This window comes from Streptomyces sp. NPDC090021 (genome assembly GCF_044748225.1).
GTDB lineage: Bacteria > Actinomycetota > Actinomycetes > Streptomycetales > Streptomycetaceae > Streptomyces.
The window spans coordinates 152,954-208,230 of record NZ_JBIVFO010000008.1 but is presented as its reverse complement, the minus strand read 5'-3'; the positions used below and the strand labels follow the sequence as shown (position 1 = coordinate 208,230).

55 protein-coding genes and 1 tRNA gene (1 of these 56 cut by a window edge) are annotated in these 55,277 nt (G+C 72.9%); 35 read left to right on the top strand and 21 right to left on the bottom strand.

From position 1 onward, the window contains the following. Nucleotides 1-146 precede the first annotated feature (146 nt). From ACIPXC_RS08790 to ACIPXC_RS08780, 3 genes are all read right to left on the bottom strand, one after another. Nucleotides 147-380, bottom strand: a complete 234-nt coding sequence (locus ACIPXC_RS08790; protein WP_401614957.1) for a chaplin — start codon at nt 378-380, stop codon at nt 147-149. A gap of 245 nt (nt 381-625) precedes the next feature. After that, nucleotides 626-1,036 (bottom strand): rodlin, encoded by a 411-nt coding sequence (locus ACIPXC_RS08785; protein WP_030767099.1) that lies wholly within the window; start codon nt 1,034-1,036, stop codon nt 626-628. Nucleotides 1,037-1,154: 118 nt separating this feature from the next. After that, entirely contained in the window at nt 1,155-1,406 is a 252-nt protein-coding gene (locus ACIPXC_RS08780) for a chaplin (RefSeq protein WP_401614954.1), read from the bottom strand. A 174-nt stretch (nt 1,407-1,580) separates the two neighbouring features. Between ACIPXC_RS08780 and ACIPXC_RS08775 the strand changes: the two genes are divergently transcribed. From ACIPXC_RS08775 to ACIPXC_RS08735, 9 genes are all read left to right on the top strand, one after another. Continuing rightward, nucleotides 1,581-2,669: a DUF3344 domain-containing protein gene (locus ACIPXC_RS08775; protein ID WP_401614951.1), complete on the top strand. Its 1,089-nt coding sequence runs from the start codon at nt 1,581-1,583 to the stop codon at nt 2,667-2,669. A 19-nt stretch (nt 2,670-2,688) separates the two neighbouring features. Then, entirely contained in the window at nt 2,689-3,876 is a 1,188-nt protein-coding gene (locus ACIPXC_RS08770) for a glycosyltransferase (protein ID WP_401614948.1), read from the top strand. Nucleotides 3,877-3,878: 2 nt separating this feature from the next. Next, a complete protein-coding gene (locus ACIPXC_RS08765; RefSeq protein WP_401614994.1) occupies nt 3,879-5,399 on the top strand; it encodes an exopolysaccharide biosynthesis polyprenyl glycosylphosphotransferase in 1,521 nt (506 codons plus the stop codon). Next, on the top strand, nt 5,399-6,775 hold the full coding sequence (locus ACIPXC_RS08760; protein ID WP_401614945.1) for an O-antigen ligase family protein: 1,377 nt from the start codon (nt 5,399-5,401) through the stop codon (nt 6,773-6,775). Before ACIPXC_RS08765 ends, ACIPXC_RS08760 begins: the two co-directional genes overlap by 1 nt. Further along, a complete protein-coding gene (locus ACIPXC_RS08755) occupies nt 6,772-8,778 on the top strand; it encodes a lipid II flippase MurJ (protein ID WP_401614942.1) in 2,007 nt (668 codons plus the stop codon). Before ACIPXC_RS08760 ends, ACIPXC_RS08755 begins: the two co-directional genes overlap by 4 nt. Next, nucleotides 8,768-9,541 (top strand): polysaccharide deacetylase family protein, encoded by a 774-nt coding sequence (locus ACIPXC_RS08750; protein ID WP_401614939.1) that lies wholly within the window; start codon nt 8,768-8,770, stop codon nt 9,539-9,541. The genes ACIPXC_RS08755 and ACIPXC_RS08750 overlap by 11 nt, the downstream gene beginning before the upstream one ends. A gap of 5 nt (nt 9,542-9,546) precedes the next feature. Beyond that, the gene (locus ACIPXC_RS08745; protein WP_401614991.1) at nt 9,547-10,848 is read left to right on the top strand and encodes a glycosyltransferase; all 1,302 of its coding nucleotides are present in this window, start codon (nt 9,547-9,549) and stop codon (nt 10,846-10,848) included. 67 nt (nt 10,849-10,915) lie between these two features. Continuing rightward, a complete protein-coding gene (locus ACIPXC_RS08740; protein WP_401614937.1) occupies nt 10,916-11,701 on the top strand; it encodes a lipopolysaccharide biosynthesis protein in 786 nt (261 codons plus the stop codon). Then, complete coding sequence (locus tag ACIPXC_RS08735) at nt 11,698-12,840, top strand: GNAT family N-acetyltransferase (RefSeq protein ID WP_401614934.1); 1,143 nt, start codon at nt 11,698-11,700, stop codon at nt 12,838-12,840. Before ACIPXC_RS08740 ends, ACIPXC_RS08735 begins: the two co-directional genes overlap by 4 nt. Before the next feature lie 5 nt (nt 12,841-12,845). Here ACIPXC_RS08735 and ACIPXC_RS08730 read toward each other — a convergent pair whose 3' ends face one another. Beyond that, entirely contained in the window at nt 12,846-14,522 is a 1,677-nt protein-coding gene (locus tag ACIPXC_RS08730; RefSeq protein ID WP_401614931.1) for a glycosyl hydrolase, read from the bottom strand. 149 nt (nt 14,523-14,671) lie between these two features. Between ACIPXC_RS08730 and ACIPXC_RS08725 the strand changes: the two genes are divergently transcribed. The 5 genes from ACIPXC_RS08725 (at nt 14,672) to ACIPXC_RS08705 (ending at nt 20,162) form a co-directional block, all read left to right on the top strand. After that, nucleotides 14,672-16,069 (top strand): ATP-grasp domain-containing protein, encoded by a 1,398-nt coding sequence (locus ACIPXC_RS08725; protein ID WP_401614928.1) that lies wholly within the window; start codon nt 14,672-14,674, stop codon nt 16,067-16,069. A gap of 67 nt (nt 16,070-16,136) precedes the next feature. After that, the gene (locus ACIPXC_RS08720; RefSeq protein ID WP_401614988.1) at nt 16,137-17,438 is read left to right on the top strand and encodes an NAD(P)-binding domain-containing protein; all 1,302 of its coding nucleotides are present in this window, start codon (nt 16,137-16,139) and stop codon (nt 17,436-17,438) included. 25 nt (nt 17,439-17,463) lie between these two features. Then, nucleotides 17,464-17,820 (top strand): hypothetical protein, encoded by a 357-nt coding sequence (locus ACIPXC_RS08715; protein ID WP_401614925.1) that lies wholly within the window; start codon nt 17,464-17,466, stop codon nt 17,818-17,820. A gap of 93 nt (nt 17,821-17,913) precedes the next feature. Continuing rightward, nucleotides 17,914-19,917, top strand: a complete 2,004-nt coding sequence (locus tag ACIPXC_RS08710; RefSeq protein ID WP_401614985.1) for a SpoIIE family protein phosphatase — start codon at nt 17,914-17,916, stop codon at nt 19,915-19,917. A gap of 71 nt (nt 19,918-19,988) precedes the next feature. Further along, nucleotides 19,989-20,162, top strand: a complete 174-nt coding sequence (locus ACIPXC_RS08705; protein WP_401614922.1) for a hypothetical protein — start codon at nt 19,989-19,991, stop codon at nt 20,160-20,162. Between the two features lie 39 nt (nt 20,163-20,201). Here the strand turns inward: ACIPXC_RS08705 and ACIPXC_RS08700 are convergent, their stop codons facing one another. Beyond that, nucleotides 20,202-20,642 (bottom strand): DUF6299 family protein, encoded by a 441-nt coding sequence (locus tag ACIPXC_RS08700; protein WP_401614919.1) that lies wholly within the window; start codon nt 20,640-20,642, stop codon nt 20,202-20,204. A 155-nt stretch (nt 20,643-20,797) separates the two neighbouring features. Here ACIPXC_RS08700 and ACIPXC_RS08695 point away from each other — a divergent pair, with 155 nt between their 5' ends. Next, a complete protein-coding gene (locus ACIPXC_RS08695; protein WP_401614916.1) occupies nt 20,798-21,400 on the top strand; it encodes a DUF4352 domain-containing protein in 603 nt (200 codons plus the stop codon). Nucleotides 21,401-21,457: 57 nt separating this feature from the next. Further along, nucleotides 21,458-21,952: a DUF5949 family protein gene (locus tag ACIPXC_RS08690; RefSeq protein ID WP_030852554.1), complete on the top strand. Its 495-nt coding sequence runs from the start codon at nt 21,458-21,460 to the stop codon at nt 21,950-21,952. Nucleotides 21,953-22,083: 131 nt separating this feature from the next. Here ACIPXC_RS08690 and ACIPXC_RS08685 read toward each other — a convergent pair whose 3' ends face one another. The 5 genes from ACIPXC_RS08685 to ACIPXC_RS08665 all read right to left on the bottom strand — a co-directional run bounded on the left by ACIPXC_RS08685 (nt 22,084) and on the right by ACIPXC_RS08665 (nt 27,331). Continuing rightward, entirely contained in the window at nt 22,084-23,343 is a 1,260-nt protein-coding gene (locus ACIPXC_RS08685) for a cytochrome P450 (RefSeq protein ID WP_401614913.1), read from the bottom strand. 92 nt (nt 23,344-23,435) lie between these two features. Next, on the bottom strand, nt 23,436-24,593 hold the full coding sequence (locus ACIPXC_RS08680) for a low temperature requirement protein A (RefSeq protein WP_401614910.1): 1,158 nt from the start codon (nt 24,591-24,593) through the stop codon (nt 23,436-23,438). Between the two features lie 273 nt (nt 24,594-24,866). Beyond that, nucleotides 24,867-25,652, bottom strand: a complete 786-nt coding sequence (locus tag ACIPXC_RS08675) for an ABC transporter permease (RefSeq protein WP_401614907.1) — start codon at nt 25,650-25,652, stop codon at nt 24,867-24,869. After that, nucleotides 25,649-26,608 carry an ATP-binding cassette domain-containing protein gene (locus tag ACIPXC_RS08670; RefSeq protein WP_401614904.1) on the bottom strand — a complete coding sequence of 320 codons (960 nt, stop codon included), beginning with the start codon at nt 26,606-26,608 and terminating at the stop codon, nt 25,649-25,651. Before ACIPXC_RS08670 ends, ACIPXC_RS08675 begins: the two co-directional genes overlap by 4 nt. 54 nt (nt 26,609-26,662) lie before the next feature. Beyond that, nucleotides 26,663-27,331 carry a DUF4097 family beta strand repeat-containing protein gene (locus ACIPXC_RS08665; protein WP_401614901.1) on the bottom strand — a complete coding sequence of 223 codons (669 nt, stop codon included), beginning with the start codon at nt 27,329-27,331 and terminating at the stop codon, nt 26,663-26,665. A gap of 242 nt (nt 27,332-27,573) precedes the next feature. Between ACIPXC_RS08665 and ACIPXC_RS08660 the strand changes: the two genes are divergently transcribed. Next, nucleotides 27,574-28,320 (top strand): helix-turn-helix domain-containing protein, encoded by a 747-nt coding sequence (locus tag ACIPXC_RS08660; protein WP_401614898.1) that lies wholly within the window; start codon nt 27,574-27,576, stop codon nt 28,318-28,320. A gap of 175 nt (nt 28,321-28,495) precedes the next feature. After that, nucleotides 28,496-28,708, top strand: a complete 213-nt coding sequence (locus ACIPXC_RS08655; RefSeq protein ID WP_401614895.1) for a hypothetical protein — start codon at nt 28,496-28,498, stop codon at nt 28,706-28,708. 22 nt (nt 28,709-28,730) lie between these two features. Here the strand turns inward: ACIPXC_RS08655 and mscL are convergent, their stop codons facing one another. The 8 genes from mscL to ACIPXC_RS08615 form a co-directional block, all read right to left on the bottom strand. Beyond that, nucleotides 28,731-29,231 carry a large conductance mechanosensitive channel protein MscL gene (gene mscL, locus ACIPXC_RS08650; RefSeq protein WP_401614892.1) on the bottom strand — a complete coding sequence of 167 codons (501 nt, stop codon included), beginning with the start codon at nt 29,229-29,231 and terminating at the stop codon, nt 28,731-28,733. Between the two features lie 123 nt (nt 29,232-29,354). Beyond that, nucleotides 29,355-29,645, bottom strand: coding sequence for a hypothetical protein (locus ACIPXC_RS08645; RefSeq protein WP_401614890.1), 291 nt, complete (start codon nt 29,643-29,645; stop codon nt 29,355-29,357). 889 nt (nt 29,646-30,534) lie between these two features. Then, entirely contained in the window at nt 30,535-30,864 is a 330-nt protein-coding gene (locus tag ACIPXC_RS08640) for a hypothetical protein (protein ID WP_401614887.1), read from the bottom strand. Further along, nucleotides 30,861-31,418, bottom strand: coding sequence for a carboxymuconolactone decarboxylase family protein (locus ACIPXC_RS08635; RefSeq protein WP_401614884.1), 558 nt, complete (start codon nt 31,416-31,418; stop codon nt 30,861-30,863). Before ACIPXC_RS08635 ends, ACIPXC_RS08640 begins: the two co-directional genes overlap by 4 nt. A 149-nt stretch (nt 31,419-31,567) precedes the next feature. Next, nucleotides 31,568-32,401: an S-methyl-5'-thioadenosine phosphorylase gene (locus tag ACIPXC_RS08630; RefSeq protein ID WP_401614881.1), complete on the bottom strand. Its 834-nt coding sequence runs from the start codon at nt 32,399-32,401 to the stop codon at nt 31,568-31,570. Between the two features lie 74 nt (nt 32,402-32,475). Continuing rightward, nucleotides 32,476-32,790 (bottom strand): FmdB family zinc ribbon protein, encoded by a 315-nt coding sequence (locus ACIPXC_RS08625; RefSeq protein ID WP_401614879.1) that lies wholly within the window; start codon nt 32,788-32,790, stop codon nt 32,476-32,478. A gap of 67 nt (nt 32,791-32,857) precedes the next feature. Continuing rightward, nucleotides 32,858-34,306, bottom strand: coding sequence for an MFS transporter (locus tag ACIPXC_RS08620; RefSeq protein ID WP_401614876.1), 1,449 nt, complete (start codon nt 34,304-34,306; stop codon nt 32,858-32,860). A gap of 369 nt (nt 34,307-34,675) precedes the next feature. After that, a complete protein-coding gene (locus tag ACIPXC_RS08615) occupies nt 34,676-36,202 on the bottom strand; it encodes a potassium/proton antiporter (protein WP_401614982.1) in 1,527 nt (508 codons plus the stop codon). A gap of 286 nt (nt 36,203-36,488) precedes the next feature. On the opposite strand from ACIPXC_RS08615, the gene ACIPXC_RS08610 reads away from it, so the two are divergent. After that, nucleotides 36,489-39,395, top strand: a complete 2,907-nt coding sequence (locus tag ACIPXC_RS08610) for a penicillin acylase family protein (protein WP_401614873.1) — start codon at nt 36,489-36,491, stop codon at nt 39,393-39,395. On the opposite strand, the gene ACIPXC_RS08605 is transcribed toward ACIPXC_RS08610, so the two are convergent. Continuing rightward, on the bottom strand, nt 39,390-40,004 hold the full coding sequence (locus ACIPXC_RS08605) for a 5-formyltetrahydrofolate cyclo-ligase (RefSeq protein ID WP_401614870.1): 615 nt from the start codon (nt 40,002-40,004) through the stop codon (nt 39,390-39,392). The genes ACIPXC_RS08610 and ACIPXC_RS08605 overlap by 6 nt on opposite strands. A 91-nt stretch (nt 40,005-40,095) precedes the next feature. Between ACIPXC_RS08605 and galU the strand changes: the two genes are divergently transcribed. From galU to ACIPXC_RS08545, 12 genes are all read left to right on the top strand, one after another. Continuing rightward, entirely contained in the window at nt 40,096-40,998 is a 903-nt protein-coding gene (gene galU / locus ACIPXC_RS08600) for a UTP--glucose-1-phosphate uridylyltransferase GalU (protein WP_401614868.1), read from the top strand. A 4-nt stretch (nt 40,999-41,002) separates the two neighbouring features. Then, nucleotides 41,003-42,373, top strand: a complete 1,371-nt coding sequence (glp, locus tag ACIPXC_RS08595; RefSeq protein WP_401614865.1) for a gephyrin-like molybdotransferase Glp — start codon at nt 41,003-41,005, stop codon at nt 42,371-42,373. 161 nt (nt 42,374-42,534) lie between these two features. Further along, on the top strand, nt 42,535-43,014 hold the full coding sequence (gene moaC / locus ACIPXC_RS08590; RefSeq protein ID WP_030662516.1) for a cyclic pyranopterin monophosphate synthase MoaC: 480 nt from the start codon (nt 42,535-42,537) through the stop codon (nt 43,012-43,014). A 20-nt stretch (nt 43,015-43,034) separates the two neighbouring features. Continuing rightward, on the top strand, nt 43,035-43,595 hold the full coding sequence (locus tag ACIPXC_RS08585; RefSeq protein WP_401614979.1) for a molybdenum cofactor biosynthesis protein B: 561 nt from the start codon (nt 43,035-43,037) through the stop codon (nt 43,593-43,595). 17 nt (nt 43,596-43,612) lie between these two features. Beyond that, the gene (locus ACIPXC_RS08580; RefSeq protein ID WP_401614861.1) at nt 43,613-44,221 is read left to right on the top strand and encodes a GNAT family N-acetyltransferase; all 609 of its coding nucleotides are present in this window, start codon (nt 43,613-43,615) and stop codon (nt 44,219-44,221) included. A 188-nt stretch (nt 44,222-44,409) separates the two neighbouring features. Continuing rightward, nucleotides 44,410-45,447, top strand: a complete 1,038-nt coding sequence (glpR, locus tag ACIPXC_RS08575) for a gephyrin-like molybdotransferase receptor GlpR (protein ID WP_401614858.1) — start codon at nt 44,410-44,412, stop codon at nt 45,445-45,447. A 78-nt stretch (nt 45,448-45,525) separates the two neighbouring features. Then, a tRNA-Ala gene (locus tag ACIPXC_RS08570) sits at nt 45,526-45,599 on the top strand. Nucleotides 45,600-46,052: 453 nt separating this feature from the next. Next, nucleotides 46,053-46,526, top strand: coding sequence for a hypothetical protein (locus ACIPXC_RS08565; protein WP_401614855.1), 474 nt, complete (start codon nt 46,053-46,055; stop codon nt 46,524-46,526). Between the two features lie 14 nt (nt 46,527-46,540). After that, nucleotides 46,541-47,965, top strand: coding sequence for a hypothetical protein (locus ACIPXC_RS08560; RefSeq protein WP_401614852.1), 1,425 nt, complete (start codon nt 46,541-46,543; stop codon nt 47,963-47,965). A gap of 146 nt (nt 47,966-48,111) precedes the next feature. Then, nucleotides 48,112-48,498, top strand: a complete 387-nt coding sequence (locus ACIPXC_RS08555) for a hypothetical protein (RefSeq protein ID WP_401614849.1) — start codon at nt 48,112-48,114, stop codon at nt 48,496-48,498. Between the two features lie 384 nt (nt 48,499-48,882). Next, on the top strand, nt 48,883-49,413 hold the full coding sequence (locus ACIPXC_RS08550; RefSeq protein WP_401614846.1) for a hypothetical protein: 531 nt from the start codon (nt 48,883-48,885) through the stop codon (nt 49,411-49,413). Nucleotides 49,414-49,553: 140 nt separating this feature from the next. Continuing rightward, complete coding sequence (locus ACIPXC_RS08545) at nt 49,554-49,940, top strand: hypothetical protein (RefSeq protein WP_401614844.1); 387 nt, start codon at nt 49,554-49,556, stop codon at nt 49,938-49,940. Nucleotides 49,941-50,195: 255 nt separating this feature from the next. Here the strand turns inward: ACIPXC_RS08545 and ACIPXC_RS08540 are convergent, their stop codons facing one another. Next, the gene (locus tag ACIPXC_RS08540; RefSeq protein ID WP_401614841.1) at nt 50,196-50,726 is read right to left on the bottom strand and encodes a GNAT family N-acetyltransferase; all 531 of its coding nucleotides are present in this window, start codon (nt 50,724-50,726) and stop codon (nt 50,196-50,198) included. 38 nt (nt 50,727-50,764) lie between these two features. Between ACIPXC_RS08540 and ACIPXC_RS08535 the strand changes: the two genes are divergently transcribed. Then, a complete protein-coding gene (locus ACIPXC_RS08535) occupies nt 50,765-51,568 on the top strand; it encodes an exodeoxyribonuclease III (RefSeq protein ID WP_401614838.1) in 804 nt (267 codons plus the stop codon). Here ACIPXC_RS08535 and ACIPXC_RS08530 read toward each other — a convergent pair. After that, the gene (locus ACIPXC_RS08530) at nt 51,550-52,239 is read right to left on the bottom strand and encodes a MerR family transcriptional regulator (protein WP_401614835.1); all 690 of its coding nucleotides are present in this window, start codon (nt 52,237-52,239) and stop codon (nt 51,550-51,552) included. The two genes, ACIPXC_RS08535 and ACIPXC_RS08530, sit on opposite strands and share 19 nt — an antisense overlap. A 253-nt stretch (nt 52,240-52,492) precedes the next feature. Between ACIPXC_RS08530 and ACIPXC_RS08525 the strand changes: the two genes are divergently transcribed. The 3 genes in view from ACIPXC_RS08525 to ACIPXC_RS08515 are tightly spaced (each overlapping or abutting the next) and all read left to right on the top strand, a layout consistent with a single transcriptional unit that may run on beyond the window. After that, nucleotides 52,493-54,118, top strand: a complete 1,626-nt coding sequence (locus ACIPXC_RS08525) for a flavin-containing monooxygenase (RefSeq protein ID WP_401614977.1) — start codon at nt 52,493-52,495, stop codon at nt 54,116-54,118. Next, nucleotides 54,115-55,041 carry an alpha/beta fold hydrolase gene (locus tag ACIPXC_RS08520; protein WP_401614833.1) on the top strand — a complete coding sequence of 309 codons (927 nt, stop codon included), beginning with the start codon at nt 54,115-54,117 and terminating at the stop codon, nt 55,039-55,041. The genes ACIPXC_RS08525 and ACIPXC_RS08520 overlap by 4 nt, the downstream gene beginning before the upstream one ends. Continuing rightward, nucleotides 55,038-55,277, top strand: partial view of an SDR family oxidoreductase gene (locus ACIPXC_RS08515; RefSeq protein ID WP_401614830.1) — the 5' portion only. Its footprint extends 645 nt past the window's final position; 240 of the gene's 885 nt are visible here — the first part of the coding sequence; its start codon is at nt 55,038-55,040; the stop codon falls past the right edge of the window. The genes ACIPXC_RS08520 and ACIPXC_RS08515 overlap by 4 nt, the downstream gene beginning before the upstream one ends.

The window sequence follows — 55,277 nt, the reverse complement described above, 5'->3', positions numbered from 1 at the left end:
CGGGGGGGCACTTCCGCGGGCGGTGGGGGGGGGCGGGGCCCGCGGGGGGGGGGGCGGGGGGGGGGGGGGGGGGGCCGGGGGGGGCCCCCCCGGCCCCCCCCGCGGCCACCCCAAGGAGGTCTGCCCTCGCGGGCGCACGCGCAGCGTCAGGCGTTGACGCAGGTGTTGCCGAACGCGGGGTTCAGCAGCCCGACGAGGTTGGCGCTGTTGCCGCAGACGTTGACCGGGATGTGCACCGGGACCTGGGCGACGTTGCCGGAGAGGACGCCCGGGGAGCCCACGGCCTTGCCGTCGGCCACCGAGTCGGCCATGGCGGGGGAGGCGGCACCGGCCGCCATCAGCGCGCCGGCGGCCAGCACCACTGCCTTCTTGTACGTCATTTCGTTTTCGATCCTTCCCGCAGAGGCGTATCCGCTGCAGAATTAACAACGAGTGGCCCGGGGAAAGGAAACCGCGCTTTTTCGGTGATGGTCCGGAAATTCACTCCGATGCTCCCTCCGGAATTCGGGAGGGCGGTTCGGGCGGTGATTTGCGGCGACAATTCCGGGGTGCTGCGGATGCGCCCGACATGCGGCGAGGCCGCCGCGACCCGAAGGTGCGACGGCCTCGCGGGCGCGGGGTGCGATCAGCTGCCGGCGGAGGCGTTGCCGGAGAGGATCGGGATGTTGCTGAGGATGTGCGAGAGAGCCTCGTCGCCCTTGGCCTGGGTGGAGTTCTCGGTGCACTGCTGGTTCTGCGGGCTGGACAGGACCGGGATGTCCTGGACGCCGACGTTGACCAGGGCCAGCACGGACTGGACGTTGGCCTTCGCGGGGAGCGCGATGCAGGGCTTGTTGAAGGAGCCCTGGATGAGCGCCATCTGCGGGCTCATGTTGCCGTACGTGGCCTGGTTGCCGTAGATCTGGGCGGAGTTGTTGCCGTTCACGGTGTTGATGCCGTTGTCGTTGCCGACGGCCATCGCCTGCGGGGCCATTGCGGCGCCCATGCCCACGACCGAGGCGGCAACCGCGGCCGAGGCCATCATCTTCTTGATCATTGTCGTCCCTTTTTTGCAGGATTGCCCGGTAGCGGAGCACTCGGATCAACGGCGGCGACCCGGTGCGGGTTGCGTGGCTTCACTCGGATGCAGCCGTTTCGCGCGGTGTGATTGACGCTCAGGCGTTCACGCAGGTGTTGCCGAACGCGGGGTTCAGTGCGCCGACCAGGTTCACGGTCAGGGCGCAGACGTTCACGGGGACGTGGACGGGGATCTGGCCCAGGTTGCCGCTCGCCACGCCGGGGGAGCCGGCGGCGAGGCCCTCGGCGGTGGCGCCGCCACCGTGCGCGGAGGCGAGGCCCGCGCCACCCATCAGTACGGCGACGCCTGCGGCGGCGACGGTGGTGCCGCGCACCAGCCTCTTCTTCATCTGCTTATTTCCTTTCGGCTCGAACAATGGTGCACCTCATAACGACCCGCCCGTTGTGAGGGTGCGTGCTATCGCCCAAAAGGCCGTACAAGCGAGTCCGACGTGATTTCCAGCCCGATTTCTGACAAAGTGCACTCCTGTTTTGTCCCGTTGATCGAATATGGAGACAGGGTCATGGGCTCCTCCGGCAGAATCCTCGGCGCGCTCGGCCTGCTGTCCTGCCTCGCACTTTCCGTGAGCGCTCCCGCGGCGGCCGCCCCGCCCGCACCCAAGGAGCTGCCCCGGATCCCGTTCACGCAGCGTTACCAGGCCGTGCAGCACGGCGGGCTGGTCCGCGCCTCCAACTCCGGCATCGGCTGCCGCCGGGAGCGGTCCCCGCAGGCGGAGCGGTGCGCCGAGGTCAAGCGGGGGGCGGCGGGGGTCAACAGCGAGTTCGAGATGTTCTACAGCGAGGTCGACCAGGACCCGGACACCTACAACTCCACCCGGGCCGAGCTCAAGGTCCCCCAGGGCGCGAAGGTCTCGTACGCCCGGCTCTACTGGGGCGGGAACCTGCGGGTGGGCGAGCAGAAGCCGCCGCAGGACAACGGCCGGGTGCTGGTCGCCGAGCCGGGCGGGGCCTACAAGGAGGTCCTCGCCGACACGGTGATCGGCCACCGCACGGACGCGGGCAGCGACGCCTACCAGGCCTCGGCGGACGTGACCCCGCTGGTGCGCAAGGGCGGCGCCGGGATGTGGACGGTCTCGCAGCTGAACATCGCGATGGGCCACTCCGAGGTCGGCGCCTGGGGCGGCTGGACGCTCGTCGTCGCCTACGAGCACCCGCAGGAGCCGCTGCGGCGGGTCTCGCTGTGGGACGGCTTCGAGTCGCTCGCCGCCCGGGCCGGTGACGGAAAGGTCGCGATCGAGGGCCTGGACGCTCCGGCGGGCTCGGCGGGCCGGGTCGGGGTGGTCGCGTACGACGGGGACCGGGGCACCCTCGGTGACTCACTCGTCGTGACCGCCGACAGTGGCCGCCGGGTGAGCATCAGCGACGGGGAGAACCCGTTCAACGACGTCATGAATTCCACGATCACGGAATTCGGCGGACAATCTTTCGTGCGACAGCCGGATCATATGAATAATCTCGGATATGACGCGGACGTGTTCGACCTGAGTCCCGCCCTGTCCGGTGGAGCCCGCAGCCTGGACTTCAGGTTCACGGGCGAAAGTCAGGGTCATTTCCTCGGTGTGCTCTTCGTTCAGACAGACGCGCGCCGCTGAACGCAGGAGACCACTCCACGTGCTCACGCACCCCCGGGCGGCACAGCCCACGACCGTCCTCCACCTCGTACAGCCCGTCGACGGTGGTGTGGCCAGGGTCGTCACCGACCTCGTCCGCGCCCAGAGCGCCCAGGGCATCCGCGCCGTCGTCGGCTGTCCGCCCGGCGGCACGCTCGGCGACGCGGCCCGGTCCGCCGGCGCCGAGGTGTTCACCTGGCGGGCCGGCCGGGCCCCCGGCCCCGGCCTCCCGGCCGAACTGGCCGGCGCCCGAAGACTGTTGCGCCGCATCCGGCCCGACCTCCTGCACGCCCACAGCGCCAAGGCCGGACTGGTCGGACGGCTCGTCGCACGCGGGACGCCACCCACCGTCTTCCAGCCCCACGCCTGGTCCTTCGACGCCGTCGGCGGCACCACCGCCGCGCTCGCCCTGCGCTGGGAGAGGTACGCGGCCCGCTGGGCCGACCGGGTGCTCTGCGTCAGCGAGGCCGAACGCCGCGCGGGGGAGTCCGAGGGCATCGACGCCCGCTGGACGGTCATCCGCAACGGGGTGGACCTCGACCACTACCGGCCCGGCGCACCCGACCCCGGCCAGGACCGGGCCGAGTCCCGCGCCGCGCTGCCGCTGCCGCCCACCTTCCCGGCCGACGCACCGCTCGCCGTCTGCGTCGGCAGGATCTGCGCCCAGAAGGGCCAGGACATCCTGCTGCGGGCCTGGCCCGAGGTGCTCGCGACCCTCCCCGAGGCCCGCCTCGCCCTGGTCGGCGACGGCCCCGACGCCGAGCGGCTGCGCCGGACCGCCCCGGCCGGGGTGCACTTCGCGGGCGCGGCCGCCGACATCCGACCGTGGCTTCGGGCCGCCGATCTCGTTGTACTGCCGTCGCGGTGGGAAGGCATGGCGCTCGCCCCGCTCGAAGCCATGGCCTGTGGCCGACCGGTCCTGGTCTCCGACGTCAGCGGTGCCCGGGAGAGCCTGCCGTCCGGCCAGGGACGCCTGTGCCTGGTACCGCCGGAGGACCCGACGGCACTGGCCAAGGCCCTGGGACGGCTGCTCGCCGAGCCGCGGCTCCTCGCCGAACTCGGGGAGCAGGCCCGGCAGCACGCCCGGACCGACTTCGACGTGCGGCGGACCACGGACGCGGTCAGCGGCCTGTACCACGAACTGCTGGGCAGGCCCCGGCCCTTGAACCAGGAGCGCATCAGCCGATGACGATGGACAGCGCACCCGCCCGGCACACCGGGCAGGGCGGCACGGGGCCCGGCGGCAGCGCCTTCGCGCCCGCACCCCACGGGGCAGCCCGCCGTTCCGCGACCGCCATCCACCCGCCGCGCGGGCCCAGGGCCGACCTGGCACGGTCCGCCGTGCGCCCGCAGCGCCTGCGCCGCAGCAGCCGGGTGCTCCCCCTGCTCACCGCCGACGCGCTGGCCGCCGTAGTCACCGCGGTCACCCTGCCCGGCCAGGTGCTGCCGGCCGCGCCGGCCGTCGCCGTGCTGCCCGCCCTGCTCGTCGCCCTGCACGCGCAGGCGGGCCTGTACCGGCCGCGCCTCGCCCCCTCCGCCCTCCTCGAACTGCCCGCGGTGCTGGGGCGATCCGCCGTCCTGTGGTGCGCGGCGGCCGCCGTGGCAGCAGCCCTCGACCCGGCCCGCGCCATGGGCTGGACCATGCTGCTGACCGCCGTGTGCCTGCAGGCCCTCCTGGTCTGCGCGGGCCGCGGCCTCGCCAACCAGCTACACCGCCGCGCGGCCGTACGACGGCCCGCCTCCACCCTCGTGGTCGGACCGGGCGCCGGGGCGAGCGCGGTCGCCGCGGCCCTGCACGGCCGCCCCGAGTTCGGTCTGCGCCCGGTCGGGCTCGCCGACACCGCCGCCCCCGCCGACGGGGACACCGGCCCCCTCCCGCTCCTCGCCACCCACGAGGACATCCGGCGCGCGGTCATCCAGAACGCCGTCCGGCACGCGGTGTTCACCCGCCCGCCCGAGGCCGACGAGCGCACCGCCTCCCTGGTCCGGCTCTTCCACGACCACGGCTGCCGGCTGTGGCTCGCGGACCCGGCCGGCACCGCCAAGGTCACCGGCATGCGGCTGGCCCACCCCGCCGACCAGCTGTGGGGGTACGCCGTGCAGCCGCTGCTGCCGCGCCCGGCCCGACCGCTGGAGCGCTGGGCCAAGCGGGTCATCGACTCCGCGCTGGCCCTGGTCGCCCTGGTCGCCGCCGCACCGGTGATGCTGCTCTGCGCGGCCGCCGTACGCCTCTGGGACGGACCCGGAGTGATCTTCCGTCAGGAACGCGTCGGCCTGTACGGACGCCCCTTCACCCTGCTGAAGTTCCGCACGCTGCGCGCCGACGCGCACGAGTCCGCCACCCGCTGGACGGTCGCGGGCGACCGCCGGATGAGCGCGGTGGGCTCGTTCCTGCGCAAGTCCTCCCTCGACGAGCTGCCGCAGCTGTGGAACGTCGTGCGCGGAGACATGAGCCTGGTCGGACCCCGTCCCGAACGGCCCTTCTTCGTCGCCAAGTTCTCCACCGTCCACCCCGGCTACGAGGCCCGCCACCGGATGCCCGTCGGCATCACCGGCCTCGCCCAGATCAACGGCCTGCGCGGGGACACCTCCATCGAGGACCGGGCCCGCTTCGACAACCACTACATCGACACCTGGTCGCTGTGGCAGGACCTGTGGATCCTCGCCCGCACCGCCGCCTCCTTCTTCCGCTTCCGGCTGGGAGGCAGCTGATGAGCCTCGCCGCCCCCGGTTCCTGGGCCCGGCCGGACGTACCGGGCCTGCTGCGCCGGCACTGGCCGCTGCTGCCGCTCGCCGCGACCGTGCTCTTCCTGCTCGCCCCGCTCCCGGCCGGCGACGCGACCGCCTCCGGCAAGGTCGGCCCGGCCGACGCCGCCTCGCTGCTGCTGGTCCTCGTCTGCGCCGTCCAGGCGCTGCGCGGCCGGGTACGGCCACTGACCCCCCTGGGGGTCCTCGTCCTCGGGGCGCCGGCCGTCGGCCTCGCCGTCGCGACGGTGACCGCGGGGGACCCGTACGCCGCCCTTCCGGGCTTCGTCCGCTACCTCCAGGTCTTCGTGCTGGTCCCGGCGGCCGTGGTGCTGCTGGTGCAGGGCGCCCGGGAGTTCCGGCTCGCGGCCGGCTGCTTCGTGGTGCTGGCGCTGGTGCAGGGCGCGGTGGGGGTCGTGCAGTACGCGACCGGCACCGGCGCCTCCTACCAGGGCGAGGACATCAGGGCCGTGGGCACCTTCGGCCCCGGCGACGTCATGGGCATGGCGACGGTCGTCGCCTACGGGCTGGTCGTCGCGACCGCCGCCGCCCTCGCCCCCGGACTGCCGTCGCGCCTGCGGCGGACCGCCGCGGGCTGCGCCCTGGTCCTGGTCGTGCCGCTGGTGCTGTCCTTCAGCCGCGGCGCCTGGATCGCCACCCTCGGCGCGGCGCTGCTGGTGATGGCGCTGGCCGGGATCCGACGGGCCCTCACGGTGCTCGCCGCGCTGGCCGCCGCCGGGGTGGTCCTCGTCGGCGGACTCGGCGTCGGCTCGGAGATGGTCGCCGAACGACTGACCTCCATCACCCAGGTCTCCAGCGCCCCCGACCAGTCGGTGACCGACCGCTACACGATGTGGGCCGCCGCCGAGTCGATGTGGCGCGAGCGGCCGGCCACGGGCGTGGGCCTCAAAGGCTTCCCCGCCCACCGTGACGGCCACGCCTCGCTCGGGCTCTCCTCCGGCAGCGACACCGCCGGCGCGGGACAGGCGTACATCCGCCAGCCGCTGCTCTCCCCGCACAACATGTACCTGCTGATCCTCAGCGAGCAGGGCCTGATCGGGCTGATCGCGCTGGCGGGCGGCTGGGCGGCCCTGCTCGTCGCGGGACTGCGGCGGCTCGCCACCGGCGCGGGATCGCGGATGCGGGACTGCGGCCTGATCGCGACCGGGCTGCTCGTGTGGCAGCTGACCGACTTCCTCTACGCGGACATCGGCGGCCCGTCCACCGTCCTCACCGGAGTGATCATCGGCCTGGCGGCCTGGTGGGCGCTCGCCTCCCCGGCGGGCGTCCGCGGCGGCACCGGGGTACGGGGCCCGGTCCCCGAGAGTTCGAGCGGCCGGTGACGGACACCACGCCCTGGCGGCCCGCCTCCGGCACCCGTGCCGGAGCGGGCCACACCCGTGTCCCGCCCACCTCCGGGTACGTGCCGCCCGCGGACGGGGCGCCCGGCGGCGAGCCGCTCCCGGCTGACCCGGGCTTCGTCGCCGGGGGCCTGCCGGCCGGCGAGTCCGCCGTGCGGGAACCGCTGTTCGGTTCCGCGGGCTATCCGGGCGGAGCGCCGGCGGGCTGCGGCGTGCGGGTCGCGGCGCGCGTCGCGAGCGGCCCCGCCGCCGCGCCCGACGGGGAACGGTCCGGCGCCGTCCGCCGTGCGGGCGGGTCCGCCGCACCCGGCGACCGGAGCCGGTTTGGACGCGGCCGCCGCCGGGGAGAGGCCGAGGTGTCCGCCGAGCCCGCCGCAGGCGCCCCGCTCGGGCGGTTCCTGGCCAAGGCCGCCGCCGTCACCGCCGGGCTGACCGCCGCCGGGTCCCTGTTCGGGCTGGTGCGCGACCAGACCATCGCGCACCTCTTCGGCGCCGGGCACGACAGCGACGCCTTCCTCATCGCCTGGACCGTCCCCGAGATGGCCTCCACACTGCTGATCGAGGACGCCATGGCGCTGCTGATGGTGCCCGCCTTCAGCCACGCCCTGGCCCGGCGGGCCGCCGGCCGCGCCGGGCTGACCCGACGGGAGGCCCGCACCCAGGACCCCGTACGGCTGCTGGTCGGGGCGACCCTGCCGCGGCTCCTGGTGTTCCTGGCCGCCGTCGCCTCCGTCCTCGTCGTCGCCGCGCCCGCCGTCGTCGCCGTGCTCGCGCCGGGCCTGCCCGACCCCGGGCTGGCCGTCGAGTGCACCCGCCTGACCGCGCTGACCGTGCTCTCCTTCGGCGTCGCCGGCTACTTCAGTGCCGCGCTGCGCGCGCACCGCTCCTTCGTGCCGCCCGCCGCGATCTACGTCTCGTACAACGTCGGCATCATCGCCACGATGGTGACCCTCCACACCCTGTGGGGCGTGCGGGCGGCCGCCGCGGGCGTCGCCGTCGGCGGGCTGCTGATGGCGCTCGTCCAGCTCCCCTCCTTCATCCGCCACGTCGGCTTCGGTCCGCCCCGGGCCAGACGGTCCGCCGCCCCGCGCAGCCAGCGCGACCGCGACCGCCCCACCCTCATCGCCTTCGGGGTCATCGCCCCCGTCATCCTCTTCTCCGTCTTCCGCCAGTCGCAGGTCCTCGTCGAGCGGTTCCTGGCCGCCTCGCTGCCGTCCGGGGCGATCTCCCACCTCAACTACGCGCAGAAGGTCGCGCAGATGCCGATGGTGCTCTCGCTGATGATCTGCACCGTCACCTTCCCCGTCGTCGCCCAGGCCATGGCGGGCGGCGAACGCGAGAAGGCCCGCCGGCGGGTGGAGCGGGACCTCGCGCTGGCCTCGCTCGCCGTCCTGATGGGCACCGCGCTCGTCATCGGCTACGCCCCCCAGATCATCCAGGTCCTCTTCGAACGCGGCGCCTTCACCCACGAGGACACCCTCGCCACCGCCGCCGTCATGCGGGTCTACGGACTCGGACTGCTCGGCCACTGCCTCGTCGGGGCACTGTCCCGGCCCTTCTTCTCGACCGCCCGGCCCACCTGGTTCCCGGCGCTCGCGATGGGTGCCGGACTGTTTGTCAACGTCGTGGCGGGCGCCTTCGCCGTCCGCTGGTGGGGCATCTACGGGATCGCCGCCGCCAACGCCGCGGGCATCTCCACCGCCGCCGCCCTGCTGCTCACCGGCCTCGGCCCGCGGATCATCGCCATCCACGTCCGCAGGGTCGCCTTCAGCATCGGACGGCTCGCGGTGGCCGCCCTCGCCGCCTGCGCCACCGGCTGGATCGCCGGGCCGATGATCCCCGATCCGCTGCTCAGCGCGGGCCTCGGCTGCCTGCTGGTCCCGGCCATGTTCGGCGCCACCGGCATGGCCATACGCGCCCTCGAAGTCACCGCCCTGTCCGGTCAGATCTCCCAGTTCACGCAGAGGTTCCGCAATGCCCGCTGACACCGACACGGCCCCCGCCGCGGTGGTCCCCGCCCGCCGGACCGCATCGCCGTGGGTCCTGATGTACCACTCGGTCACCGAGTTCACCGACCCCGCCGAGGACCCGTACGGGATCACCGTCACCCCCCTCGCCCTGGAGGCCCAACTGCTGTGGCTGCGCTCCCGGGGCCTGCGCGGGGTGTCGGTCGGCGAACTGCTGCGGGCCAGGGCGGCCGGAGGCGGAACCGGTCTGGTCGGACTGACCTTCGACGACGGCTACACCGACTTCCTGACCCGCGCGCTGCCGCTGCTCCGGCGCCATGACTGCACCGCCACCCTCTTCGTGCTGCCCGGACGGCTCGGCGTCGACAACGTCTGGGACCCGCTGGGCCCCCGCAAGTCCCTGCTGACCGCCGAGGGCATCCGCGAGGTCGCCGCCGCCGGGCAGGAGATCGGCTCCCACGGACTGCTCCACCAGGACCTGACCGCGGCCCCCGACGACGTGCTCCTGCAGGAACTACGGGGCAGCCGCGACCTGTTGCGCGAACTGACCGGAACCCTGCCCGAAGGGTTCTGCTACCCGTACGGGCACCTCGACGCCCGGGTCGTCGACGCGACACGCGCCGCCGGATACGGCTACGCCTGCGCCATCGCCCCCGGGCGGCTCGCCGGCCCGCACGCCCTGCCGCGCACGCACGTCAGCCAGGCCGACGGCGGCACCCGGCTGCGGGTCAAGCACCTGCGCCACCGGGTCCGCGAGCTGCGGCGGGCGGTGCACCGGTGAAGCCGATCGAATCGGTCAGGGCGCTGCACGTCATCACCGGCCTCGGTGTCGGCGGCGCCGAGCAGCAACTGCGGCTGCTCCTGCGGCACATGCCCATGCAGTGCGACGTCCTGACACTGACCAACCCCGGCCCGGTGGCCGAGGGGCTGCGCGCCGACGGGGTGCGGGTCGTGCACCTGGGGATGCGCGGCAACCGGGACCTGGGCGCCCTGCCGAGGCTCGTGCGCTTCATCCGCAGCGGCCGGTACGACCTCGTGCACACCCACCTGTACCGGGCCTGCGTGTACGGGCGCCTCGCGGCCCGGCTCGCGGGCACCGGGACGACCGTCGCCACCGAACACTCCCTCGGCGAGGGCGAGATCGAGGGCCGGCCGCTCTCGGGCGGGGTGCGCGCGCTGTACCTGGCCAGTGAACGCCTGGGCGCGGCGACCGTGGCCGTCTCGGACACCGTCGCCGCCCGGCTGGAGGGGTGGGGGGTACCGGCCGCGCGGGTCCACGTCGTCCCCAACGGGATCGAGGCCGCCCGCTTCCGTTTCGACGAGGGCGTGCGCCGGGCCACCCGGGCCCGCACCGGGCTGCCCGAGCGGGCCTTCGTGGTGGGCGGGGTCGGCCGGCTGGTCCCCGGCAAACGGTTCGACCTCCTGGTGCGGGCCGTGGCCGCGCTGCCGGGCGCGCACCTGCTGCTGGCCGGGGACGGCCCCGAGCGGGCGGGGCTGCGCCGACTGGCCGCCGAACTCGGTGCGCAGAGCCGGATCCACCTGCTGGGGGAGCGGGACCCGCTGGGCGACAGCGCGGACGGCCGTACCCCGGGCATCCCGGCCCTGCTGGCCGCCATGGACGTCTTCGTCTCGCCGTCGCGGGAGGAGGCCTTCGGGCTCGCGGTCGTGGAGGCTCTGGCCGCCGGACTCCCCGTCCTGCACGTGACCTGCCCCGCCATCGACGACCTGCCCGCCGCCGAGGCCCCCGGCGCCCGCCGCATCGGCACCGGCACCGAGGAACTCGTCGCGGCGCTGCGCGGCCACATGGAGGCGGGCGCCCGCCGACTGCCCCCGCCGCCGGTCGTCCGCCGCTACGACATCGCCCACAGCGCGCGGCGGCTGCTGGACGTGTACGACCTCGCCCTCTCGGCCGCACCGGGCGCGGCCGGGACGGCCGGGACGGCGGCCACGGCCCGGAGCACCGCGCCGGACCCGCAGGCTCCGGAACCCGCCGCGGATGCGGGCCCGGGCCCGCATCCGCGATCGCCGGCGGGGCCGACGGTGCCCGCGCCCGGCTCCCCCCGGCGGACGCCGGACGCCCGCGGCTGACCCCCACCCCCGAAGGGGTCCCGCCGGGACCCGAAGGAACCACCCCCTCCAGGAAGCGAGCACCACCATGGCCGACAGCGCCGAGAAGAACTCCGAGAAGAACTCCGAGAAGCCCGAGCAGAAGCCCGGGAAGAGGGCCGACCACCGCTCCGGGAAGAGGTCCGGGCGGCGTCTCACCCGGCCCCCCGTGTGGTGGCCGCTGCCCGCCTGCGCCGTGCTGGGGCTGGCCGCCGGCGGGGCGTACGGGGTGCTCAAGGCCCCCGAGTACGCCGCCACCAGCTACGTCGTGGCCGTGCCCGACGACACCACCGAGCCCGCCACCGCCCTCGGCTTCGCGCAGGCGTACGCCCGTATCGCCACCAGCAGTTCCACCCTCGCCTACGCGCAGCCCCGCGCGGGCATCACCACGCGGGAGCTGCGGACCCAGGTGCGGGCCGAGACCTCCCCCGAGTCCCCGATGATCGCCATCACCGGTACCTCCAAGAGCCCCGCCGAGGCCGCCGACATCGCGAACGCGGTCGCCGACGCCCTGTCGCTGAGCAGCAACCAGGCCGCCAAGAACACCGGCGTCCAGCTGCTCCTCTTCAACCAGGCCGTGGCCCCCACCGAGCCCGCCTCCCCGTCCGCCGCCGTCAGCGGCGCCGTGGGGACGTGCGCCGGCGGGCTGCTGGGCGGCCTGTGGCTGCTCGCCCGGCCCGGGCGCGCGCGGCGCCCCGGGGAAGGCGCGTCCGCAGCCGGTCCGGTGGCCGAGCCCGTCGCGGAGCGCGCGGCCGGGGCTCCGGCCGAGGAGTACGCCACGCTCCCCGCCCAGGGTGAGCCGGTCTCGGCCAAGGAGAAGGAGTCCGTTCGATGAGTCGGGGCTCCGCCGGGGCCCTGTCGGTGACGCTGTGCCGCGACCCCCGGCAGTTCGCCGCGCTGGAAGAGCCGTGGAACCGGCTCGTCCGCGCCTGTCCCACCGCCACCCCCTTCCAGAGCCACGCCTGGCTGCACTCCTGGTGGCTGTCGTACGGGAAGGAGGGGCGGCTCCGGATCGTCCTGGTCCGGCGCGGCGGGGAACTGGTCGGCGCGGCCCCCCTGATGCTCGTGCACCGGCCGATCCCGCTGCTGGTGCCCCTGGGCGGCCCGATCACCGACTACTTCGACGTCCTCGTGGCCGCGGAGCACGCCGGCCGGGTCGTGCCGGCGCTGGCCCGGGGGCTGCACCGGGCGGCCCGCGGCGCGGTGGTCGACCTGCGGGAGGTGCGCCCCGGGGCCGCCGCCGAGGAGCTGTACCGGCAGTGGCCCGGGATCGGCAGCCGGCTCGCCGACTCCACGTGCATGGAGCTGCCGACCCTGCCGTTCGACGAACTGGTCAAGCGGATGCCGGCCTCCGGCGCCCAGCGGGTGCGGGCCAAGCTGCGCAAGACCGACGCGGCCGGGATCGAGGAGCACGAGGCCACCGAGCAGGAAGTGCCGCGTGCGGTACGGAACCTGCTGCGGCTGCACGAGAAGCAGTGGCGCGGCCGCGGGGTGACCCCGGAGCACCTGCGCCCCCGCTTCGCCGAGCACCTGACCCGGGCCACCCGCCGGATGGTGCGGGCGGGGGAGGGCCGGCTGACGGAGTTCCGGCTCGACGGGAAGGTGGTGGCGGCCAACGTCACCCTGCTGTCGGCGGGACTGAGCGGCGGCTACCTCTACGGGGCGGACCCGGACCTGCGGGCGCGCAAGGTGGACGTGGCGACGCTGCTGCTGCGCTACGAGGCCGGGCGGGCGCTGGCAGAGGGCCGGCCGGTGGTGAGCTTCCTGCGGGGCAACGAGCCGTACAAGAACCACTGGCGGCCCGAGACGGTCGTCAACCAGCGCTTCCTGATGGCACCGAGCGCGCTCGCGCCCCTGCTGCGGCTGCACGAGTCGCAGGTGACGGGGCGCGAGCGGGCGGTGGGAGCGCTGCGGGAGGCGCTGCCGGCCGCCAGGGACTGGCGGGCGCGGCTCAACGAGCTGCGGGTGCGATGACCCGTCTAGAAGGGCCAGAAGCCGGAGTCCTTCCCCAGGTCGATGGTGAAGCAGACCGACTGCTTGCCGACGAGCTTGGACAGCCACTCGCCGAAGTTGAGCGGTACGCACCACTGCCTGCTGTTGAGCGGCGGCTGCTGCGGCTGCGGCAGGGGTCCGGCCGGAGTCGGCTCGGGCTTCGGCACGACCGGTCCCGGCGTGACGGGCGCCGGTGCCACCGGCGAGGGCGCCGCGGGGGAGGGCTCCGGCACTGCGGGGCTGGGGGTGACGACGGGCTCGGGGACCTCGGGGCTCGGCTCCGGCGGCGTGGGACGGGGACTGACGGGTACGGGGACCTCGGGGCTCGGTGCGACCGGGGTCGGGACGTCGGGCGTGGGCACCTGCGGCGTGGGTACGGCCGGGGTGGGGACTTGCGGGGTGGGCACGGCCGGAGTCGGGGCGACCGGGGTCGGGACGTCGGGCGTCGGGACCTGCGGCGTGGGCACGGCCGGGGTGGGCACCTGCGGCGTGGGCACGGCGGGTGTGGGCACCTGCGGGGTGGGTACGGCCGGGGTGGGGACGGCGGGTGTGGGGACCTGCGGCGTGGGCACGGCCGGCGTGGGCACCACGGGGGTCGGCACCACGGGTGTGGGCACGACCGGCGTGGGTACGACCGGCGTGGGGACGACCGGCGTGGGGACGACCGGCGTGGGCACCGGGCCGGGCGCCTCCGGCATCAGCGCGTCCCGGAATGCCTTCGAGGACTCGGGGTTCTGCTTGCACTGCCACACGCCGTGCGGGCAGTAGTCGGTGATGGTGTGGTAGAGCGGCTTGTGCTGCTCGATCCACCGCAGCATGCGCCGCACGTACTCCGCGTTGTCCCCGCGCCGGAACAGCCCCCACTCCGGGTAGGAGATCGCCTTGCGGTGCGCCCGCGCGAAGTCGACGTGCTTCTGGAGCCCGTACGGCTGGGAGATCTGCTCGTCGAAGGTCTCTCCGGGGGCCTGGTCGTAGGAGTCCATCCCGATGATGTCGACGTGGTCGTCGCCCGGGTAGCACTTCGTCCAGCCGATCGCGTCCGTACCCCGGTTCGGGGCGAAGTCGAACTTGAACCTCTGGCCGGGCACGGCGCGCATCACGTCGACGACGCGCCGCCAGTACACCTTCCAGTTCGCCGGGTCGGGCCGGCACCGGTGGGTGTAGGTGACGCCGTTCATCTCCCAGCCGAGCACGATCACGGTGTCGGGGACCCCCAGCGACACCAGCCGCTCGGCGAGCCGGCGGAAGTGCTCGTCGTGGTCGCCGCGCGCGCCCGCCCGGATCAGCCGGGCCACCTGCTGGTCGGGCACCCGCGCCTCGTTGCGCGCCTGCATGGGCACGTTGAGGACGAACATCCGGTCGTCGTCCGCCAGCCGCCACCGCGCCCAGTCCTCCAGGAAGGAGACCCGGCCCTCGATGCCGGCCCACTGGTCGCCGGGGAGATAGGTGTGGCCGACGCGGATCTCCCTGCCGCCCAGCCAGCGCGAGAGGTACGGGATGCGGGCCACCCCGCTGGGTCCGTAGTCGAGGTAGGCGCCCATCGCGATGCCGGAGTCATCGGTCCGGTTCTTCTCGGGCGCCGCGAGGGCGGCCCCGGTGGCCAGCAGCCCGGCCGTGAGCGTACCGACGCAGGTGCTCGCCAGTCGGCGGCGTGGTCTGGGCATGGCGTCTCCCGAGCTCTCCCGAATCGGTGTGCTTGTCGAAGACGTTGGCATCAGATCTGACGAACTGCCTGTTCGGTGACTGCCGGGTAGGCCATTCGCAGCTCCACACCACCCCCGCTTGGTCCGACTAGGTGAAAGACACCGTTGCCATGCACGCGTTCGCCAACCATGTGCCCGCCGTTGTGCTCAGACTCGACCGCAATCCGTTCCACCACGGAACCCTCGGCGCGGTCAGATCCCTCGGCCGCAAGGGTGTGGAGGTCCATGCCGTCGTCGAGGCCGGGGGAGGTCCCACGGGGCGGTCGCGGTACCTGCGCGCCGCGCACCCCGGGCCCGTCGGCGGACTCGACCCGCAGACGCCCGAGGCCCTGCTGGAGTGCCTGACCGCGGTGTCGGAGCGGATCGGCCGTCCCGCCGTGCTCATCGCCATGGACGACCTGAGCGCCATCTCCGTCTCCCGGGTCGCCCCGGCGCTCCGCGACCGCTTCCGGATCCCCCACCAGCCGGACAACCTGCCCGCCCGGGTGGCCGACAAGGCCGAGTTGGCCAGGCTCTGTTCACGATGGGACGTCCCGCACCCGGAGACCGTGGTCCCGGCGAGCGGAGCCGAGGCGGCGGAGGTCGCCTGGCGGCTGGGCCTGCCGGTGGTCGCGAAGTGGAGCCGGCCCTGGCTGCTGCCCCCCGGGGCGGACGGACTGCGCAGCACCACCCTCGTGCACACCACCGCCGAGGCGCGCCGGCTGTACGAGCGCTCCGCCGAGGCCGGGAGCAGGCTGCTGCTCCAGCGGTTCCTGCCGGCCGGCCCGGACACCGACTGGTTCTTCCACGGCGCCTTCACCCGGGGCGGCCGCCCGCTGCTCGCCGGATCGGGCCGCAAGGAGCTGTCCTGGCCGGTGCGCACGGGGCTGACGGCGGTCGGCCGCTGGCTGCCCGACCCGGCGGTGGAGGAGGCCGCGCTGCGGCTCGCCGAACGCCTCGGCTACCAGGGCATCCTGGACCTGGACTTCCGCCGGGACGAGCGCGGGGTCTTCCGGCTGGTGGACTTCAACCCCCGCCCGGGCGCGCAGTTCAGGCTGTTCACGGACGCCGCCGGGCTGGACGTGGTCCAGGCGATGTACCTGGACCTGACGGGCCAACGCGTCCCGCAGCCCTCGGGCGGCGCGGGCCGCGTCTTCGTCGCGGAGAACTACGCGCTGCTGGCCGCGGTCCGGGGCCGGTCCCTGCCGCGCCGCCGGCCGGCGGCGGACCCCGCACCGCCGAAGCAGGGCCCGGCCGACGGGCGGGCGCAGGTCGAGGCGGCCTGGTTCGCGGCGGACGATGTCCGGCCGTTCCTGGCCATGCTCGCTGCGTTCCTGGGACGCGGCGCGGCCAAGGGGGTACGGGTCCTTCGCGGTGTCCCGGCGCAGGGCCGCCGTACGGCGCGCGCGGTCGTCCGCGCGCCCCGCCAGCGCGGCCGGGAGCAGCCGGGCGTGGGCTCCGCGGGGGCGGTCTCCCGCCCCGTTCCGCCGGAGGCCTCGGCCGAGCCGGACGAACTGGTGACGCGGTGACCGGGCCGGGCCCGGCGGGCGGGACCGGGCGGGAGGCCATCGAGCCGGAGGAGCGGCTGTGACGCGGATCGACGATCTCGTGGTGATCGGTGCGGGCCCGTACGGGCTGTCGATCGCCGCCCACGCCGCCGCCGCGGGTCTCGGCGTACGGCTGCTGGGGAGGCCCATGGCCTCGTGGCGCGACCACATGCCCGAGGGCATGTACCTGAAGTCGGAGCCCTGGTCCTCCAACCTGTCCGCGCCGGACGGGCGGCACACGCTGGCCGAGTACTGCGCCTCCCTCGGAACGGTCGCGGAACACGGCACTCCGCTGCCCATCGGCACGTTCAGCGCGTACGGGATCTGGTTCGCCCGGCACGCCGGGCCGCAGGTGGAGGAGGTGACCGTCACGGAGGTGACCCCGCAGGGCGACGGTTTCCGCGTCCGCACTGCCGAGGGACCGCCCCTGCGCGCCCGCACGGTCGCCGTCGCGGCCGGGGTGATGCCCTTCACCCACCATCCCGAGGCGCTGCGGGAGCTCCCGCCCGGCCACTACTCGCACAGCAGCGGCCACCGGGACCTGTCCGGTTTCGCGGGCCGCGAGGTCGCGGTGCTCGGGGCCGGACAGGCGGCCCTGGAGACCGCCGCCCTGCTGGCCGAGCAGGGGGCGCGGCCGTGCCTGGTCGCCCGGCGCTCCCGGCTGAACTGGAACACCGTTCCGCAGCCGCTGAGCCGGCCCCCGCTGCGTGCCCTGCGCGAACCGCACAGCGGTCTCGGCACGGGCTGGCGCAGCTGGGTGTGGTCGGAGCTGCCCTGGGCGGTGCGCCGGCTGCCCGCGCACACCCGGGAGCGGATCGCGGCGACCGCACTGGGGCCGGCCGGCGCCTGGTGGCTGCGGGACCGCTTCGAGCGGCGCGTGCCCGCGCTGCTGGGGCACCGGTTGCACCGGGCGGTGGCGGTGGGCGAGCGGACGCGGCTCGGGCTGACCTCGCACGCGGGCGAATCGGTGGTCCTGGACGTCTCCCACGTCATCGCTGCCACCGGCTTCGCCCCGGACCTGGCCCGGCTGGAGATGCTGGACGCGGGGCTGCGCGCCGCGCTGACGACCGTCGGCAACGGCAGGGCCCCGGAGCTCGGCCCCGGCTTCGAGTCCTCGTGGCCCGGGCTGTTCTTCGCGGGGCTGCTGACGGCTCCCTCATTCGGCCCTTCCATGCGATTCGTGCACGGCGCGGGCTTCACGGCGGGGAGACTGGTGAGAGGAGTCCGCAAGCGCCTCGGTGCCCGGGGTCCGCGGCCGGGCTCCCCCGGGGGCGCCCGGCTCGGCCGGGCCGCTTCCTCCGGGCCGGGTCCGGGGGTGCCTCCGGGGCATCCGAAGACGCACCTGCGGTGAGATCCGCGGTGAGAAGGGGTCCGTGATGAGCGCGGAGCGAGCACAGGGCCGCGGCTGGGTACGCATTCCCGCCAGCCGCGGCGAACAGTCCGCCACAGCCATGTCCGCCGGGCACGACCGGTCCTCGTACCCGGGCGGGCATCCGGGCCAGTACGCGGGCCCGCATCCGGGCCCGTACCCGGGCGGGCACGACCGGTCCTCGTACCCGGGCGGGCAACCGGGCCCGTACGCGGGCCCGTACGCGACGGCCTCCGCCGCCGACCAGGCCACGATCTACCTCTCCGTCGTCCAGCGCTGGCGGGAGGCGGGGCGCACCCTGCCGGGCCAGCCCGACGAGGAGTGGGAGCGCCTGATCTCCCAGCCGTACTGGCCCGGCCGGTAGGGGGTGCGGAGGGTGGCGGCGGAGCGCGACGGACCCGGGCCGGGCCGGCGGATCCCCGTGACCGACGCCGGGAAGCGGCTCGCGCTGAACGGCATGGGCAGTTTCGAGTGGGACCTGGGCTCGCGGACGGTGGCGCTGGACGCGGCCGCCATGGGCGTGTTCGACGTGGAGCCGGAGGAGTACGACGGCACCGCGGAGGGCGCCGCCCTGCGCGTGCGGCCCGAGGACGCGGCCCGGCTGCGCGAGACCATCGCCGGTGTCCTGGCGGAGGGCGGCGAGACGTTCGGCGCGTACTTCACCGTGCACCGGCGCGACGGCCGTGACCAGTGGACGCACACCACGGGCCGGGTGGTGCGGGACGAGGAGGGGCAGGCGCTGTACATCGCCGGGATCGTCCGGGACGCGGCGGCGGAGCTTGCCCACGCGACGCTGCTGCGCAAGCTGGAGGCGGCGCGCGCCCAGCAGACGACGATCGTGCAGCGGACCACCGAGGCCCTGTCGCGGGCGGTGACGGTCGACGACGTCACGGCCGCGCTGACCGGGGCGGGCGCGCTGGAGCGGCTCGGGGCGGACGGCCTGGCCCTGGGGCTGGTCGAGGGCGGCACCATGAAGATCATCGCGCTGAGCGGGGAGTCGTTGGAGATCCTCAGCGAGCGCCGGTTCACCCGGATGGACGGGTCGCTTCCGCTCTCGCACGCGGTGCTGACCAGGCAGGCACGTTTTGTCACCTCGCTCGGCGAGCTCGGCGGCGAATTCCCGCTCCTCGCGGACTACCTGAACCGCATCCGCTTCGAGGCCGCCGCCTACCTGCCGTTGATCGCCCAGGCCAAGGCCATCGGCGGGCTGGTCCTCTTCTACCGCCGGCGCGAGGAGTTCAGCCCCGAGGAGCGCAACCTGTGCCTGGGCCTGGCGGGCATCGTGGCGCAGTCGCTCCAGCGGGCGCTCCTCTTCGACCAGGAGCGGGAATTCGCGACCGGACTGCAGGCGGCCATGCTGCCGCGCCGGATCCCGGAGATCTCCGGCGGGGAGATCGCGGTCCGCTACCACGCCGCGTGGAGCGGTCGGGAGGTCGGCGGGGACTGGTACGACGTGATCGCGCTGCCCCGCAACCGGGTCGGCATCGTCGTGGGCGACGTACAGGGCCACGACACGCACGCGGCGGCCATCATGGGCCAGCTGCGGATCGCGCTGCGGGCGTACGCGGGGGAGGGCCATCCGCCGTCCACGGTGCTGGCGCGGGCCTCGCGCTTCCTCGCCGAACTGGACACCGAGCGGTTCGCCACCTGCATGTACGCGCAGGTGGACCTGGAGACCGGCGGCGTACGCGCGGTCCGCGCGGGCCACCTCGGCCCGCTGATCCGCCACACGGACGGGCGAACGGGCTGGCCCAACGTGCGCGGCGGCCTCCCGCTGGGGCTGGCCTCGGCCTTCGAGGAGGAGGAGTTCCCCGAGACCCAGCTCGACCTCGTTCCCGGCGAGACGCTGGTGCTGTGCACCGACGGCCTCGTGGAGGAACCCGGTACGACGATCACCGCGGGCATGGACGCCCTCGCCCACGCGGTGCGCAGCGGCCCCCAGGACGCCGGGGCGCTCGCCGACCACCTCTCGGACCGGCTGTGGGAGCGCTGGGGCTCCGGGGACGACGTGGCGCTGCTGGTGCTGCGCAGGGCTCCCGACCCCGGCACCCACCGGGCCCCGCGCATCCACCAGTACATCCACCAGGCCGACCCCGAGGGCCTCTCGGACGCCCGCTACGCGCTGCGCCAGGCCCTGCGCGACTGGGGTGTGCCCGAACTCGCCGACGACGTGGAGGTGGCGGCGGGGGAGCTGCTGGTCAACGCCCTGCTGCACACCGACGGCGGGGCGGTGCTGACCATGGAGGTGCTCCCGGAGCCGGTCCGCAGGATCCGGCTGTGGGTCAAGGACCGCTCCAGCGTGTGGCCGCGCCGGCGCAGCCCCGGCGAGGCGGCCACCACGGGTCGCGGACTGCTCCTGGTGGACGCCCTGGCCACGCACTGGGGCGTGGAGTCCCGGGGCGACGGCAAGGCGGTGTGGTGCGAGTTCGACGTCGGCGGCAGCCCCCGGAGCTCGGGGTGACCACCCGGACACGTCGGGTTGTGGGCGGTGGGAGCCGGGGTGATGATGCCGACCATGGAACGGAACATGCTGTGCGCAGGCTGAACCTGGGGGCCGTGACCGGCGTCCTCGCCGTGCTCCTGCTGGCCGCCGGAGTGCCCACGGTCGTGGACTGGACGACGGGACGGCCGCACACGGACCCCGGGTGCCGGACGGTGGCGTTCATGTCGATGACGGGCGTCGCACCCGAGTGCCGGTCCCGGTAGCGGCGGCTACCGGGAGGGCGCCACGGCCGCGCACGGGCTTCAGTGCCTGCGCACCTCGACGTCCTTCGTGTCCCGCGCGACGGTGGCGACCGACTTCGGCATCAGGCCCGAGAGGCGGACCTCCTGCAGCTCGGCGGTGACCACCGCGTGGCCCGGCCGCACGTTCACCCAGCGTCCCGGGGCGGTGGCCACCCACCGGCGCTCCGTGCCGTCACAGACGGGCTGCTCCGCGCCGACGCTCAGCCGGTGCCCGTCCTCCTGGACGACGGTCGCCCTGATCTGCATCGCCCCCGTGGGTGACGCCTGCTCGCAGTGGTAGGACCCGGAAAGGGTGACGGTGCCGTCCGCCGCGACGTAGGCGTCGTGATGTACGGAAATACCTTGATTGAAAACGGTGGCGCCGGCCGGAGCGCTGAACAGCGTGGTGGCGGCCAGTGCGGAGAAGGCCGCCAGGGCCATTCGGTGGGCGGAGATGCGCATTCTTCCTCCAAAGGGTGCGGACGGCGGGATTCCGCCGGAACGCATTGTGCTGGCAGGTGGCCGTACGCACTCGCTCCGCACACTCGTGTCGTTGTGTGCAATTGCCTGCCCGGGCGCGTGAAACTGGCCGCACCACGTCCCCGAAGGGATCTTGTATGCGCCAGTCCGCCCTCCCCGGCCTCCCCTGCCTCCCCGCCCTCGCCCTGCTCCCGCTCCTGCTGCTCGGTGTCACCGCCTGCGGGAGCGTTCCCGAGGGGGCCGCCCTCGCCCCCGCCGCGGCGCCGGCCGTCCCGGTGGACGACGGGGCTCCGGGGGGCGAGGGCGGCCCGTTGCGGCCGGGCGCGAAGGATGCCCATGTGGGTGACGCCGTACGGGTGCACGGCTCGCAGGTCGGCCGCCACCTGGAGGTCGTGCTCGGTGCCTATGTCGACCCCGCGGTCAGCACGGACAAGAACTTCGCGCCGCCGGCCGGCAAACGCTGGGTCGCCGCCTCGATGTCGTTCGTCAACGTGGGCGGTGCCTCGTACGGGGCGCTCGGACGCATGTGGGCGCACGACGGCGCGGGGCAGCGCCACCCGGTGGTTCCCACCGGTGAGCTGACGACCGGCAAACCGATCGTCTTCGATTCCCTCGCGGTCGGTGAGCGGGCAGAGGGATGGGTGGTGTTCGAAATCCCGGAAAACGCGCGCATCGTGCGGCTCGAATACCAGGACGCGAACATCAGGGCGAATACCGGAGAGGGATTCTGGGCCGTCTAGCCCGCCCGGGTGAAAGGCCGTGAAAGGCCCGGGCGTGGGACCACTAGGGTGCGGCGCATGACTTCTACTCAAGCCGAAATCGACCGGTCCCAGCTCGGCACCCTTTCGGTGCTCGCCTGGATCGGCGACCCCTCCGAGGCGCACGACATCCCGTACCTCCTCGCCTACACCCTGGGCGACGGCCCGGGGGGCCGGGAGGCCGGTGAGGCGGCGGCACGCGGGCTGCTGGAGGAGATCGGACTGCCCATCGGCGACGTCGTCATGGACGGCACCCGCAACCCGGCCGGCTTCCCGGTGCAGATCCTGCTGGAGGGCAACCAGATCGCGCTCACCCTGCCCGGGATGAACGCGCAGTGCACCGCCCCCGACGAGTGGGTCGCCGCGGCGGACGAGAGCGGCCAGGCCTACTTCCTCTTCGCCACGCGCGCCTGGCCCGAGGCGGTCCCCGGACGCCCCGTCGACGCCAAGACCCTCCAGGCCTTCGCGGGCGACGAGGAGGTCCTCACGGGCAGCGCCCACTGCGTCCTCTCCGTGCGGCGCCTGCAGAAGTAGCCCCGCCGGGCGCCCGCCCCGTGCGCCCACCCGCTCCGGCCGCCGGGCTCCCAGCCTGCCCGGTGGCCGGTCCCCGCCCCCCGGGGCCTGCCCTCGGTCCCTTCCCCCGGTCCCTTCCTCAGGTCCCTTCCTCAGGGCCGTTCGAAGGCGAACCTGAGCGAGCGGACCCGGTTGTCGAAGTTCGAGCCCGCCAGGTCCGGCAGGCCCACCGCGCGCAGCCCGACCGGCCGGGTCAGCAGCTCGCGGAAGAGCGCCTTCATCTCGACCCGGGCCAGGTGCGCACCCAGGCAGAAGTGCGGGCCGCCGCCGCCGAAGCCCAGGTGAGGATTGGGCGAGCGGGTGATGACGAAGGCGTCGGGGTCCGGGAAGACCGACTCGTCGCGGTTGGCGGAGGCGTAGTACAGGACGACCTTGTCGCCCGGCCGCAGGACCCGGCCGCCCAGGGTGTGCTCGGCGACCACCGTCCGGCGGAACTGGATGATCGGCGTCGAGTGCCGGATCATCTCGTCCACCGCGCCGTCGGCGTACGCCTCGAAGTCCGACAGCAGCAGGTCCCGCTGGTCGGGGTGGTCGGTCAGCAGGGTCAGCCCGTGGGTGATGGCGTTGCGGGTGGTCTCCACCCCGGCCACCATCAACAGCGAGAAGAAGGCGCCGAGCTGGCGGGCCCCGAGGGCCTGCCCGTCGACGTTCGCGCGGACCAGCGCCGAGATCAGGTCGTCGGTGGGGTTCCTGCGCCGCTCCCGGCCGATGCCCGCCACCATCCGCTGCATCCGGGCGAGCGCGCGCAGCCCGCGGCCGGGCATCCGCAGCCGGGAGGCCAGGCCGCGTTCCACGCCGATGTGCTCGGAGGCGTGGTTGACCCGGTCGGCGATCTCGGCGCGGAAGCGCTCCGGGATGCCCATCATGTTGCAGATGACCTCCAGCGGCAGCCGGGAGGCCACCGCCGAGACGAACTCGTCGGGCCGGTCGGCCAGTACGTCGTCCACGATGCGGGCGGCCACGGCGTGGATGTCGGCCTCGGCGGCGGCCAGCAGGCGCGGGGTGAAGGCCCGTTGGACGATCTTGCGGAGCTGGGCGTGGTCCGGGCCGTCGAGGTTGACCATCGAGTCGCCGAACAGGGCGCGGACCCACCGGGCCGGCTCGGGGGTGGTCACCCCCGGGGCACTGGCGAAGACCTTGGGCAGCCGGCTGGCCTCCTGTACGTGGGCGTGGCGGACCAGGGCCCAGTGACCGGCCCCCTCGGGCACGAACACCGGGCCCTCGGCGGCGCGCAGGCGGGCGAAGGCGGCGAGCCGGTGGGCGGGCGGCTGCTGCCAGAAGCCCGGCTCGGCCAGCTCTCTGCCGGGTCCGGGTCCGGGTCCGGTGCCGTGGCGTTGCGCCGGGAGTGTCATGGCCGTGCCTCCAGTCGGGCGGTGGGTGCTGCTCGTCCTGCGCTGGAGAACGGCGGCGGGGGCGCGGGGGTGACGGTCCGGCTGGCCCGCGGCTACCGGGCCGGGACGCGCGTCCGCTCGGCCAGGATCACGCCGACGGTGACGGTGACCACGGCGACGAGTCCGGCGTAGAGGACGGCGTAGGCGCCCGTCCAGGTGCAGGCGAGGGTGACCAGGCCGGCGACCGGCAGCACCAGCTGCTGGGCGAGGCCGCGCTTGAAGTGGCGCGAGTGCAGCAGCCACACCATGAACAGGAAGCCCGCGGCCGGGACCATGACGGAGGCGTTCGCGGCGACCTGGGAGATGTGTGCCTTGCCGGCCGCGTGCTCGACCGCGACCTCGATGCCCGCACCGATCGCCGCACCGGACGCGAAGACCAGCAGGTGTCCGTAGCCCCAGGGAATGGCCTCCCGGTTGGAGTTCAGGTGCTGGTGCATCGGTACGGCGAAGTAGATCCACCACGCGGCGAACACGATCAGCAGCCCGCCGGCGGCGATGGGGAGCAGCAGGTCGAGGGCCTCGTGCTCGTCGAGCGCCGACTTCACGGCCACCGTGCTCGCCGCGATCGTCTCGCCCAGCACGATGATGGTGAACAGGCCGTAGCGCTCCACGATGTGGTGCGCGTGCCACGGCGTCCGGTGGTCGCGCTCGGCGATCACCGGGACCAGCAGCTCGGCCGCGACGAGGACCAGGAACAGCCAGCGCTGGGCGTCGGCCGGCGCGAACAGCAGCCCCACCCAGCCGATCTGGCAGATCACCAGCCCGGCCGCGTAGGTCAGGGCCGCCCTGCGGGCGGGGCCGCTCTCCCCGGCGGCGGCCCGCAGCCACTGCGCCGTCAGCGCGACGCGCATGATGATGTAGCCGATGACGGCTACGGTCCAGTCGTTCTGGTCGAAGGCCTCGCTCACCCCGGCCGCGTAGACGAGCACGCCGGAGATCTGGACGAGCGTCGCGATCCGGTACGGCACGTCGTCGCAGTCGTAGGCGGAGGCGAACCAGGTGAAGTTCATCCAGGCCCACCACACGCCGAAGAAGACGAAGAAGTAGCCGACCACCCCGGTGGCGGGATGGCCCTCCGCGAGCGCGTGCACCAGCCGGGCACCGGCCTGGGCGATCGCGACGACGAAGCACAGGTCGAAGAACAGCTCCAGTGGTGTCGCGGAGCGGTGCTGCTCGTCGCGGCTGCGGGCGGTCATGGGGGTGTAGGCCATACCGGCCAGAAGAACAGAGGAACCGGCTTCCGGCAGGTCGGGCGCGCTGTCCGGGCGGCCGCTGTGCCCCGGGCGGCGGCTGTGCCCGGGGTGGGCTCTGCGGCCCGTACGGACGCGGCGGCCCGTACGGACGCGGCGGCCCGTACGGACGCGGTGGCCCGTACGGACGCGGTGGCCCGTACGGACGCGGTGGCCCGTACGGTCCGTACGCGGCGCCCCGTACGGGCCCGCCCACTCCCGGACCAACGCCTGGCGGGCGACGGGACCTTGTGGCTACTTCGGGTCCTGGCCGAACTTCGAGGCCGACCAGCGGTGGCCGAGTACCGCGAGGCCCAGGGACCAGGCGAGGGCCAGCCACCCGTTGTTGCCGATCTCGGTGCCGAGGAGGAGGCCCCGGAGGGTCTCGATGGCGGGGGTGAAGGGCTGGTACTCGGCGATCGGCCGGAACCAGCCCGGCATCGCCTCGATGGGGGTGAAGGCGCTGGAGACGAGGGGGAGCAGGATCAGCGGCAGCGCGCTGTTGCTGGCTGCCTCGGCGTTGGGGCTGGCTATGCCCATGCCAACAGCGATCCAGGTGAGGGCGAGGGCGAACAGGGCGAGGAGGCCGAAGGCGGCGAGCCATTCCAGCGCGGTGGCGTCCTTGGAGCGGAAGCCGATGGCGACGGCGACGGCGCCGACGAGGACGACGCTGGCGACCGACTGCAGGACGCTGCCGACCACGTGTCCGACGAGGACCGAGCTCCGGTGGATCGCCATCGTCCGGAAACGGGCGATGATCCCCTCGGACATGTCGGTGGCGACGGACACCGCCGCCCCGATCACGGTGGAGCCGATGGTCAGCAGCAGGATGCCCGGGACGACGTACGCGATGTAGTCGGAGCGGTCGGCGCCGCCCATGCCCGCGCTCATCACGTCGCCGAAGACGTAGACGAAGAGGAGCAGCAGCATCACCGGGGTGAGCAGCAGGTTCAGCGTCAGGGACGGGTAGCGCCGGGCGTGCAGGAGGTTGCGGCGCAGCATCGTCGAGCAGTCGCGGACGGCGAGGGTGAGCGAGCTCATCGGGCGTTCTCCTTGGGCTGGGCGGGGATGGCGGCGGCGCTGCCGGTCAGGGCGAAGAAGACGTCGTCGAGGTCGGGAGTGTGGACGGTCAGCTCGTCTGCCTCGATGCCGGCACAGTCCAGCCGGTCCAGGACGGAGCGCAGGTCGCGCTGGCTACCGTCGCTGGGGACCCGCAGGGCCAGGGTCTCGTCGTCGCGGGTGGCCCCGGGCAGGGCGGTGACGGCGGCCCGGTAGGCGGCCGGGTCGGTGAAGCGGAGCCTGACGTGTCCGCCGGGGACGAGTCGTTTGAGTTCTTCGGCGGTCCCCTCGGCGGCGATCCTCCCGCCGTCGAGCACCGCGATGCGGTCGGCGAGCTGGTCCGCCTCCTCCAGGTACTGGGTGGTGAGGAAGACGGTGACGCCGCCGGTGACGAGCTCGCGGATGATCTGCCACATGGTGTGGCGGCTGCGGGGGTCGAGGCCGGTGGTGGGCTCGTCGAGGAAGATGACGCGCGGGCCGCCGACCAGGGTCATGGCGATGTCGAGGCGGCGCTTCATGCCGCCGGAGTAGCTGGCGGCGGGCTTCTTCGCGGCCTCCACCAGGTCGAAGCGTGCCAGGAGTTCGCCGGTGACCCGACGTCCTTCCTTCCTGGACAGGTGGTGCAGGTCCGCCATGAGGAGCATGTTCTCCTCGCCGGTGATCAGGCCGTCGACGGCGGAGAACTGGCCGGTGACGCCGATCGCGGCGCGGACCGCCTGCGGGTCGGCGGCCAGGTCGTGGCCGGCCACGCGCAGTTCTCCGGCGTCGGCGGCGACGAGGGTGGAGAGGATCTTGACGGCGGTGGTCTTGCCGGCGCCGTTCGGGCCGAGCAGGGAGAAGACCGTGCCGGCCGGAACGGCCAGGTCGATGCCGTCGAGGACCTTCTTGTCGCCGTAGGACTTGCGCAGCCCGCGTGCTGCGATGGCCGGTTCGGTCATGGGAGGACTCCTTCGGGGGCTGCGGGTCAGAGGCCGGGGGGCAGGGGGCGGGGTTCAGAGGCTGCGGGCGGTGATGTCGCCGTAGGCGGTGGTGGCGTGGATGGCGAGGTGGGCGCCGGTGCCGTCGTTCTTGAGGGCGTTGCGGACGCGGCCATAGGAGGTGCCGGCGTCGAGGGTGGCGGCGGCACCGCGGGCGGCGCCGATGGAGATGTCGCCGGCCTGGGTGTGCAGCACGACCGAGCCGCGCACGGCCTCGGCGATGTGCAGGTCGCCCTTCTGGGTGCTGATCTCCGCGGGCCCGCCGAGGCGGCCGACGGAGATGTCACCGGCCTGGAGGGTCAGGCGGGCGCTCGCGGTCTCGTCGAGCTTGACCTCGCCGTGCGCGCTGTCGAGGGTGACGTCGCCGAGTCGTCCGACGCCCCGGATCTCGGCGCTCGCGGTCCTGGCCTCGACGCTGGAGCCGGCGGGGAGCTGGACGGTCACCTCGACGGAGCCGGGGGTGCCGAGGACCCGGTTCTTCGGCTCCGCGGCCGTGATCCGCAGGACGCCGTCGCCGTACTCGACCGTGGTCTGCTCCGCGGCCTTCGCGTCGCGGCCCTTGGAGGGGTCGGCCGGGAGGATCTCGACGGTGGTGTCGGTGCGGTCGGCGGCGATGAAGCGGATGCGTCCGGCGGGGACGTCCAGGACGGCGGCGATCGGGGCGGTGGTGGCGAACTGCTGCATGGTGCTTCTCCTTCGTCGTCTGCGGCGCCCTTGCGGCCCGCTGTTTCCGATGTAGGAAAAGCTACGTTGCGTTCGCAGACTCGGCAACTCTTTCGTTGCGTACAAGTGTTGTTTGTGCAGGTTGAAGGATATAAATCGTTGCAACGGCTACGCGGTTAAAGCAATAGAATGCGATGTTCCGTTGCAATGAACTGGTGGTGAACGCTATGCTGGAGCTTCACGGACCACAGAAGGAGACCGCGATGCCGGGAGGCAGGCTCACTCAGCAGGAACGCCAGCAGATCGCCCTGGGGGTGGCCGACGGCCTCGCCTACGCCGAGATCGCCAGGCGCCTGGACCGTCCGACCTCGACGGTCACCCGCGAGGTCATGCGCAACGGCGGCCCCGCCGGTTACCGGGCGGAATCGGCCCACCGCGCCACCGAGCGCCGCGCCCGCCGTCGCAAGCCCGCCGCGGCCCGGGGTGCGGGGCCGTCCGCCCTGCCGCACGGCCGCGACCCGGAGGCGGTGGCCGAGTACGAGGAGCGGTTCACCGCCGTGATGATGCAGTCGGGGCTGTCCAACAGGATGACCGCGCGGGTGATGGTCTGTCTCCTCACCGCCGATTCGGGCAGCATGACCGCCGCCGAACTCGTCGAGCGCCTCCAGGTCAGCCCGGCGTCCATCTCCAAGTCGATCGCCTTCCTGGAGGGGCAGGCCCTCGTCCGCAGGGAGCGGGACGAGGGGCGCAGGGAGCGCTACGTCATCGACGAGAACCTCTGGTACCAGTCGATGGTCGCCAGCGTCCGCGCCCTCAACCAGCAGGTCGACATCGCACGGCAGGGCGCCGGTGTCCTCGGCCCGGGCACCCCGGCCGCCGTTCGCCTGGAGAGCGTCGCGCGCTTTCTCGACTTCGTCGCCGAGAGCCTCGCCCGAGCGGCGGAGCAGGCCCGCGACGTTCTCCACGTGAAGGCGGAAACGCCCTCGGGCGGCACTGACGCCGAGGCGTGACGGCGTGCCCGGCCTGACCGGCGGAGACGGTGGCGCGGCGAGATCTTGCGAGTGGCTTCACGAGTGCGCCCGCTCCGGCGGGAGAGCGCACCCCACGGCATCCGGCTCGTCCGCAAGCGGGCCGAGGCTCCCGGCCGAGCCGGGCCGCCACCGCGGGCGGCCGTACCCTGGAGGCATGAGCAGCACCCCCGCCTCCGGCCCGCAGCCCCAGCGACCCGCCGCCGAAGCCCGGCAGCCCCGGCCGAAGCCGCGGATCGTCTTCGACGACCCGCTGGACCAGCAGTCGTCGGACGACACGGACCGCGGCTGGGGCGAGCGGCCGCCCGCCGGCGGAAGCGCGGCCGATCTGGCCCGCTTCCTCGACGAGAAGCCGCCGCACCACATCTGACCGGCCGGGGCGGCCGGCGCGGTCAGAAGCCGTCGCGCGAACCAGCCTGACCGCCGACGCCACCGCCGCCCACGCGCTGCGCGACCAGCGTGTCGCGGATCTCCTTGAGGACCTCCAGCTCGGTGATCTCGACGATCTCCTGGACCCCCTCGCGGGCCTTGCGGCGGTCCTCCTGCCGCGCCAGGTACTTCGCCATCGGCAGCACCATCAGGAAGTACACGACCGCCGCGGTGATCACGAAGGTCAGCGTGGCGTTCAGCACCGACCCCCAGAGGATCTCGACACCGGTCGGCTGGCCGTCGGGGCCGATCTCGCAAGGGGCCTTCAGGCAGGACTTGTAGCCGTCCAGGCTCTTCGTGCCCACCGCACCCACGATCGGGCTGATGATCCCCTTGACGACCGAGTTCACGATGTTCGTGAACGCGGCGCCGATCACCACGGCCACCGCCAGGTCGACGACATTGCCGCGCATCAGGAAGGCCTTGAAGCCCGCCAGCACGCTTTCCTTCTTCTTCTCGCCCATCGCTGAGCCCTTCTACACGGAAGCCAAACACGGAGCCAACGGTTCCGAAAGCTACGGCAGTCCGGCAGAGGTGTGTCCAATCGGGCATCCCTTTGAGGTGAATTGGGTGATCGTGCGTGCGAGTCAGCACAGTGTCACCGCCAGTCGGGCCGTAGCGCCCGCCCCCACCAGGGCCCGCGCGGTGTCCCGCGGCACGGACAGGACGACGAGCGCCCCACCGTCCCCAACACCCTTCTCCGGAGCCGGTACTTCGGCGACCCTGGCCCCGGCGGCCAGCACCCTGGGCGGCTGCGCGCGCTCCGCCGCCACCACGTCGACCCGGTCCCCGGGCCGCAGCAGCCGCACCGTCTCGGCGTCCGCGATGCGCACGGGCGCCGAGACCATCCGCACCGCCGCCGGCGGCGGCTTCACCACGGGCGCAGGCGCACCCCGGGAGGTCTGGGCCTCGGCCCCTCCCACGGCCAGGGCAGCCGCGACGACGGCCAGGGCGGCCGAGGCGGACCGCCGCCGGCGCCGCACGGCCCGGCGCAGCCGCCCCGGACCCCGGCCCACGCGAAGCGGCGGGAACGACGGGACGGGCCGCGACGGGGGACACGTGGAGGACGTCGCACACACGGGCAGCGCCCGGGCGGGCAGCCCCGCCGCTGCGGCGGGGGCCGCCGAGGAGGCGGAGGGGACCGGCGAAGAGGACCAGGGGAAGGACGCGGACGAGGGCGCGGACGAGGGCGCGGACGAGGGCGCGGACGAGGACGCAGACGAGGACGAAGAGGCCGCGGAAGTCCGGGACATGACGAGCACCACCAAACGGAGTGAGTTCCTGTGCCCGGACCGACCGCCCGGACACACCCCACGATCCGACCTCCCCCCGAATCCCGCTCCCGCCTGTGGACAGTCCCCAGCCTGTGGAAAACGCCGTCACCCGCCGGAGTGACGGCCCCTCGCTCCGGGCGCCGTCCCGGCGGCCGCCCGGGCCTGCCGCAGCGCGGCCACCGGGTCGGCCACCGGGTCGGCCTCCCGAGCGACCGACCGGCCCACCACGACGTGCGAGGCCCCGACCGCGAAGGCCGCCGCAGGTGTCCCCGGCCGGGCGCGCCCGCCCACTCCGCCCACCGCTTCCGCCCCGCCGGCTCCGCCCCCCCGCCGGTACCGCCCCCACCGCTTCCGCCCCGCCGGCTCCGCCCCCCGCCGGTACCGCCCCCCGCCGGTACCGCCCCCACCGCTTCCGCCCCGCCGGCTCCGCCCCCCGCCGGTACCGCCCCCACCGCTTCCGCCCCGCCGGCTCCGCCCCCCGCCGGTCCCAGCGTCACGCCCGGCGTGACGATGAGCGGCTCCGGTCCCAGCGCCGCCCGCAGCGGTCCGCCTCTCGTGGCGGGGCGACGACCCCGTCGCACCCGGCGCGCATCGCCGGCCGGGCCGACCACAGCACCTGTTCCGCCGGGCCCGCCGCGACGCCGATGCCGGCGAGGTCGCTCCCGGTCATGCCGCTGACGGGCTTCACCGCTGCGGCCGTGATTTCCGTACCGCCCTTGCCGTGCACCGTGACCCTCGACGCGCCCGGGGCGACGGTGACCCGGCCGTCCGGATCGGAGCCGGGGAAGCCGGTGTTCACCCCGCCGGCGTCGGTCGGCGTCACCGCCTCGCCGGAACCGCGCAGGCCTCCGAGAAGCCCTGGCTGGTCAGGCCGAAGGCGCTGTTGACGCGCGAGCGCCAGTTCTCCAGCGCCACCACCGCCGTGAGTTCGACGAAGGCCGCCTCCCCGAGCCGTGCGATCAGCGCCGCGGCCATTTCGTCCGTGACCGCCGGCTCGGTCTCGGTCATGGCCTCGGCGTACTCCATGACCAGCAGTTCCGGCTCGGTGAACACCTCGCGCGCCTCCCGCCACCGGGGCACCCGTTCGATCTTCTCCGCTGCCATCCCCTTCTCGTGGCCCTCCCAGTAGCCGAAGTCCATGCACCACGAGCAGTTGATGCGGGCCGCCGCCGCCATCACCGCGAGGTGCTTCAGGCCGGCGTCCAGCGCGTTCCACTTCGCCGCCCGCTGTTCCAGGCGGACGTACGTGGAGAGCACGCGCGCGTTGTGCCCGTAGGCCTGACCGGGGTCGAGCACCTTGCCGTAGGTGCGGCGCGAGTACCAGGCGCCGATGCGGGTCAGCAGGGTGCGGGGCGGGGTGAGCGAGATACGAGCCATGACTGTCATCTCCCGAAGCGGTCTGTCCTGTCCCGACTGGGCCTTCACACGGGAAGACAGGACAGCAGCCCCGGATGTGACAGCGGCAGCGGAAGTGGCAGTGGCCGGGGCCGCGGCAGCGGCAGTGGCAGTGGCAGTGGCAGAAAGGTCTACGGGAGTTCGATGCCCAGGTCCCAGCCGTCGTGCGCGTGGGTGCAGAGGCAGTCGCGGGAGTCCGTCGCCGGCAGGCCCGCCACCGCGTCGAAGAGCACCGTGCGCAGACGGCCGACGTTCTCGCCGAACACCTTCAGGACCTCGGTGTGGGAGACGCCCTCACCGGTCTCGGCGCCCGCGTCCAGGTCCGTGACCAGTGCCATCGAGGTGTAGCAGAGCCCCAGCTCGCGGGCGAGGATCGCCTCCGGGTGCCCCGTCATGCCGATCACGGACCAGCCCGCCGACGCGTACCAGCGGGATTCGGCGCGCGTCGAGAAGCGCGGTCCTTCGATGACGACCATGGTGCCGCCGGCGACCGGCTCCCAGTCCTGACCGCGCGCGGCCGCCACCGCCACGGACCGGCCCACCGGGCAGTACGGGTCGGCGAAGGTGGTGTGCACGACGTTCGGAACGCTGCCGTCCGGCAGGGCGACCCCGTCGAAGAACGTCTGGACGCGGCTCTGCGTACGGTCGACCAGCTGGTCGGGGACGAGCAGCGTGCCCGGCCCGTACTCGGGCCGCAGGCCGCCGACCGCGCAGGGGCCGAGCACCTGGCGGACGCCGACCGAGCGCAGGGCCCAGAGGTTCGCCCGGTAGTTGATCCTGTGCGGCGGGACCGTGTGGCTACGCCCGTGCCGCGGCAGGAAGGCCACCGAGCGGCCGGCGAGCTCGCCGATGTACAGGGAGTCGCTGGGAGGTCCGTACGGGGTCTCCACCTGGATCTCGGAGACGTCCTCCAGGAAGGAGTAGAAGCCCGAGCCGCCGATGACACCGATCTCTGCGTTCACCATGTCGCTCACCCTAACCGGGCATGCCTGAGGCCCCGCCGCCCGGTGGGGGCGTGCGGGGCCTCGGGGCGGAGCTGTCAGGCGGCCGACGTGGAGCTGCTGCTCGTGCTCGACGACGTCGAGGAGGACGAAGCGGCGGGAGCGGCGGCGGCGGTCGTCGTCGAGGACGACGAGCTCGACGCGGGCTTCGAGGCAGGGGTGCTGCTCGACGAGGCGCCGCGGCTGTCGTTCCGGTAGAAACCGGAGCCCTTGAAGACGATGCCGACCGCGGAGAACACCTTCTTCAGGCGTCCGTCGCAGCTCGGGCACACGGTCAGTGCGTCATCGGTGAACTTCTGCACGGCCTCAAGGCCCTGACCGCACTCGGTGCACTGGTACTGGTAGGTCGGCACGAATTTCCTCCTGGCACTCTGACTCAATGAGTGCTAACGACGCTCCATGGTGACGTATTCCGGCGGATCAGTCCACCGTCACCGGTACGCGGTGACCCATCCCACGCTCGTTCACCCGGTCACGGGGGGCCGCCGAGGGGATGGTCGCAGCCGTGCTCCCGGTACGGGCGGCGGTCTCGCCGCGGACCTCGCCGCGGACCTCGCCGCGGACTTCGGTACGGGCAGCAGCCTCTGCGCCGGTCTCCGCGCCCGCCGTGGCCTCGCCGCCGGGCGCGGACGAGTTCACGATCCGGCTCGGGGCCTTCGGGGCCAGCTTCGCGCGCAGCGTCAGCAGCACGGCCAGCGCCAGCGCGGTGGCCGCCATCGGCACCAGGAAGCCGTACGTCGACCCGTGCGCGTCGGTCAGGCGGCCGGCCAGGATGACCGCGATGGCCTGGCCGAAGGCGATCGAGCCGGTCAGCCAGGTGAAGGCCTCGGTCCGGGCGTTCGCCGGGACCAGCTGCTCGACCATGGTGTAGCCGGTGATCAGGGCCGGGGCGATGAAGAGGCCGACGACCAGGCCGAGCGCGCCCAGCAGGATCACCGAGTTCGCGGCCCACAGCACCGACGCGGCGGCGGTGAGTCCGACGTAGCCGAGGATCAGCCGGCGGCGCGGGCCGATCTTCCAGGCGACGGCGCCCATGGCGATGCCCGCGATCATGTTGCCGGCCGCGAAGACGCCGTAGAGCAGGCCGTTGGCGCCGGGGTTGCCGATCTCGTTGGAGAAGGCGGCGAGCGAGACCTGCATGCCGCCGAAGACGGCGCCGATCCCGAGGAAGGCGAGGATCAGGACGCGCAGGCCGGGGTGGGACAGCGCGAAGGTGCGCTTCTCGCCGGTGGCCGACGGGGCGTGCGTCCTGGGCTGGGAGGCGCGGCGGGCCGCGAAGAGCAGGCCGCCGAGCAGCGTCAGCGTGGCCTCGGTGACCAGACCGGCCGCCGGGTGGACGCCGGTGCACAGCGCGGTCGCCAGGACCGGGCCGACGACGAAGGTGAACTCGTCGGTGACGGACTCGAAGGCGGCGGCGGTGGGCAGCAGCGGGGAGCCCTCCAGCCGGGCGGCCCAGCGTGCGCGGACCATGGGGCCGACCTGCGGCACCGAGGCGCCGGTCGGGACGGCGGCCAGCGCCAGGAACCAGACGTTCGCGTCGGCCAGCGCGAGGGCGGCGAGGCCGCTGACGGCGGCGGCGTGCGCGAGGACCACGGGCACGAGCACGGCGCTCTGGCCGAAGCGGTCGGTGAAGATGCCCATCAGCGGGGCGGAGAGGGCCATCGAGATGCCGGTAACGGCGGCGACGATGCCGGCGCTGCCGTAGGAGCCGGTGGTGTGCTGGACCAGCAGCAGGATGCTGATGGTCAGCATCCCGAAGGGGAGTCGCGCTGCGAAGCCGGGGAGTACGAAGCCGAGGGCGCCGGGTGTGCGCAGGAGCTGCCCGTAGCCGGGGCGGGCGGACGTGTCGGTCGTGACCGCGGATGTCACGGCCTTGCCTTTCCGCTGCCTGGTAGAGCGTCCCCGTCTGCGGACGGTGCCTTGCTTTGTGAGCGGCCGCACCCGTACGTGTTGGGAGCCCCGAGAGCTGTCCTCTTGCGCAGAACCGAGTGATACCTGGGCGCCCGCTACGGGAGGGTGCCACGGCCGCTTTGCGGTCGCGCCAGCTCTGCGTCAGGCAGAGTTGGTTCGATCTGGTGTGCCTTCATCGTACAGGGGAAGCTGATACCACGCCCTGTGATTGCGCCGACAGCCCGTCTCTTCACCTGCGATTAACCGGTTCTTCGCACCCGGAGAGCCCTATATTTCCGGATATAAGAGGGCAAATCTCACCGAAGCCGGTCGGATGAGAGCACTGCTCTAATGGGCGCCGGATCCGTTGCCGGCCCCCAGCCAGCCCGCCAGCTTGCCGCCCCGGGCCACCGCCCGCAGCCGCGCCTCCGCCGCGTCCCGCACCGGGTCCGTGGCCACCACCAGCAGCTCGTCCCCGTGCCGCAGCACCGTCGACGGCGCCGGTACGAAGCTCTTCGCGTCCCGGACGACCAGCGTGACCGACGCCCCGGGCGGCAGGCGCAGCTCGCTCACCTCGACGCCGTGCATCCGGGAGGCCGGGGGGATGGCGAAGGACAGCAGGTGTCCGCGCAGCTTCTCCAGCGGCGCCGATTCGATGCCGAGGTCGGAGGCGGTCTCCATGCCCCGTCCGAGGTCCAGCTTGCGCGCGAGCCACGGCAGGGTCGGCCCCTGCACCAGGGTGTAGACGACGACCAGCACGAAGACGATGTTGAAGACGCGGTCGCTGCCCTCGATCCCCGACACCATGGGGATGGTCGCCAGGATGATGGGCACGGCGCCGCGCAGGCCCGCCCACGACATCAGCACCTGCTCCCGCCACGGGATCCGGAAGGGCAGCAGGCTGACGAAGACCTCCAGGGGCCGCGCCACCATCGTCAGCACCAGCCCGATGACGACCGCGGGCCAGAAGTCGTGGACCAGCTCGTGCGGGGTGACCAGCAGGCCGAGCAGGACGAACATGCCGATCTGGGCGATCCAGCCGAGCCCGTCGGCGAAGCCGCGGGTGGCCGGCCAGTGCGGGAGCTTGGCGTTGCCCAGGATCACCGCCGCCAGGTACACCGCGAGGAAGCCCGAGCCGTGTGCCATCGCGCCGGCCGCGTACGCCACGATGGCGATGGCCATCACGGCGATCGGGTAGAGGCCGGAGGCGGGCAGTGCCACGCGCCGCAGGCCGAAGGCGCCGAGGAAGCCCACCGCCAGGCCGATCGCGGCGCCGATCGCGAGCTCCAGGGCGATCTTGCCGAGCAGGACGTACCAGTCGTCCACCGGGCCGACCGTGGAGAAGGCCACCACCAGGATCACGACGGGCGCGTCGTTGAAGCCGGACTCGGCCTCCAGGACGCCCGTGATCCGGGAGGGCAGGGGCACCTTGCGCAGCACGGAGAAGACGGCCGCCGCGTCGGTCGAGGAGACGACCGCGCCGATCAGCAGCGCCTGGCGCCATTCGAGTCCGACGAGGTAGTGCGCAGCCGCCGCCGTCACGCCCACGCTGATCGCCACGCCCACCAGGGACAGCATGATCGCCGCCGGCAGGGCCGGCTTGATCTCTTTCCACTTGGTGCCCAGACCACCCTCGGCGAGGATCACGACGAGGGCGGCGTAGCCGATGACCTGGGTCAGCTCGGCATTGTCGAAAACGACGTTCCCGATGCCGTCCTGGCCTATGGCGACGCCTATGCCGAGGTAGATGAGCAGGCTGGGCAGGCCGCTGCGTGACGAGACCCGCACCGCGGCCACGGCGACGAGCAGTACGAGCGAGCAGACCAGCAGCAGCTCATTGAGCGTGTGGACAGTCAGCGGGCGGCCCTCCTCGATGCGCCCGGCGGATCGATGCGCCCGGCGACAGGTTCGGCAAGTAGTTCGTTACCTTACCTAATCTTTGACGCGCCCTTTACGCGATAACCACATTGTGAAACGGCTGTTCCCCCTTGTCCTCGGGACCGCGCGCACCGCCGGAGATCCACTTCAGGCCGCCTGCGGGACCGCCGCGCGATACAGCCCCTCCACACGGCCTCCACCCCTGGCGGATCAACGGAGTCGGTCCTGCGCCTATGGTTGCTCCCAGCACTCCCAGGACCACCCTGCCCCTCTAAGGACAGCGATGCCCGCCAACGAAACCGCTCCTCCCGTCAAGAAGAAGGGACGACGCGCCCGTCTGATCGTGCTCGTACTGGTCCTGGGACTCGTCGCGGGCCTCGGCTACGGGGCGTACTGGAGCGTGGACGGCGTGCGCGCCTCCTTCCCCCAGACGACCGGCTCCCTCGACGTGCCCGGCCTGACGGGGACGGTCGAGGTGAAGCGCGACGCCAACGGCATTCCCCAGCTCTACGCGGACAGCGACGACGACCTCTTCCGCGCGCAGGGCTTCGTGCACGCGCAGGACCGCTTCTGGGAGATGGACGTACGCCGCCACATGACCTCGGGGCGGCTCTCGGAGATGTTCGGCGCCGGCCAGGTCGAGACCGACGCCTTCCTGCGCACGCTGGGCTGGCGCCAGGTCGCGCAGGAGGAGTACGACACCAAGCTCTCCGCCGAGACGAAGAAGAACCTGCAGTCCTACGCCGACGGGGTCAACGCGTACCTGAAGGGGAAGTCCGGCAAGGACCTCTCCGTCGAGCACGCCGCCCTCAAGATCAGCGGCGGCTACGCCCCCGAGCAGTGGTCGCCGGTGGACTCGGTGGCCTGGCTCAAGGCGATGGCCTGGGACCTGCGCGGCAACATGCAGGACGAGATCGACCGCGCGCTGATGGCGAGCAAGCTCTCGCAGGCACAGATCGCCGAGCTCTACCCGCCGTACCCCTTCGACCGGAACAAGCCGGTCGTCGAGGGCGGCAAGGTCGACGGCGGCAAGTACACGCCCCAGGGCCAGAGCGGGAACGCGGGCTCGGCGTCGGGCTCCGGCTCCGGTTCCGGCAGTGGTTCCGGCTCCGGCAGCGGTTCCGGCGGCACCGGAGCGGGCTCCGGCGGCACCGTCGCCAACCGTGCCTCCACCGCCCGGGGCGCCGGTGACACCACCGGCCTCGCCGGCAACGCCACCGCCCAGGGCGCGACCGTGGGGCTGCGCACGCAGCTGAGCGCCCTCGCGGACACCCTGGAGAAGGTCCCGGCCATCCTCGGCCCCAACGGCAGCGGCATCGGCTCGAACTCCTGGGTCATCTCCGGCAAGTACACGACCACCGGCAAGCCGCTGCTCGCCAACGACCCGCACCTGTCGCCGCAGCTTCCCTCGGTCTGGTACCAGATGGGCCTGCACTGCCGCGCCGTCTCGGCCCAGTGCAAGTACGACGTGGCCGGCTTCACCTTCTCCGGCATGCCCGGCGTGGTCATCGGGCACAACGCCGACATCGCCTGGGGCATGACCAACCTCGGCGCCGACGTCACCGACCTCTACCTGGAGCAGATCAGGCCCGAGGGCTACGTCTACGGCAACCGGGTGCTCCCCTTCACCCTCCGCGAGGAGATCATCAAGGTCGCGGGCGGCGCCAGCAAGAAGATCACCGTCCGCACGACCAACAACGGCCCGCTCGTCTCGGACCGCAGCGAGGAGCTCGCCACGGTCGGCACCCGCGCCCCGGTCGACAGCTCCGCCCCGGACCGCGGCGACGGCTACGCCATCGCCCTGCGCTGGACCGCGCTGGACCCGGGCAGGACCATGGACGCGGTCTTCAAGCTCAACCAGGCCAAGACCTTCGACGACTTCCGCAAGGCGGCCGCCGACTTCGACGTCCCCTCGCAGAACCTGATCTACGCCGACAACAAGGGCGCCAACGGCAACATCGGCTACCAGACCCCCGGCCGCATCCCGGTCCGCGGCCAGGGCGACGGCCGGATGCCCGCCCCGGGCTGGGACTCCAAGTTCGCCTGGAAGGGCGGCCGCGACGGCGGCGCCGGCTACATCCCGCAGAACGAGCTGCCCTGGGACCAGAACCCCTCGCGCGGCTACATCGTCACCGCCAACCAGGCCGTCGCCGAGGGCGGGACCGGCGCGGGCAAGTACCCGCACCTGCTGACCACCGACTGGGGCTACGGCGCCCGCAGCCAGCGGATCAACGACCTCATCGAGGCGAAGATCAAGGACGGCGGCAAGATCTCGACCGACGACATGCGCGCCATGCAGATGGACAACAGCAGCGAGATCGCCGCGCTGCTGACCCCGATGCTGTCGAAGATCCAGATCTCGGACCCGGGCGTGCGCGAGGCGCAGAAGCTGCTCGACGGCTGGAACTACACGCAGGAGTCCGACTCCGCGGCCGCGGCCTACTTCAACGCGGTCTGGCGCAACATCCTCAAGCTGGCCTTCGGCGACAAGATGCCCAAGGAGCTGCGGATCGAGGGCAGCTGCATGAACGTCCTCGGCAACGGCACCGGCCCGGCCGACGACCTGTCCAAGACGGTCCGCGAATGCGGCACCCGCGACGCGGACTCGGCGCAGCCCGACGGCGGCGACCGCTGGTTCGAGGTGGTCCGCCGCCTGGTGAAGGACGAGAAGTCGCCGTGGTGGAGCGCGCCCGCCAAGGGCCTGAACAAGCCGGCCACCACCACCCGTGACGAGCTGTTCGCCCGGGCCATGGCGGACGCCCGCTGGGAGCTGACCGCCAAGCTCGGCAAGGACCAGTCCACCTGGAGCTGGGGCCGCCTGCACCAGCTGAACCTGAAGAACCAGACGATCGGCACCGAGGGCCCCGGCTTCATGCAGTGGCTCCTCAACCGCGGCCCGTGGAACGTGGGCGGCGGCGAGGCGACCGTCAACGCCACCGGCTGGAACGCCTCCAGCGGCTACGGGGTCACCTGGGTGCCGTCCATGCGGATGGTCGTCAACCTCAACGACCTCGACAAGTCCCGCTGGATCAACCTCACCGGCGCCTCCGGCCACGCGTACAACGCGCACTACACGGACCAGACGCAGATGTGGGCCAAGGGCGAGCTGCTGGAGTGGCCCTTCGGCAAGGACGCCGTCGCGAAGGCCACGGTCGACACCCTGACCCTCAAGCCGGCCGGCGGCTCATGAGCTGAAGCGGCGCACCCCTGACGGGGTGGCCACCGCCCGCACGGGGTGGTCGTGCGGTTCCTCCGGGACCCGCGCGACCACCTCGTCGTCGTAGAGGAGCACGACCAGCGCCGGATGCGCCCCGGCCCGCTCCAACCGCTGCAGCACCCGGTCGTAACTGCCCCCGCCGCGACCGAGCCGCATACCGCGCCCGTCCACCGCGAGTCCGGGCAGCAGCACCGCGTCGGCCTCCGTCACCGCGTCAGGCCCGAGCGCCGGGCCGGACGGCTCCAGCAGCCGCATCTTCCCCGGGTGGGCGGCCTCGGTGAGGCTGCCGGAGCCCTCGTACGCCGCCCAGTCGAGGTCGTTGTCGGGCAGCAGGAGGGGCAGCAGCACCCGCTTGCCGGCCGTGCGCAGGGCGTCGAGGAGGGCGCGGGTGCCCGGCTCGCCGCCGACGGAGACGTACGCCGCCACCGTGCGCGCACCGGCCAGTTCGGGAAGTTCGAGGGCGGTCACGGCGAGCGCCGCGGCCGCCGCGGCACGGGCGTCGGGGGACAAGGCGCGGCGGGCCGCGAGGAGTTCCCGGCGAAGCTCGGACTTGGCGGACGCGGTCGGCGGGTTCTCTGCCACGAGAATCAAATTTCCTTCGAATCAGGGCATATGTGGACCTACCAACCGCGATCTCGTCGGTTGATCGGCAGGACCCACTATCGTTCTGGCCATGACTATGTTGCACCCCGTGATCAAGAAGGCCGTCATTCCGGCCGCTGGCCTCGGTACCCGCTTCCTTCCGGCGACCAAGGCGACCCCGAAGGAAATGCTCCCGGTTGTGGACAAGCCGGCCATCCAGTACGTGGTCGAGGAGGCCGTCGCGGCCGGACTCGACGACGTCCTCATGATCACTGGGCGTAACAAGCGTGCCCTGGAAGACCACTTCGACCGCAACTACGAGCTGGAGTCCGCCCTCATCGCCAAGGGCGACGACGACCGGCTGAAGAAGGTCCAGGAATCCAGCGACCTCGCGACCATGCACTACGTCCGCCAGGGCGACCCGCGGGGCCTGGGCCACGCCGTGCTGTGCGCCGAGCCGCACGTCGGCCGCGAGCCCTTCGCCGTCCTCCTCGGCGACGACCTCATCGACCCGCGCGACCCGCTGCTGCGTCAGATGGCCGACGTCCACGCCCGCACCGGCGGCACCGTCATCGCCCTCATGGAGGTCGACCCGGCCAACGTCCACCTCTACGGCTGCGCCGCCGTCGAGACCACCGGCGAGAAGGACGTCGTACGCGTCACCGGCCTCGTCGAGAAGCCGGAGCCCCAGGACGCCCCCAGCAACTACGCGGTCATCGGACGTTACGTCCTCAACCCCGCGATCTTCGACATACTGCGGGAGACCGAGCCGGGCCGCGGTGGGGAGATCCAGCTCACCGACGCCCTGCAGAAGCTGGCCGCCGACGAGACCGTGGGCGGTCCGGTGCACGGCGTGGTCTTCCGGGGCCGTCGTTACGACACCGGGGACCGCGGCGACTACCTGCGGGCCATCGTCCGCCTCGCGTGCGAGCGCGAGGACCTGGGCCCCGAGTTCCGCACCTGGCTTCACCGTTACGTCACGGAGGAGATGTAGGACCTTGAGCAGTTCCGCACCGCAGGACGCAGGCCACCGTCTGTGGTCCGTGGACGAGCACCTCGCGGACGTCCTCGGGGCCGTCCGGCCGCTGGAGCCGATCGAGCTCCAGCTGCTGGACGCCCAGGGCTGTGTCCTCGTCGAGGACGTCACCGTGCCCGTCGCCCTCCCGCCCTTCGACAACAGCTCCATGGACGGCTATGCCGTCCGCACGGCCGACGTCCAGGGTGCGAGCGAGGAGTTCCCCGCGGTGCTGACGGTCGTCGGGGACGTCGCGGCGGGCAGCGGTGAGCTGCCCACCGTGGGCCCCGGCGAGGCCGCCCGGATCATGACCGGGGCCCCGCTGCCGCCCGGTGCGGAAGCCGTCGTACCGGTGGAGTGGACCGACGGCGGGACCGGGGGCGGCGCCGCCGCCGGGATGACCCCGGCCAGCGCCGCCCCGGAGCACTCGGGCGGCGAGGTACGCGTGCACCGCGCGGCCGGGGCACGGGCGCACGTCCGCGCCCGCGGCAGCGACGTCCAGGCCGGCGACCTCGCCCTCGCGGCCGGCACGGTCCTCGGCCCGCCGCAGATCGCCCTGCTGGCCGCCATCGGGCGAGGCACCGTACGGGTGCGCCCGCGTCCGCGCGTGGTGGTCCTGTCCACCGGCAGCGAGCTGGTCCAGCCCGGCGAGCCGCTCACCGCCGGCACGATCTACGACTCCAACAGCTTCGCGCTGGCCGCGGCCGCCCGGGACGCGGGCGCCATCGCCTACCGGGTCGGGGCCGTCGCGGACGACGCCGACACGCTGCGCTCCACCATCGAGGACCAGCTGATCCGGGCCGACCTGCTGGTGACCACGGGCGGGGTCAGCGTCGGCGCCTACGACGTGGTCAAGGAGGCGCTCTCCTCCGTCGGCCCCCTCCCGTCGTCCGGTTCCGCCGACTCGGACGAGGACGCCGTGGACGTGGACGCGACCCGGATCGACTTCCGCAAGCTCGCCATGCAGCCCGGCAAGCCGCAGGGCTTCGGCACCATCGGCCCCGACCACACCCCGCTGCTGGCGCTCCCCGGCAACCCGGTCTCCTCGTACGTCTCCTTCGAGCTGTTCGTACGCCCCGCGATCCGCGCCCTCATGGGACTGCCGGAGTCCGAGGTCCGGCGGCCGAGCGTGCGGGCCGTGCTGAAGGCCGACAAGGCACTCGGTTCCCCGGCCGGACGCCGCCAGTTCCTGCGCGGCGCCTACGACGCGGAGAGCGGCACGGTCAGTGCGGTCGGCGGATCGGGCTCCCACCTGATCGCCGCACTGGCGCACGCCGACTCGCTGATGGTCGTCCCGGAGGACGTCACCTCGGTGGAGCCCGGTACCGAGCTGGAAGTGGTCCTGCTCGGCTGAGCCGCGCCGTCCCGGCCGATCCGCGCCGTCCCGGCCGATCCGCGTCCTCCGTTTCCGCGCGCCGGGGCCCGTTCCCCCGGCGCGCCCCTCCGGCGGCCTGTGCGGGTAGCGTGTGTCGCACCACACAGGCCCCCGGGGGCCCAGAGCGGAGCGGCACAGCAATGAGTACCGAGAGCAGGCTCACCCACATCGACGAGGCCGGTGCGGCCCGGATGGTCGACGTCTCCGCGAAGGACGTCACCACCCGGACGGCCCGCGCCAGTGGACGAGTACTCGTCTCCCCCCGGGTGATCGAGCTGCTGCGCGGCGAGGGAGTGCCCAAGGGCGACGCCCTCGCCACCGCGCGCATCGCCGGGATCATGGGGGCGAAGAAGACCCCGGACCTGATCCCGCTGTGCCACCCGCTGGCCGTCTCGGGCGTGAAGGTCGACCTGTCGGTCGCCGACGACGCCGTGGAGATCCTCGCCACCGTGAAGACGACCGACCGCACGGGCGTCGAGATGGAGGCGCTGACGGCCGTCGCGGTCGCCGGCCTCACCGTGATCGACATGGTGAAGGCGGTCGACAAGGGCGCCGTCATCACCGACGTCCGGGTGGAGGAGAAGACGGGCGGCAAGTCCGGCGACTGGGCGCGCTCGTGAACGCCCCGCGCGGCGGGGAGGTGCACAGCCACCACGAGGCGGCGGCGCCGGAGTCCGGTGCGGCCCCGGCCGGGTCCCTCGGCAGGGCGCTCGTCGTCACGGCGTCCAACCGGGCCTCGCAGGGCGTGTACGCGGACAAGGGCGGCCCGCTGCTGGCCGAGGCGCTGGAGAAGCTCGGCTTCACGGTGGACGGCCCCCGGGTGGTCCCGGACGGCGACCCCGTCGAGCAGGCGCTGCGCGAGGGCGTGGCCGCCGCCTACGACGTCGTCCTGACCACCGGCGGTACGGGCATCTCGCCGACCGACCGCACCCCGGACGCCACCGCGCGGGTGCTGGACTACGAGATCCCCGGCATCCCGCAGGCCATCCGCGCCGAGGGCCTCGCCAAGGTGCCGACCGCGGCCCTGTCCCGCGGCCTGGCGGGCGTCGCCGGGCGCACGCTGATCGTCAACCTGCCCGGTTCCACGGGCGGTGTGCGCGACGGCCTCGCGGTCCTGTCCCGCATCCTGCCGCACGCGGTGGACCAGATCCGCGGCGGCGACCACCCCAGACCGGCGGGACCCTCGGGGAGCGCGAGCTGAACGGCCCCACCTGGCCGGTGGTCCTGACCGACGGTGATGTCACGCTCCGGCCGATAAAACTGCGCGACCAGAAGGACTGGCGCGAGGTCAACCGGCGCAACCGCGACTGGCTGCGGCCGTGGGAGGCCACGATCCCGCCGCCCGCGCCGTGGGGGCCGGTGATCCAGCGGCCCACGTACCGCCAGATGGTCCGTCACCTGCGGGCGGAGGCGAACGCGGGCCGGATGCTGCCCTTCGTCATCGAGTACCAGGGCCGTCTGGTGGGCCAGCTGACGGTCGCCGGCATCACCTGGGGCTCGATGTGCGCGGGCCACGTCGGCTACTGGGTGGACCGCGACGTGGCCGGCCGCGGCGTCATGCCGACGGCGGTCGCGATGGCGGTCGACCACTGCTTCCGGAAGGTCGGGCTGCACCGGATCGAGGTGTGCATCCGGCCCGAGAACGGTCCCAGCCGGCGGGTCGTGGAGAAGCTCGGCCTGCGCGAGGAGGGACTGCGTCCCCGCTACCTCCACATCGACGGCGCCTGGCGCGACCACCTCGTCTACGCGATCACGGCGGAGGAGGTGCCGGAGGGGCTGCTGAACCGCTGGCACCGCTCGCGCCACTCGCCGTCCCCGCCGAAATAGGGATTGCCCGGCGGGTCCCGACCCTCGGCAATAAACGAATATACGTTCGAATTGATGCCCGGGGTAACCGATTCGCCCATAACCTGATCCGAAGAATCACAAAAAAAGTCCGTGATATCAGCGAGATCGCGCGACACACCGGCCCAATTGGCCGATCCCCTCGCCCGCGTCCCTCTACGGTGTGAGGTGTGAGCAGCAGCGGCCTCATCTACGCAGTCATTGTCGGGGCCTGGGCCGCCTACTTGGTGCCCATGTGGCTCCGGAGGCAGGACGAGCTGAACGAAGCCCGTCCGACGGAACGCTTCTCCACCGCCATTCGGCTGCTTTCCGGCCGGGCGGGAATGGAGCGCCGTTACGCCAAGGGGCTGCGTGAACGCGGTGACGAGGAGGCGGAGCCCCAGCCCCACGCGGACCCGGACGCCGCGACGGAGACGGTGAATTCCGTCGACGCCGACGCCCGGGCCCTCGGCGTGTCCCCGACCAGGGCGGAGCCGCGCGCGGCGGCCGCCGAGCGCGAGCAGCGAGCGGAGCGGGCCCGGCGCGAGCAACGCCTCCAGGTCCTCGCGCGCCGTCGGCGCACCACCGCACTCCTCTTCCTGGTCTTCACCGCAGGCGCCGTCGTCGCGGCCGTGGGCGGCCTGCACTACCTGTGGGCCCCCGCCGTCCCCGCGGTCCTGCTGAGCACGTACATCGCCCACCTGCGGGTCCAGGAGCGGCGGCGCTACGAGTTCACCATGGACCGGCGGCGGGCCGAGGCGGCCGCGCGCCGACTGCGCGAGGACCGCCCGCGCCGCCGCCACCCCGAGGAGGGCGCACCGGCGGCCGGCGAACCGGACCCTGCTCCACCGGTCTCCCCCCAGGAGGCCGGACGGCGCGCGCTGGTCGAGCAGACCGACCACGCCGAGTGGGTGGACCAGCAGCGCGAACGGGAACGAGGCCCCGCCCGCGGTGACAGCTGGGAGCCGGTCCCGGTCCCGCTGCCGACGTACGTGACGGCCCCGGTCGCCCCCCGGGCCACGGGCCCCGTGACCCCGGACGCCTGGAGCGCGACCCGCTCCAGCACGGCCGAGCCGACGGAACCCCGGCTGCGCGCCCAGCCCGCCGTCCCCGCCCCCGCCCCGGCCCCGGCCGAGGAGGACCCCCGCCCCCGCGGTCAGGGCCGCGGCCGCACCCCGCTGTTCGACCAGTACGAGAACGAGGACCGCCCGCGCGCCGCGAACGAGTGATCGGTGACCTGCGCGGACCGGCGCGGATACGCGTTTTGGAGCACCGGCGCAGGGGTGCTAATGTTTCACACGTCGCAAGGGCCTGTGGCGCAGTCTGGTAGCGCACCTCGTTCGCATCGAGGGGGTCTGGGGTTCAAATCCCCACAGGTCCACAGACGACAGTTCTTGAGTAGCTCTCAAGAATCGTCACGAGATCCCGTCCAGCCGAGAGGCTGGGCGGGATCTCGGCGTTTCCTGGGACTGTTCAAGACGGTGTCCGAACGGGTTCGGTGCCGGGAGCGGTTGCCTGGCGGTCGGCGGCCTGAGGTTTCGGGGTGGTCCGGGTACGTGGAGCGTTCCGGGAAGACCCAGTGGACTCGATCAGGCTCCACATCCGCGGCTCCGGTGGCACGCCTTCCAGCAATTCCGCGATCGAGTGCTCGGCACCTCGCAGTGATACCTCCCGATCGCAGCACCAGCCTTCGGACCAAGCTGCTGAAACCCGCTTGAGCCTTGAAAGTCTGCTCCTGCGCCGCCGGATGGCCACGGCGCGCCCCTGGGCCTGCACCAACTCCCCTTTCCTGTCTGTCGATCGGTCTGCCATAGGGGCATGGTCCAATGGCGTGATGGCATGGGATGAATGGGACAGCGCGAAGGCGGACGTGACCGCCGGGCGGCAGGCCTCGATGCGACTCAACCAACTGCCGGGCGGCCCAGGAGGCGGCGGACAGGACGACCTCGTCGTGAACCAGGACGACCTCGGCGGTGTCGGTCATGAGGCCTTCATGCTGCACGGCCAGTTGCAGAAGGAGGCTGACATCGCCGACGTCGGCGCCAACAAGGAGGGGGCGGGCTCCACGATGCAGGCAGCAGCAGCCCTGACGGGCAGCAACTTCGCCCTCGGGGGTGAGCTGCAGACGACGGTGTCCGTATGGACCTCGCAGGTCAAGAGTGTCCTTCAGGCCTGTGCGCACATATCGAACCACCTGGACTACTCGAAGAAGGCACACGCCGAGAACGACGCCGCGATCGCCGCGTCTCTCCGGAACCGGGACGGCTCGGCCGTGCCCGTTTCCCGCCTGACCGAGTACTTCAAGTAGGGGAGGAGCACTGCATGGACTACTCCGAGCTCATGGAAGTCGACCTCGGCAAACTGGAGACGGCGGTCGCCGACTGGAAGCGCGTGGCCGGGGAGATGCAGCGGCTCGGCGGCGAGGCTCGCGACGGTATGAAGGCGAAGGCTGACAAGGCACGGTGGGAGGGCGTCAACGCCGGTGTGACCCGGGACTTCGTCGGCAAGACGGTGAAGGAGTTCGCGGACCTCCACGCGGAGGCGCAGAGCATCTTCAGTGTCCTCGATGACGCGCACACCGAGCTGAAGCGCATCCAGCAGCAGGCCAGGAGTGTGACTGCCGACGCCAAGGAAGCGGGCTTCAGCGTCACCGGACGCAAGGACGGAAGCGTAGTGATCGCGGACGCCCTCGTCTGCGAGGTGGACGGGCCCGGCCAGAGAAAACGCGACATGATGCAGTGGTACGCCGACACACTGACCGGGATCGTGAGCCACGCCACCGAGGTGGACGCAGCTGCCGTACGGGCGCTGCGCGCGAGCCACGGCGGTGATCCGACCAACGCCGGCCACGCGTCGTACACGTCGCTCGACCAGGACATGCTGCCCCGCGCCCTGAAACTCGCCCATCTGGGAGAAGACGCCAACGACAAGCAGAGGGCGGAGCTGCGGCGGCTGTGGCAGTCCCTGAGTCCCGAGGCCCGGGCACAGCTGTGGACGCAGCACAAGGACGAGCTCTTGGGGGCAGGCCTGTTGGCCCCTTCGGTCAAGCGGGTGGCCGCTGACGACGGGGCCGGACCGTACGACGTCGATTCCCCGGGCTTCGGGGACTACTGGGAGGAGTTCCAGGCCAACGGGATCTCGAACAGTGGTGACTTCATCGGTATGACCGACGCAGCCAGGCACATGGACCACTATCTGCGCGGCACCGGCGCCACCGTCGACCTTGATGTCGACCGGATGCTGACCGATGACGGAGAGCTGCGAGATGTGGTGGCGAAGGCGCGCGCCGCCGAGCAGGATGAGTGGCGCCGCCAGGCGCTGGAAGCCTTTGAGAAGTCGGGCGGCAAGCCCGTCGCCATACCGGTGGAGTCCTTGGGCCAGTCCTATACCCACGAGGACCGCAACTGGTACCTGGCCGTGGGCAGCGCGATGTCGAACACGACGGGTGTAGTGACAGCCGTGCCCGGCCCGGATGGCAAGCCACAGGTAAACATCGACTACCAAGTGAACGTGTGGGACCGGTACAACTGGGACCCGGGCAAGGCCACCCCCATCGGCCCGACCACGGTGACCGACGCCGACATGGCCCGGATGCACACCACGGGGCTTGCGAGGGAGTTCGATATGAGGGGCAGCAGTTCGGTGCAGCAGCATGATCTGGGCTCGGGCGGTAGCTGGCCCGCCCCCCAGGAACCCGGCCGTGACGGGACTCGTACGGACATCGGCCGTAACGGGGACGCCCGGTGAGCTCGACGCAAGTACGGACTCGTCGCCCGCTGACCGTCGCCGGGGTGGTATTGCTCGCTGGTCTGATGGCTGGATGCATGGGGTCGGCGGCCGAACAGGGCGGTCGGAACGTGAGCCCCTCACCGGGGCGGCAGGTGCCGTACTGGATGGACGGGGTCACCGTGGAGTCGGTCGCCAGGACGTTGCAGGTGCAGATGCCCTCGACAGCGACCGAGGCCAAGGCTGCCTACCAGAAGGGCTTCCAGGACGACGGCCTGATTTTGTCCTTCGTACTGCCCACTGACGCGGTGGACGGGTTCCTTACACAGCTGAAGCCGGAGCGGCCTCTGCGTCTACGGGAACAGCCATTCGTGGGGGAGGGGAAGACGACGACGCCATTCTCACACCTGGGTTTGCCGGAGCCGGACTCGCTTGCCGGCGTCCGCGAAGGGGTGGTGTGCGCACCCTGCAAGGGTGACCTGAACGCACTGGAGGTCTCCGTGGCACGGGTCGATGACGACAGCAGCCGCGTGTACCTGAGCGGCGTCGACTGAGGAGCGGCGAATGGTGGGCTGTCGACGCGGAAGCGCCGAGGGGTCTCGGGCTCCGCGCCCGCTGGCAGCTCGCGCTGTTGAGCGGTAGCTGGGAAACAATCACCTCGGCGCTGGGAAGCGATCTTCAAGGCGGCCTGCTTCGGCTGGTCAGGGCTACTCGTGAACACCACACAGACGACAGTTCTTGAGTAGCTCTCAGGAATCTTCACGAGATCCCGTTCCGCCGCAAGGCGGGGCGGGATCTCGGCGTTTGTGGAGCGTGTTCGAGGTGGTGTCCGAACTCGGGCGGAGCCTCGGGCGGCTGTCCGGCATGCGAGATCCCCGTCGGCCGTGGTGCCGTGGTCTGTGCCCAGGTGAAGAGCACTCGACCTCGATGTCGACAGGATGCTGAGCGACGAGGGCGACACGGTCCTGCGTGACGTGTCGGCGGTGACGCGCGCCAAGCAGGAGGACGAATGGCGCCGCCAGGCGCTGGACGCCTTCGCGCAGTCGGGCGGCAAGCCCGTCGCGATCCCCGTGGAGACGGCGGGGCAGGGTTACACCCACGACAAGGGGCCGGACGGCACAGCGAACTGGTACTTGGCCGTGGGCAGCGCCATGACCAACACGACAGGTGTGGTGACGGCGGTGCCGGGCCCGGATGGCAAGCCGCAGGTCGGCATCGACTATCAGGTCAATGTGTGGGACCGGTACAACTGGGACCCCGGGAAGGCCACGCCTATCGGTCCGACCACGGTGACCGACGCCGACATGGCCCGAATGCACACGACGGGACAGGCCAGGGAATTCGATATGAGGGGGAGCAGTTCGGTGCTGCAGTACGACATGAGTTCGGGCGCCGCCTGGCCCGTTCCGAAGGAACCGGGACGGGACGGCACACGTACCGACATTGGCCGTAACGGGGACGCCCGATGAGCTTGGAGCCCCGAAGCAGGTGGCGTCCGGCGCTGGTCGGCGGGGTGGCCATGCTCACGGGGCTGGTGGCCGGCTGCTCGGGGACGACGGGGAACGGGCCCCGGGCGGCAGACCGCTCATCGGGGCAAGTGTCGCACTGGGTGGACGGGGCCACCGTGGAGTCGGTAGCCAAGACGTTGCATGTGCGGTTGCCTGCCGCGGCAACCGAGGCGAAGGCGGCGCACTTGGCGGGGCTGCAGGACGACGGCCTGATCATGGCGTTCGTCCTCCCCACGGACGAGGTGGACGAGTTCGTCGCACAGCTGAAGCCGGAGCAACCGCTCAGCCTGCGCGAACAGCCACTCGCCCGCAACACGAACCGGTCGACGCCGTTCTCGCACCTCGGGTTGCCGGAGCCCGATCTACTGGCGGCGGTCCGCGAAGGTCAGGTATGCGCGCCGTGCGAGGACAACCTCAACTGGCTGAAGGTGGCGGTGGCGCAGGTCGACGACCGCACCAGCCGGGTCTATCTCAGCGGCGTCGACTGAGCACCGAAGGGTGAGCGCCTGTCACGCCCGGCCCCGAGTGAATGAACACGCTGCCGAGCCTGCCCGTCCTGACTCCACTTCGGAGCCGTGGCTGCGGGAGACCGGGTCGGGGTACGGGGCGCTGCGGCACGCCGCCAGTCCCTTCGGGGAGTGGGCCGCCGGGCCGTCCCGGTGGGGGACGGATCGGGCCGTCTGGCTCCCGCGGTAGCGCGGCCGCCGCGCCGTCGCCGGGGGCGCCGCCCCGGGCCCCGCGCCTCAGACGGCGGCGGGGCTGGAGGGGCTGGAGGGGCTCGCGGGCCGGAGGGGTTTGGCCATGCAGCGGCTGGAGTCGTGGAAGCGGTAGAAGCCGAACTTCGGAGTCGGGGCGTAGCCCTCGGAGAGGTAGAGGGCGATCGCCTCCGGCTGCCGGTCGCCCGTTTCGAGGACCATCCGCAGGCGGCCCGCCGCGCGGGCGTCCGTCTCCAGCGTGGCCAGGATGCGGCGGGCCAGGCCCAGGCCGCGGGCCTCCGGGACGACGTACATCCGCTTGAGTTCGGCGTCGCCGTCCGAGTAGCCCTCGTCGTTGCGTTCCTGGCTGCGCCAGCCGCCGGTCGCCACCGGGGCGCCGGAGGTGTCGTACGCCACTATGTACAGCCCCTGCGGCGGCGCGAACATCGCCGGGTCCAGGAAGGTCGCGTCGCCCTCGCCCTGGTACCGCTCCTGGTATTCGAGCTGGACCTGGTCGTTGAGTTTCACCGCGTCCGGGTGGTCGTACGGCACGGTGCGGAGCTCGATCCCATGAGACATCCGGACATCGTACGGAACCCTCCCGCTATGGTGCTGGGATGCTCACTGTGACCTCCGTGAATGTGAATGGGATCCGGGCCGCCGCCAAGAAGGGCTTCGGGGCGTGGCTCGCGGGATCCGACGCCGACGTGGTGTGCCTGCAGGAGGTACGGGCCGAGGAGGGGCAGATCCCGGAGGAGGTGCGCTCTCCCGAGGGCTGGCACACCGTCTTCGCGCCGGCCGCCGTGAAGGGCCGGGCCGGGGTCGCGCTCTACACGCGGCGCGCGCCGGAGCGGGTGCAGGTCGGCTTCGGAAGTGAGGAATTCGACACCTCCGGGCGGTACCTGGAGATCGACCTGCCCGGTGTGACCGTGGCCAGCCTCTACCTGCCCTCCGGCGAGGCGGGTACGGCGAAGCAGGACGAGAAGTACCGGTTCATGCGGGAGTTCCTGGCCTACCTGACCGTACTGAAGGAGAAGGCCGCCGCCGACGGGCGTGAGGTCGTGGTCTGCGGTGACTGGAACATCTGTCACCGGGAGGCCGACCTCAAGAACTGGAAGACCAACCGCAAGAGCGCCGGGTTCCTCCCCGAGGAGCGTGAGTGGCTGGGGAAGGTCTACGCCGAGGCCGGCTACGCCGACGTGGTGCGCGAGCTGCACCCCGACACGGAGGGGCCGTACTCCTGGTGGTCCTACCGCGGCCGTGCCTTCGACAACGACGCCGGCTGGCGGATCGACCTGCAGGTGGCGACCCCGGGGCTGGCCGCGAAGGCCGTGAAGGCCTTCGTCGAGCGGGCCGAGACGCACCCCGAGCGCTGGTCCGACCACGCGCCCGTGACCGTCGTCTACGAGCTCGGCGTCTGACCCTGCGCGGACGCCGACAGGCGGTCCATCGCCATCGTCAGCTCGGCCTCGACGACGCTCTTGGCGAGCGGGCGCAGCCGCGTGAGCGCGTCGGGCGAGATGTGCTGCGAGATCAGCTCGGTGAACAGCAGCGCCATCGCGTCCGCGTGCTCGCGGACGCGGCGGCCCGTCTCCAGGACCTCGGCGAGCGGCACCCCCTCGCGGACCAGCGCGGAGGAGACGTCCAGCAGGCGGCGGCTGACGTGCACGATCGTGTCGCCGTCGACGGCGAGGTAGCCCAGGTCGAGGGAGGCCGCCAGGTTCTCGGGGGTGACCTCGCCCTCGAAGTAGTCGGCCAGTTCCTCCGGGGTGAGCCGGACCGGGGTCTCCTCGGACCAGCCGATGCCGAGCAGCTCACCCAGCTGGCCGACGTCGCGGCCCTTCTCGAAGGCGGCGGTCAGCTCGGCGATGCCGCCGAGGGTGTGGCCGCGTTCGAGCAGGGCGGCGATGGTGCGCAGGCGGGCCAGGTGGTGCTCGTCGTACCAGGCGATGCGGCCCTCGCGGCGGGGCGGCGGGAGCAGTTTGCGCTCCCGGTAGAAGCGCAGGGTGCGCACGGGTATGCCGGCCGCCTCGGCCAGCTCCTCGGTGCGGTACTCGCGTCCCGGCTTCGCCTGTGTCTCTTCCTTCGCCACAGATGCAGCCTAGGGGAGCCCAGGGGGTGTCCTGCCGATCACGCCGGGCTCGCTGGGCCGGGCGTGATCGCCACAGCGGCCCCTGGGGCGTACCGGGAGTAACTTTCCGGGTCCGCCCCCTACCCATGAGTACTGGGCTGCTCTACCCTCCCGATTGTGCCAGTGATTGCTGGCAGTGTTTCGATGGTGTGGTGCGTTGCGGCGTTGCGTGGCTGGAACTGCGGATGAGCGGAAGGCGGCGGGCATGGGCGGCATGGGCGGGCGCGAGGGGCGCGAGCACGTACGAGTGGCGGTGATCGGGTCCGGGTTCGGCGGGCTCGGGGCGGCCGTACGGCTGCGGCGCGAGGGGATCACGGACTTCGTCGTCCTGGAACGGGCCGACTCCGTCGGCGGCACCTGGCGGGACAACAGCTATCCCGGATGCGCGTGCGACGTCCCCTCGCACCTGTACTCCTTCTCCTTCGCACCGAATCCGGACTGGCCCAGGACCTTCTCCGGACAGCCCGCGATCCGGGAGTACCTGGAGCACGTGGCGGACACCTTCGGGCTGCGCCGGCACATCCGGCTCGACTCCGAGGTCCTGATGATGCGCTGGGACGCCGACGAACTGCGCTGGGAGATCGAGACCTCCCGGGGCGAGCTGACCGCCGACGTCGTGGTCTCGGCGACCGGGCCGCTGTCCGAGCCGAAGCTGCCGGAGGTGCCGGGACTCGCCGGGTTCCCCGGCAAGGTCTTCCACTCCGCGCGCTGGGACCACGACTACGACCTCGCCGGCCGGCGCGTCGCCGTGATCGGTACAGGGGCCTCCGCGATCCAGATCGTGCCGGCCATCGCCCCCGACGTGGAGCGCCTGACGCTCTTCCAGCGGACCCCGCCGTGGGTGATGCCGCGCACCGACCGGGCGATCTCGGCGGTGGAGCGCTGGCTGCACCGGCAGCTGCCCTTCACCCGCGCCGCCCGCCGGGGGCTGCTGTGGGGCATCCGCGAACTCCAGGTCAGCGCCTTCACCAAGCGGCCGAACCAGCTCGGACTGATCGAGGCGCTCGCGAAGGCCAACATGGCCCGGTCGATCAAGGACCCGGAGCTGCGCGCCAAGCTGACCCCCTCCTACCGGATCGGCTGCAAGCGGATCCTGCTCTCCAGCGAGTACTACCCGGCGCTGGCACGGCCCAATGTCGACCTGGTCGCCTCCGGACTGAAGGAGATCCGGGGCTCGGTCCTGGTCGCGGCCGACGGAACCGAGACCGAGGTCGACGCGATCGTCTTCGGTACGGGCTTCCACGTCACGGACCTGCCGATCGCCGACCGCGTGGTGGGCGTGGAGGGCAGGACCCTCGCCGACCAGTGGAAGGACGGGATGCAGTCGCTGCGCGGTGCGACCGCGGCCGGCTTCCCCAACTGGATGACGATCATCGGCCCGAACACCGGTCTCGGGAACAGCTCGATGATCCTCATGATCGAGTCGCAGCTGAACTACATGGCCGACTACCTGCGGCAGCTGGGCATGCTGGGCGGGAAGGTCGCGCTCGCCGCGCGCCCCTCCGCCGTGAACCGGTGGAACCGGCAGGTGCAGGCCCGGATGGAGCGGACGGTCTGGAACACCGGCGGCTGCACCAGCTGGTACCTGGACGCGAACGGCCGCAACACGACGGTCTGGCCGGGCACGACCGGTGAGTTCCGCCGCGAGACGCGCAGCGTCGACCTGGGGGAGTACGAGGTCGTACGCGCCCGGGACCGCGAGCGGCTGCCGGCGGTCGTCGCGGCGGCCACCGCCGCGGCGCCGTCGCCCGGGGCACTGCCCCCGGAGCCCCGCGCCGGGGACGCCGGCGGGGCCGGCTCCGCGACCGCCGGGGCCGACGCCGCCGAGGGCGCCGCGTGAGCCGCCCGGCGCACGTGACCTCCGGCCCCTACGCCCCGCCCGCCCCGCGGCGCGAACTCGTCGCCGTCTCCGCCGACGGGTCCCGCCTGCACGTCGAGGTGCACGGGGAGGAGGGGGCGCCGGCCGTGGTGCTGGCCCACGGCTGGACCTGCTCCACGGCGTTCTGGGCCGCGCAGATCCGGGCCCTGTCCGCCGGCCACCGGGTCGTCGCCTACGACCAGCGCGGACACGGGCGCAGCCCCGCCGCCCGGGAGCACAGCACCACCGCACTCGCCGACGACCTCGTGGCGGTGCTCGGCGCCACCCTCGCCCCGGGGGAGCGCGCGGTCGTCGCAGGGCACTCCATGGGCGGCATGACGATCATGGCGGCCGCCGCCCGGCCCGAGTTCACCGAGCACGCCGCCGCCGCGCTGCTGTGCAGCACCGGCAGCTCCGCCCTGGTCGAGCGGGCCACCGTGCTGCCGGGGCGCGCCGGGCGCGCCCGGACCCGGGTCACCGGCGCGGTCCTCGGATCGCGCGCCCCGCTCGGGCCGGTCACGCCCGTCGCCCGGAAGATCCTCAAGTACGCCACCATGGGCCCCGGTTCCGCGCCCGACCGGGTCGAGGCGTGCGCCCGTATCGTGCACGCCTGCCCCACCGGGGTGCGGCACGCCTGGTCCCGGGTGCTGGCCGGGCTGGACCTGGACGCGGACGTGGCGCGGCTGACCGTCCCCACCGCCGTGCTCGGCGGCACCGCCGACCGGCTCACCCCGGTCGTCCACGCCCGCGGGCTCGCCGAGGCGCTGCCGAACTGCGTGGGCCTCACCGAGCTCACCGGCGTGGGGCACATGACCCCTGTCGAGGCTCCCGAAGCCGTCACCCGTGCTGTGGGCGAGCTGATCGCGCGCCATCTCGTCACCACCGAGAAGGAGAAGACACCGTGAGTGCTCGCAGGAGTCTGGAAGGCCGGGTCGCCGTCGTCACCGGGGCCGCCCGCGGGGTCGGCGAGCTGCTCGCCCGCAAGCTGTCGGCCCGCGGCGCGCGGATCGCCCTCGTCGGCCTGGAGCCGGAGGCCCTCAAGGAGGTCTCCGAGCGCCTGCACACCGACAGCGAGCACTGGTATGCCGACGTCACCGACCACGAGGCCATGGCGCGCGTCGCCCAGGAGGTCGCGGAGCGC

Bases quoted from the DNA above. Each gene is read 5' to 3' on its own strand.
- ACIPXC_RS08790 (WP_401614957.1), bottom strand. From the start codon at position 380: ATGACGTACAAGAAGGCAGTGGTGCTGGCCGCCGGCGCGCTGATGGCG.
- ACIPXC_RS08785 (WP_030767099.1), bottom strand. From the start codon at position 1,036: ATGATCAAGAAGATGATGGCCTCGGCCGCGGTTGCCGCCTCGGTCGTG.
- ACIPXC_RS08780 (WP_401614954.1), bottom strand. From the start codon at position 1,406: ATGAAGAAGAGGCTGGTGCGCGGCACCACCGTCGCCGCCGCAGGCGTC.
- ACIPXC_RS08775 (WP_401614951.1), top strand. From the start codon at position 1,581: ATGGGCTCCTCCGGCAGAATCCTCGGCGCGCTCGGCCTGCTGTCCTGC.
- ACIPXC_RS08765 (WP_401614994.1), top strand. From the start codon at position 3,879: ATGGACAGCGCACCCGCCCGGCACACCGGGCAGGGCGGCACGGGGCCC.
- ACIPXC_RS08760 (WP_401614945.1), top strand. From the start codon at position 5,399: ATGAGCCTCGCCGCCCCCGGTTCCTGGGCCCGGCCGGACGTACCGGGC.
- ACIPXC_RS08750 (WP_401614939.1), top strand. From the start codon at position 8,768: ATGCCCGCTGACACCGACACGGCCCCCGCCGCGGTGGTCCCCGCCCGC.
- ACIPXC_RS08740 (WP_401614937.1), top strand. From the start codon at position 10,916: ATGGCCGACAGCGCCGAGAAGAACTCCGAGAAGAACTCCGAGAAGCCC.
- ACIPXC_RS08735 (WP_401614934.1), top strand. From the start codon at position 11,698: ATGAGTCGGGGCTCCGCCGGGGCCCTGTCGGTGACGCTGTGCCGCGAC.
- ACIPXC_RS08730 (WP_401614931.1), bottom strand. From the start codon at position 14,522: ATGCCCAGACCACGCCGCCGACTGGCGAGCACCTGCGTCGGTACGCTC.
- ACIPXC_RS08725 (WP_401614928.1), top strand. From the start codon at position 14,672: ATGCACGCGTTCGCCAACCATGTGCCCGCCGTTGTGCTCAGACTCGAC.
- ACIPXC_RS08715 (WP_401614925.1), top strand. From the start codon at position 17,464: ATGAGCGCGGAGCGAGCACAGGGCCGCGGCTGGGTACGCATTCCCGCC.
- ACIPXC_RS08710 (WP_401614985.1), top strand. From the start codon at position 17,914: ATGGGCAGTTTCGAGTGGGACCTGGGCTCGCGGACGGTGGCGCTGGAC.
- ACIPXC_RS08700 (WP_401614919.1), bottom strand. From the start codon at position 20,642: ATGCGCATCTCCGCCCACCGAATGGCCCTGGCGGCCTTCTCCGCACTG.
- ACIPXC_RS08695 (WP_401614916.1), top strand. From the start codon at position 20,798: ATGCGCCAGTCCGCCCTCCCCGGCCTCCCCTGCCTCCCCGCCCTCGCC.
- ACIPXC_RS08690 (WP_030852554.1), top strand. From the start codon at position 21,458: ATGACTTCTACTCAAGCCGAAATCGACCGGTCCCAGCTCGGCACCCTT.
- ACIPXC_RS08685 (WP_401614913.1), bottom strand. From the start codon at position 23,343: ATGACACTCCCGGCGCAACGCCACGGCACCGGACCCGGACCCGGACCC.
- ACIPXC_RS08680 (WP_401614910.1), bottom strand. From the start codon at position 24,593: ATGGCCTACACCCCCATGACCGCCCGCAGCCGCGACGAGCAGCACCGC.
- ACIPXC_RS08675 (WP_401614907.1), bottom strand. From the start codon at position 25,652: ATGAGCTCGCTCACCCTCGCCGTCCGCGACTGCTCGACGATGCTGCGC.
- ACIPXC_RS08670 (WP_401614904.1), bottom strand. From the start codon at position 26,608: ATGACCGAACCGGCCATCGCAGCACGCGGGCTGCGCAAGTCCTACGGC.
- ACIPXC_RS08665 (WP_401614901.1), bottom strand. From the start codon at position 27,331: ATGCAGCAGTTCGCCACCACCGCCCCGATCGCCGCCGTCCTGGACGTC.
- ACIPXC_RS08660 (WP_401614898.1), top strand. From the start codon at position 27,574: ATGCCGGGAGGCAGGCTCACTCAGCAGGAACGCCAGCAGATCGCCCTG.
- ACIPXC_RS08655 (WP_401614895.1), top strand. From the start codon at position 28,496: ATGAGCAGCACCCCCGCCTCCGGCCCGCAGCCCCAGCGACCCGCCGCC.
- mscL (WP_401614892.1), bottom strand. From the start codon at position 29,231: ATGGGCGAGAAGAAGAAGGAAAGCGTGCTGGCGGGCTTCAAGGCCTTC.
- ACIPXC_RS08635 (WP_401614884.1), bottom strand. From the start codon at position 31,418: ATGGCTCGTATCTCGCTCACCCCGCCCCGCACCCTGCTGACCCGCATC.
- ACIPXC_RS08630 (WP_401614881.1), bottom strand. From the start codon at position 32,401: ATGGTGAACGCAGAGATCGGTGTCATCGGCGGCTCGGGCTTCTACTCC.
- ACIPXC_RS08610 (WP_401614873.1), top strand. From the start codon at position 36,489: ATGCCCGCCAACGAAACCGCTCCTCCCGTCAAGAAGAAGGGACGACGC.
- galU (WP_401614868.1), top strand. From the start codon at position 40,096: ATGACTATGTTGCACCCCGTGATCAAGAAGGCCGTCATTCCGGCCGCT.
- moaC (WP_030662516.1), top strand. From the start codon at position 42,535: ATGAGTACCGAGAGCAGGCTCACCCACATCGACGAGGCCGGTGCGGCC.
- ACIPXC_RS08565 (WP_401614855.1), top strand. From the start codon at position 46,053: ATGGCATGGGATGAATGGGACAGCGCGAAGGCGGACGTGACCGCCGGG.
- ACIPXC_RS08560 (WP_401614852.1), top strand. From the start codon at position 46,541: ATGGACTACTCCGAGCTCATGGAAGTCGACCTCGGCAAACTGGAGACG.
- ACIPXC_RS08555 (WP_401614849.1), top strand. From the start codon at position 48,112: ATGGACGGGGTCACCGTGGAGTCGGTCGCCAGGACGTTGCAGGTGCAG.
- ACIPXC_RS08550 (WP_401614846.1), top strand. From the start codon at position 48,883: ATGCTGAGCGACGAGGGCGACACGGTCCTGCGTGACGTGTCGGCGGTG.
- ACIPXC_RS08540 (WP_401614841.1), bottom strand. From the start codon at position 50,726: ATGTCTCATGGGATCGAGCTCCGCACCGTGCCGTACGACCACCCGGAC.
- ACIPXC_RS08535 (WP_401614838.1), top strand. From the start codon at position 50,765: ATGCTCACTGTGACCTCCGTGAATGTGAATGGGATCCGGGCCGCCGCC.
- ACIPXC_RS08525 (WP_401614977.1), top strand. From the start codon at position 52,493: ATGGGCGGGCGCGAGGGGCGCGAGCACGTACGAGTGGCGGTGATCGGG.